General features: G+C 31.2%; 50 protein-coding genes and 1 pseudogene. 36 read left to right on the forward strand and 15 right to left on the reverse strand.

Annotation, left to right across the window (positions count from 1 at the left end; translation table 11 throughout):
* Window positions 1-297 precede the first annotated feature (297 nt).
* Complete coding sequence (locus CLRAG_RS04505) at window positions 298-678, forward strand: cupin domain-containing protein (RefSeq protein WP_065077296.1); 381 nt, start codon at window positions 298-300, stop codon at window positions 676-678.
* Here CLRAG_RS04505 and CLRAG_RS04510 read toward each other — a convergent pair.
* From CLRAG_RS04510 to CLRAG_RS04525, 4 genes are all read right to left on the reverse strand, one after another.
* Window positions 675-1454: an AraC family transcriptional regulator gene (locus tag CLRAG_RS04510; protein WP_065077297.1), complete on the reverse strand. Its 780-nt coding sequence runs from the start codon at window positions 1452-1454 to the stop codon at window positions 675-677. The genes CLRAG_RS04505 and CLRAG_RS04510 overlap by 4 nt on opposite strands.
* A gap of 53 nt (window positions 1455-1507) precedes the next feature.
* Window positions 1508-2209 (reverse strand): FadR/GntR family transcriptional regulator, encoded by a 702-nt coding sequence (locus CLRAG_RS04515; protein ID WP_065077298.1) that lies wholly within the window; start codon window positions 2207-2209, stop codon window positions 1508-1510.
* 189 nt (window positions 2210-2398) lie between these two features.
* The gene (locus CLRAG_RS04520; protein ID WP_065077299.1) at window positions 2399-2968 is read right to left on the reverse strand and encodes a DUF6143 family protein; all 570 of its coding nucleotides are present in this window, start codon (window positions 2966-2968) and stop codon (window positions 2399-2401) included.
* Window positions 2969-2989: 21 nt separating this feature from the next.
* The gene (locus CLRAG_RS04525; protein ID WP_065077300.1) at window positions 2990-3556 is read right to left on the reverse strand and encodes a DUF6143 family protein; all 567 of its coding nucleotides are present in this window, start codon (window positions 3554-3556) and stop codon (window positions 2990-2992) included.
* Between the two features lie 274 nt (window positions 3557-3830).
* Between CLRAG_RS04525 and CLRAG_RS04530 the strand changes: the two genes are divergently transcribed.
* From CLRAG_RS04530 to CLRAG_RS04620, 19 genes are all read left to right on the forward strand, one after another.
* Window positions 3831-5750 (forward strand): OPT family oligopeptide transporter, encoded by a 1920-nt coding sequence (locus tag CLRAG_RS04530; protein WP_065077301.1) that lies wholly within the window; start codon window positions 3831-3833, stop codon window positions 5748-5750.
* On the forward strand, window positions 5740-6087 hold the full coding sequence (locus CLRAG_RS04535) for a PqqD family protein (RefSeq protein WP_065077302.1): 348 nt from the start codon (window positions 5740-5742) through the stop codon (window positions 6085-6087). The genes CLRAG_RS04530 and CLRAG_RS04535 overlap by 11 nt, the downstream gene beginning before the upstream one ends.
* Window positions 6088-6288: 201 nt before the next feature.
* Complete coding sequence (locus tag CLRAG_RS04540) at window positions 6289-6525, forward strand: FeoA family protein (protein ID WP_065077303.1); 237 nt, start codon at window positions 6289-6291, stop codon at window positions 6523-6525.
* Between the two features lie 24 nt (window positions 6526-6549).
* Complete coding sequence (locus tag CLRAG_RS04545) at window positions 6550-6783, forward strand: FeoA family protein (protein ID WP_013238062.1); 234 nt, start codon at window positions 6550-6552, stop codon at window positions 6781-6783.
* Window positions 6784-6804: 21 nt separating this feature from the next.
* Window positions 6805-8850 (forward strand): ferrous iron transport protein B, encoded by a 2046-nt coding sequence (gene feoB / locus CLRAG_RS04550; RefSeq protein ID WP_065077304.1) that lies wholly within the window; start codon window positions 6805-6807, stop codon window positions 8848-8850.
* 66 nt (window positions 8851-8916) lie between these two features.
* Window positions 8917-9546 carry an HD-GYP domain-containing protein gene (locus tag CLRAG_RS04555; protein ID WP_154104938.1) on the forward strand — a complete coding sequence of 210 codons (630 nt, stop codon included), beginning with the start codon at window positions 8917-8919 and terminating at the stop codon, window positions 9544-9546.
* A 3-nt stretch (window positions 9547-9549) separates the two neighbouring features.
* Window positions 9550-9993: a Fur family transcriptional regulator gene (locus tag CLRAG_RS04560; RefSeq protein ID WP_065077305.1), complete on the forward strand. Its 444-nt coding sequence runs from the start codon at window positions 9550-9552 to the stop codon at window positions 9991-9993.
* Window positions 9994-10010: 17 nt separating this feature from the next.
* Window positions 10011-10283: a winged helix-turn-helix transcriptional regulator gene (locus CLRAG_RS04565; RefSeq protein WP_065077306.1), complete on the forward strand. Its 273-nt coding sequence runs from the start codon at window positions 10011-10013 to the stop codon at window positions 10281-10283.
* A gap of 154 nt (window positions 10284-10437) precedes the next feature.
* Window positions 10438-10866 carry a flavodoxin gene (locus CLRAG_RS04570; RefSeq protein ID WP_065077307.1) on the forward strand — a complete coding sequence of 143 codons (429 nt, stop codon included), beginning with the start codon at window positions 10438-10440 and terminating at the stop codon, window positions 10864-10866.
* 28 nt (window positions 10867-10894) lie between these two features.
* Window positions 10895-11503 carry a DUF3793 family protein gene (locus CLRAG_RS04575; RefSeq protein ID WP_065077308.1) on the forward strand — a complete coding sequence of 203 codons (609 nt, stop codon included), beginning with the start codon at window positions 10895-10897 and terminating at the stop codon, window positions 11501-11503.
* A gap of 254 nt (window positions 11504-11757) precedes the next feature.
* Window positions 11758-12600, forward strand: coding sequence for a methyl-accepting chemotaxis protein (locus tag CLRAG_RS04580; RefSeq protein ID WP_065077364.1), 843 nt, complete (start codon window positions 11758-11760; stop codon window positions 12598-12600).
* Between the two features lie 151 nt (window positions 12601-12751).
* Window positions 12752-13027 carry a metal-sensing transcriptional repressor gene (locus CLRAG_RS04585; RefSeq protein ID WP_065077309.1) on the forward strand — a complete coding sequence of 92 codons (276 nt, stop codon included), beginning with the start codon at window positions 12752-12754 and terminating at the stop codon, window positions 13025-13027.
* A 127-nt stretch (window positions 13028-13154) separates the two neighbouring features.
* Window positions 13155-15053 (forward strand): heavy metal translocating P-type ATPase, encoded by a 1899-nt coding sequence (locus tag CLRAG_RS04590; protein WP_065077310.1) that lies wholly within the window; start codon window positions 13155-13157, stop codon window positions 15051-15053.
* 184 nt (window positions 15054-15237) lie between these two features.
* Window positions 15238-16005: a helix-turn-helix domain-containing protein gene (locus CLRAG_RS20830; protein ID WP_065077365.1), complete on the forward strand. Its 768-nt coding sequence runs from the start codon at window positions 15238-15240 to the stop codon at window positions 16003-16005.
* Between the two features lie 282 nt (window positions 16006-16287).
* A complete protein-coding gene (locus CLRAG_RS04600) occupies window positions 16288-17295 on the forward strand; it encodes an alpha/beta hydrolase (protein WP_338030832.1) in 1008 nt (335 codons plus the stop codon).
* A gap of 199 nt (window positions 17296-17494) precedes the next feature.
* Window positions 17495-18466, forward strand: a complete 972-nt coding sequence (locus CLRAG_RS04605; RefSeq protein ID WP_065077312.1) for a helix-turn-helix domain-containing protein — start codon at window positions 17495-17497, stop codon at window positions 18464-18466.
* Window positions 18467-18584: 118 nt separating this feature from the next.
* Complete coding sequence (locus CLRAG_RS04610; protein WP_065077313.1) at window positions 18585-19196, forward strand: class I SAM-dependent methyltransferase; 612 nt, start codon at window positions 18585-18587, stop codon at window positions 19194-19196.
* Window positions 19197-19406: 210 nt separating this feature from the next.
* Window positions 19407-21170 (forward strand): ABC transporter ATP-binding protein, encoded by a 1764-nt coding sequence (locus CLRAG_RS04615; protein WP_065077366.1) that lies wholly within the window; start codon window positions 19407-19409, stop codon window positions 21168-21170.
* Window positions 21163-22893 (forward strand): ABC transporter ATP-binding protein, encoded by a 1731-nt coding sequence (locus tag CLRAG_RS04620; protein WP_338030833.1) that lies wholly within the window; start codon window positions 21163-21165, stop codon window positions 22891-22893. Before CLRAG_RS04615 ends, CLRAG_RS04620 begins: the two co-directional genes overlap by 8 nt.
* A gap of 132 nt (window positions 22894-23025) precedes the next feature.
* Here the strand turns inward: CLRAG_RS04620 and CLRAG_RS04625 are convergent, their stop codons facing one another.
* The 3 genes from CLRAG_RS04625 to CLRAG_RS04635 all read right to left on the reverse strand — a co-directional run bounded on the left by CLRAG_RS04625 (window position 23026) and on the right by CLRAG_RS04635 (window position 26332).
* On the reverse strand, window positions 23026-24243 hold the full coding sequence (locus CLRAG_RS04625) for a glycosyltransferase (protein ID WP_065077315.1): 1218 nt from the start codon (window positions 24241-24243) through the stop codon (window positions 23026-23028).
* A gap of 16 nt (window positions 24244-24259) precedes the next feature.
* Window positions 24260-24871 carry a TetR/AcrR family transcriptional regulator gene (locus tag CLRAG_RS04630; RefSeq protein WP_065077316.1) on the reverse strand — a complete coding sequence of 204 codons (612 nt, stop codon included), beginning with the start codon at window positions 24869-24871 and terminating at the stop codon, window positions 24260-24262.
* Window positions 24872-25171: 300 nt separating this feature from the next.
* Window positions 25172-26332 (reverse strand): MerR family transcriptional regulator, encoded by a 1161-nt coding sequence (locus CLRAG_RS04635; protein WP_065077317.1) that lies wholly within the window; start codon window positions 26330-26332, stop codon window positions 25172-25174.
* A gap of 240 nt (window positions 26333-26572) precedes the next feature.
* Here CLRAG_RS04635 and CLRAG_RS04640 point away from each other — a divergent pair, with 240 nt between their 5' ends.
* From CLRAG_RS04640 to CLRAG_RS04675, 7 genes are all read left to right on the forward strand, one after another.
* Window positions 26573-27172: a Crp/Fnr family transcriptional regulator gene (locus CLRAG_RS04640; protein ID WP_065077318.1), complete on the forward strand. Its 600-nt coding sequence runs from the start codon at window positions 26573-26575 to the stop codon at window positions 27170-27172.
* A 64-nt stretch (window positions 27173-27236) separates the two neighbouring features.
* On the forward strand, window positions 27237-28037 hold the full coding sequence (locus CLRAG_RS04645; RefSeq protein ID WP_065077319.1) for an SDR family oxidoreductase: 801 nt from the start codon (window positions 27237-27239) through the stop codon (window positions 28035-28037).
* A gap of 171 nt (window positions 28038-28208) precedes the next feature.
* On the forward strand, window positions 28209-29387 hold the full coding sequence (locus tag CLRAG_RS04650; protein ID WP_065077320.1) for an Ig-like domain-containing domain: 1179 nt from the start codon (window positions 28209-28211) through the stop codon (window positions 29385-29387).
* A gap of 319 nt (window positions 29388-29706) precedes the next feature.
* Complete coding sequence (locus CLRAG_RS04660) at window positions 29707-30378, forward strand: response regulator transcription factor (RefSeq protein ID WP_065077322.1); 672 nt, start codon at window positions 29707-29709, stop codon at window positions 30376-30378.
* 2 nt (window positions 30379-30380) lie between these two features.
* A complete protein-coding gene (locus CLRAG_RS04665; RefSeq protein ID WP_065077323.1) occupies window positions 30381-31394 on the forward strand; it encodes a sensor histidine kinase in 1014 nt (337 codons plus the stop codon).
* Window positions 31395-31427: 33 nt separating this feature from the next.
* Entirely contained in the window at window positions 31428-32807 is a 1380-nt protein-coding gene (locus tag CLRAG_RS04670; RefSeq protein ID WP_065077324.1) for an MATE family efflux transporter, read from the forward strand.
* Window positions 32808-32845: 38 nt separating this feature from the next.
* Window positions 32846-33190, forward strand: a complete 345-nt coding sequence (locus tag CLRAG_RS04675; protein WP_065077325.1) for a cupin domain-containing protein — start codon at window positions 32846-32848, stop codon at window positions 33188-33190.
* A gap of 47 nt (window positions 33191-33237) precedes the next feature.
* Here the strand turns inward: CLRAG_RS04675 and CLRAG_RS04680 are convergent.
* From CLRAG_RS04680 to CLRAG_RS04690, 3 genes and pseudogenes are all read right to left on the reverse strand, one after another.
* Window positions 33238-33411: pseudogene (locus tag CLRAG_RS04680) on the reverse strand (carboxymuconolactone decarboxylase family protein); the annotation flags it as partial.
* Window positions 33412-33536: 125 nt separating this feature from the next.
* Window positions 33537-34919 carry a radical SAM/SPASM domain-containing protein gene (locus tag CLRAG_RS04685; protein WP_065077326.1) on the reverse strand — a complete coding sequence of 461 codons (1383 nt, stop codon included), beginning with the start codon at window positions 34917-34919 and terminating at the stop codon, window positions 33537-33539.
* A gap of 83 nt (window positions 34920-35002) precedes the next feature.
* Window positions 35003-35551 carry a tyrosine-type recombinase/integrase gene (locus tag CLRAG_RS04690; protein ID WP_065077327.1) on the reverse strand — a complete coding sequence of 183 codons (549 nt, stop codon included), beginning with the start codon at window positions 35549-35551 and terminating at the stop codon, window positions 35003-35005.
* 215 nt (window positions 35552-35766) lie between these two features.
* Here CLRAG_RS04690 and CLRAG_RS04695 point away from each other — a divergent pair, with 215 nt between their 5' ends.
* Together CLRAG_RS04695 and CLRAG_RS04700 are read left to right on the forward strand one after the other, a co-directional pair.
* Entirely contained in the window at window positions 35767-36534 is a 768-nt protein-coding gene (locus CLRAG_RS04695; RefSeq protein ID WP_065077328.1) for an ABC transporter ATP-binding protein, read from the forward strand.
* Window positions 36527-38470, forward strand: a complete 1944-nt coding sequence (locus CLRAG_RS04700) for an ABC transporter permease (protein ID WP_065077329.1) — start codon at window positions 36527-36529, stop codon at window positions 38468-38470. Before CLRAG_RS04695 ends, CLRAG_RS04700 begins: the two co-directional genes overlap by 8 nt.
* Before the next feature lie 60 nt (window positions 38471-38530).
* Here CLRAG_RS04700 and CLRAG_RS04705 read toward each other — a convergent pair whose 3' ends face one another.
* Both CLRAG_RS04705 and CLRAG_RS04710 read right to left on the reverse strand, forming a co-directional pair.
* Window positions 38531-39733, reverse strand: a complete 1203-nt coding sequence (locus CLRAG_RS04705; RefSeq protein WP_065077330.1) for an MFS transporter — start codon at window positions 39731-39733, stop codon at window positions 38531-38533.
* Window positions 39734-39843: 110 nt separating this feature from the next.
* Complete coding sequence (locus CLRAG_RS04710; RefSeq protein ID WP_065077331.1) at window positions 39844-41052, reverse strand: MFS transporter; 1209 nt, start codon at window positions 41050-41052, stop codon at window positions 39844-39846.
* A gap of 266 nt (window positions 41053-41318) precedes the next feature.
* Between CLRAG_RS04710 and CLRAG_RS04715 the strand changes: the two genes are divergently transcribed.
* The 5 genes from CLRAG_RS04715 (at window position 41319) to CLRAG_RS20950 (ending at window position 50449) form a co-directional block, all read left to right on the forward strand.
* Window positions 41319-42533 carry an LL-diaminopimelate aminotransferase gene (locus tag CLRAG_RS04715; protein WP_065077332.1) on the forward strand — a complete coding sequence of 405 codons (1215 nt, stop codon included), beginning with the start codon at window positions 41319-41321 and terminating at the stop codon, window positions 42531-42533.
* A gap of 234 nt (window positions 42534-42767) precedes the next feature.
* A complete protein-coding gene (locus CLRAG_RS04720; RefSeq protein ID WP_065077333.1) occupies window positions 42768-43781 on the forward strand; it encodes a Wadjet anti-phage system protein JetD domain-containing protein in 1014 nt (337 codons plus the stop codon).
* Window positions 43772-45283 carry a replicative DNA helicase gene (locus tag CLRAG_RS04725; protein WP_065077334.1) on the forward strand — a complete coding sequence of 504 codons (1512 nt, stop codon included), beginning with the start codon at window positions 43772-43774 and terminating at the stop codon, window positions 45281-45283. The genes CLRAG_RS04720 and CLRAG_RS04725 overlap by 10 nt, the downstream gene beginning before the upstream one ends.
* Window positions 45270-46007 (forward strand): DUF6063 family protein, encoded by a 738-nt coding sequence (locus CLRAG_RS04730; RefSeq protein WP_065077335.1) that lies wholly within the window; start codon window positions 45270-45272, stop codon window positions 46005-46007. Before CLRAG_RS04725 ends, CLRAG_RS04730 begins: the two co-directional genes overlap by 14 nt.
* Window positions 46007-50449, forward strand: a complete 4443-nt coding sequence (locus CLRAG_RS20950; protein ID WP_083985549.1) for a coiled-coil domain-containing protein — start codon at window positions 46007-46009, stop codon at window positions 50447-50449. Before CLRAG_RS04730 ends, CLRAG_RS20950 begins: the two co-directional genes overlap by 1 nt.
* Before the next feature lie 95 nt (window positions 50450-50544).
* Here CLRAG_RS20950 and CLRAG_RS04740 read toward each other — a convergent pair whose 3' ends face one another.
* Entirely contained in the window at window positions 50545-52788 is a 2244-nt protein-coding gene (locus CLRAG_RS04740; RefSeq protein ID WP_065077336.1) for an ABC transporter permease, read from the reverse strand.
* Window positions 52788-53486 (reverse strand): ABC transporter ATP-binding protein, encoded by a 699-nt coding sequence (locus tag CLRAG_RS04745; protein WP_065077337.1) that lies wholly within the window; start codon window positions 53484-53486, stop codon window positions 52788-52790. Before CLRAG_RS04745 ends, CLRAG_RS04740 begins: the two co-directional genes overlap by 1 nt.
* A 229-nt stretch (window positions 53487-53715) precedes the next feature.
* Here CLRAG_RS04745 and CLRAG_RS04750 point away from each other — a divergent pair, with 229 nt between their 5' ends.
* Together CLRAG_RS04750 and CLRAG_RS04755 are read left to right on the forward strand one after the other, a co-directional pair.
* A complete protein-coding gene (locus CLRAG_RS04750) occupies window positions 53716-55392 on the forward strand; it encodes an AAA family ATPase (RefSeq protein WP_065077338.1) in 1677 nt (558 codons plus the stop codon).
* A gap of 165 nt (window positions 55393-55557) precedes the next feature.
* Window positions 55558-56799: an IS256 family transposase gene (locus CLRAG_RS04755; RefSeq protein WP_065077339.1), complete on the forward strand. Its 1242-nt coding sequence runs from the start codon at window positions 55558-55560 to the stop codon at window positions 56797-56799.
* A 170-nt stretch (window positions 56800-56969) separates the two neighbouring features.
* On the opposite strand, the gene CLRAG_RS04760 is transcribed toward CLRAG_RS04755, so the two are convergent.
* Window positions 56970-57389 (reverse strand): hypothetical protein, encoded by a 420-nt coding sequence (locus tag CLRAG_RS04760; RefSeq protein WP_065077340.1) that lies wholly within the window; start codon window positions 57387-57389, stop codon window positions 56970-56972.
* Window positions 57390-57671: the final 282 nt, after the last annotated feature.

The raw sequence follows: 57671 nt of genomic DNA on the forward strand, positions 1-57671 counted from the left end.
ATGGGAATTAGTATCAGATATTAAAATTCTTTTTGACGAACTTAATTCTAATTTTGCTAAGATTCATTCATTAGCTTATGCTAGAAGTTTCCTAGTATAAGTTAAATTATCACTTAGAAACCCTATATAGTTAAATATATATTAAATTATTTCTAATATATAATATATGTTAATAATTTTGGAGATAGTTCATAAAACGAATTACTAAAGGTTTATTACAAATACCGCAATATCTTACAATACATAAATATAACAATTTGATATTATAGTCGTATAAAATTATTGGAGGTAATGAATATGAATATTGGTAATTGTTTTGAAAATGGACAAATTGGTACTATATCTGAAATTATTAAATCAAAAGATAAGACTTTTAATCCTCATCCAAAGTTTAAAGGAGTTTGTCTAAAAAATCTTGTAACAGGAGACATGACAAATAATAAAATTAGCTGCGTTTTAGTTAGGGTTGAGCCATTTTGCACATTAGATACTCATATACATGAAAATAGTTTAGAAATACATGAAGTTATTTCTGGTGATGCAACTTGCTATATTGGTGAAAATAAAATTAATTATACAGTAGGTACTGTTGGCGTTATTCCTGAAAATGTTTCTCATAAAGTAGAAGCAGGAAAAAACGGAATATATATTCTTGCCAAATTTACACCTGCTCTTTAATCAAAATTTCTGCAGCTGCTTTTAAATTGCATTGGTGTTATACCAATATGCTTTTTAAAAGTATTGCACAGGTGGCTTTCATCTGAAAAATTGAAATTAAATACTAAGTCAGAAATGGGCTGCTGTTTTAGCAGCCCTTTTCGGATCTGCTTTATTTTTTCCTGAATATAAAATTGATATGGGGTAACGCCCATCTGATTTTTAAATAATCTTAACAAATGATATTTTGATATATTGGCATAATTTGATAATTTTTGCAAATTAAAAGTTTCATTCAAATTATCCTTTATGAAATCTGAAGTTAATGATATTATTTTGATGTTCGTGTGCTTTTTACAATTATGATCTATTTTTATATATTGTTTCAGAAAATACAATAGTATATTTTCAAAACAAACAGTATTATTACTATGATTATAATTTTGTATCATGTTTAAAATTGCCATTTCCACTATTCTATCTTTAAAAACATACCTGCATAAGGAATTATTATTATATTTTTTTACATTAGAATTCATACATAGCACTATATATTCATATTGAGTTTTATTAATTGCAGAAATTGTATGTTCAATGTGTGGGGGAATAAAGTATACATCACCTTTTTCCAACAAGTATTCTTGTCGTTCTACGTTTAATCGTATTATTCCATTTGTAACTATTCCAATACAGAATGCATTATGGCTGTGTCTTGGAAATGAATGGAAACTTTTTTCCCTAATTATCTCAACATTTTTATTACAATAGAAATTAATTTTATTTTTTTCTCTATACATACTAATAATCACCTACTTATAATTTAATTCTATTAATATATAGTGTAACCTAATTATTTAAGCTTTTTAAGCAATTCTATATCTATTTTCTTAAGATGATGTTCAAGAGCCTCTGCGGCAGCATCGGGATCATGGTTTTCTATAGCTTTAAGGATGCATAAGTGTTCTTCGTATATATTATGTATAGATTTTTCTTCGTATAGTGAAATATTTACGGTTTTGTCAATAAAAATATCCATTAAGTAGGAAAGACTGTTCCATGTGGTGATAAATAATTCATTACCTGATAATTTGATGATTTCATAGTGGAATTCTTTATCAAATTCTGCTTTTTTACTTTCATCATTTTCATTTACCATGTTTTTATATGTTTTATATAATTTTTTTATGTCTTGGTTTGAGGCCTTTTTGGCAGCAGCTTTTACAGAGGAAGATTCCAGGACTTCTCTAAGATCAAATAAGTCTTCAATACTCCCATTGCTCAATTTAAAGGATATGGACAGCGGCTTATAGTAACTGTCATTAATATTGTTAGATATAAAGTTTCCCTGACCATGTTTCCTTTCGATTAAGCCAATTATCTCGAGAGCTTTTAAAGCTTCTCTTAAAGCCGGACGTCCAACCTTCCATATTTCTGTTAGTTGTCTTTCAGGCGGTAATTTATCGCCAATTTTCAATTCATCATGTAATATCATATTTTGTATTTTTTCAATAATAGATTGAACTACATTTTTATTTTCAGTGGTTTCAGACATAGTAACTCCTTTGTATATTTAAGTCTATATAATGTTATCATAAGTGGGATAGAAATTGAAGTGTATGCTAAAGATGTATGTGATGAGAAGTTTAAAGTTAGGGCAATTGGAAATGAAATTGAATAAGAATCCTGTTAATAAACATAAGGTGGAGTTTAAAACTCCGCCTGATGCTAAGAACTCTGTTTATTAACATATTATTTTTTCTTCCCACCATGCATAACCTACAGTTGCTGCAGCAGACTGATTAGGGGTTTCAGGGTTTGATAAGAAAATTAGAAATGATCCTCCAGGAGGAAATATAAACTTTCCAACTTCCTCATCACCAACTGTAACGTCTGGAAGAGCTCTTCTAACGAAAGCTTTTTTACCTCCAAGGGGCTCATTAATTACATTAATTGCCTCAAATAATCCTATTTTGGGTTTAGGCGGTGGACAAAGAGCTGTATTGCCAGGAATTACTGTTGTAACTCTTATTGCATTTCCTGATGGCTGACTATTAAACCATATTTGGGCTCTTATTGGTGATTGTCCTGTATTTGAAACCTGCCAAAAATAAACATGTAAGTTAACACCTGAATTATTAGGATTGAATAAACCTGCCCATGCACTTTTACTATTCCCAAATTCTAGTTCATCTGTAGCCCCAACAAAATATTTTCCTTGAAGTGATAGATACAAAGCATATGGCATACTGGCTACTTGAGTTATTGGATTTGCTAAAAAAACTGATTTTTTGTTGTTATTGCAGCTTCCCATTTAAGATAATCCTCCTATTCTCTATTTGATTTCTTGAATTTTTTCTTCCAACCATCCAAAAGCGACTCGACCTTCTCCAATTTGATTTGATTCCTCTAAATTTGACAAGGAAATAATAAATGATCCTCCTGGTGGAAATATAAATTTACCAACCTCTTCACTTGCAATTGTAACTTCCGGAGTAACTTTCCTTGTAAATACATTGTCTCCATCATAGGGCTCATTAAGCACATTATTTGCTTGAAGTAAATTTACTCTTGGTATTGGTAATGGCTTAAGGGCAGTGTTGGCAGGTGTTACTAATTCTGATTTAATAGGCTCACCAGATGGTTCTGCATTAAACCATATTCGCGCTGTTAATGGCGACTTTCCGACATTTGTAACAGTCCAAACATATATATAAAGATTTACTCTAGAATTAACTGGATTTACTAATCCTGCCCATGCTATATTTTTATCTTGAAATTTCATATCATCTGCATATCCTACAAAGTACTTTCCTTGAAGTGATAAATATAAAGCATAAGGCATATCAGCCACTTGAGTTATTGGATTAGGCAAAAAAATTGAATTTTTATAATTTTCCACTTTTATCACATCTCCTATTAAGGTATTTTCTTATGGAAAATACACTTCTTAGTCATATAATATTTGTACTGTATAAGTTTTGTGAGAGCACGTCCAATAAAAACATTATGAATAATTTGTTATCGTTGATCACAAATAGCATCATTATTGCAAGTTTAAAGTTATTTTAATTTACATAATGAAACAATTCTATTATTTGTAAAAATTTAAAAGTGCATTTTTAGCATTAATTATGCTATAATTATGATTGTAAAATATAAAGGAGGTACATATTATGAATAAAAAGTTATCTAAAGATGCATATGGCGGCATAGCTGGTAAAGACTATGTCCCTTACATTTCCAGTGGCTCTAAATCTGGTGGAAATGCTGCTGTATTAACAATCGGTATTATTCTAGCTGTACTATTTGCAGCATCTACTGCCTATTCAGGTATGAAATCAGGGCTTACAGTTGCTGCTGGTATACCTGGTTCTATAATAGGTTCTGTATTTATAGCTATATTTGCTAAACAGAAAGGTATCCTTGGCAAAAATTTAGTTCAAGGTATGTCAAGTGGTGGAGAATCTATCGCTAGTGGTATGATATTTGTTTTACCAGCAATAATTTTAATAGGTTCAAAAGTTTCTTTCTTTGAAGGTTTTGTTGTTGGTGTAGGAGGTGTTTTATTCGGTATAGGAGTAGCTTCTCTTGTTTACAATTATTTAATAGTTGAAGAACATGGTAAATTGATGTACCCTGAGTCAATGGCTATATCTGAAACACTTGTTGCTTCAGAAGGTGCTAAAGAATCAGTGAAGTACATGGGAATAGGCTTTGGAATAGGCGGTATTATAACTGTTTTTACTAGTTCATTTTTAAATGTAGCTAACAATGTTATAAGCTATGTAAACGAGTCCTTTTACAAGTGGAAATTTGAAGTTGAAGCCAATCCACTATTATTAGGTATAGGATTTATAGTTGGCATAGATGTTTCCTTAACTATGTTTGCGGGTTCTATATTATCTAACTTTGCTGTTACACCTTTAATAGGTTATTTTGTTTCTCTTGGAAAAGGCGGTGCAACTGTATGGAATAATTCACATGTTGCTTTAAATGCCATGCAAGTTAAGCATATAGCAGGCAGCTATGTAAAATATATTGGAGCAGGCATGATGCTTTCTGGAGGTTTTATAGGTGCTATAAAACTTATACCAACTATAGTATCTTCCATAAAAGAAACTCTTGGTGTCAAGTCATCAAAAGGTTCTGGAAGTTCATCTGCTGAAAACTTAATATTATTTGGTGGTATAATAATAGGCTTTATAGGTGGTTTCATGATATCTGGTGGTAATATACTAATGGCAATAACTGCTTCTATTTTATCACTAGTATTATCATTATTATTTGTTATAGTTGCTGGTCGTTTAACTGGTACTATAGGAACTTCAAATCTTCCCGTATCCGGTATGACTATAGCTTCTATAGTTATTGTAACATTATTATTTGTTACAATGGGATGGAAAAACCCTGGAAATAACAGGTCTTTACTTTTATTTGGTACGTTTATAGTTACTGCTATATCTGCAGCTGGAGGTTACTGTCAATCACAAAAAGTCACTTTTATAGTTGGCGGTGACAAAAATGAAATGCAAAAATACTTTGCTATAGCTGGTATAGTTGGTGCTGCAGTAGTTACTGGCGTTATAATGTTACTTTCAAGCCAGCTTGCTATGACTGGTGATAACGTGCCATTTGCATTACCTCAAGCTAATCTAATGTCAACATTAACTGGCGGTATAATGTCAGGTAGTTTACCTTGGGTTATGATAATTGTTGGTATTGTTATGGGATTTACTTTGTTCTTATTAAAACTTCCTGTAATGACAATTGCCATAGGATTCTATTTGCCAATATCTACAAATGCCATAATATTAATAGGTGCATTTGTTCGTCTATTTGTAGAAAAAACTTCTAAAACTGAAAAGCAAAAAGAAGCTAGAGTTTCTAATGGTGTAAGTTTATCATCTGGACTGGTTGCTGGTGGTTCCATAATAGGACTTGTTGGTATAATACTTCAAGTAACTAATGTTATAAAAATAGGTGAACCAAGTGGATTTGCTGCTTCTAATGGAATGGGATATGTAATATTAGCAGCTCTAATAATAGCTTCAATAATACCTATAATGAAGAGTAAGGAAAAAAATGCCAAATAACAACGAAGAGGTCTTAAATATAATATTTAAAATCTCTGATAATTTAGAATATGAGGTAGATGAAGACGGCATTGTGACTATACTCGAAAAACAAGATCATAAGATTCAAAAGTTTTTTAGAAAAATTAAATTTAGAATTCCAGAATATAAAAAAATTACTTTGGATGAATATGCAAGTTATGTGTTTTTACAGATAGATGGAAAGAAAACTGTAAAAGCTATTGGAGAAAATCTAGAAGCAAAGTATGGTGATAAAGCTCACCCACTTTATGAAAGATTGTTGTTATTTTTAAATCATATAGATGTTAATTGTCACTATATAGAAAAAATAAATTAATTATAAAAGATGGCACTATGTTATAGCTGCCATCTTTATTTTTATGAATTTTTACCAACTTCAAATAGAATATATAAGCAAATATGCTATTGACATATTTAGAAGTAAGTACTAATATATATAATATAGTTGATTATGATTATCAATATCAATTAATAAAAACTGTACATGAAATTTTACTATTTTTAGGAGAGTGATATTATGGCCAATAGTATAGGACTTAATGAAGTTAAAATTAAATCAAGAGTTAAGGTAGTTCAAATATTACCTGAAAGTAAAGTAAGAAAAAAAATTATGGACATGGGTATTGTAAGAGGAACTGAAATTATTGTAGCAGGAAAGGCACCCATGGGTGATCCAATAGAACTTCAGGTTAGAGGATACAGCTTAAGTTTAAGAAAAAATGAAGCAAAAGATATTTTAGTAGAGCTAATATAAAAAATTTGTTAGGAGGTGATTCATATGATTGAAAGCAATATGCCGTTGAATGCTGTTTCAATGGGGAGAAGCGCCGAAATAAAAGATGTAGTTGGAAGTGAAATTATGTGCAAGAAGCTTATGGAAATGGGACTTAGTAAGGGAACTATAATTAAAATAATGAATAATGACATAGGACATTTAGTAGTAAAACTTGGTGAAACCAGACTTGTACTTGGACGTTCAATGGCACAAAAAGTTATGGTTAGAGAAGTTTAAAGTTAATATATTGGAGGCTTGATGATGAATAAAAATTTGGTTATTGCTTTAGCCGGCAATCCTAACTGTGGTAAAACTAGTTTGTTTAATGAACTTACAGGTTCAAAACAGCATGTAGGGAACTGGCCTGGTGTTACAGTTGAAAAAAAGGAAGGAAAATTAAAGTTTCAAGGTAGAGATATAACAGTAGTTGATTTGCCAGGAACGTATAGTTTAGGGGCATATTCAGAGGATGAAGTTGTAGCTCGTGATTTTATACTTAAAGAAAAACCGGATGTGGTTATTAATGTAGTAGATTCCTGTAATCTTGAAAGAAATTTATATCTTACAATGCAGATTCTTGAAACTGGAGCTAAAGTAGTTTTAGCACTTAATATGATGGATGAAGCTAAAAATAAAGATATACAAATCGATGCGAAAAAATTATCCAGTGCTATCGGAATACCAGCAGTTCCAACAGTAGCAACTAAAGGTCAGGGAATAAATGAATTAGTAAGTGAAGCTGTTAAGCTTGGAGATTTAAAAGAGCATAATTTATATAAAATTGATTACGGTGCTGAAGTAGAAAGAGAAACAGGAAAAATAGAACTTGCTTTTTCAGAAGCAGCTGCAGCTCTTGAATATCCATCTTCTTGGACAGCATTAAAGCTTATAGAAAATGATGAATATATAAATAAATATGTGGGTGAGAAAGTAAAAACAAATGCAGTAAAGAAACAGGTTCAAAATAGTATAGAAAAAATTACTAAGTCTATTGGCTATGAGCCGGATGCTTTTATAATTGATAAAAGGTATGAAAAGATAAGCAGTGTTGTTAAAGATAGTGTAAAGAAAAATACAGTTGTTAAAGAAAGTGTTTCGGATAAAATAGATAAAGTAATTACTAATAAATGGCTTGGAATACCTATATTTGCACTTATAATGTTTGGGGTTTATCAGATTTCAATAGGCCTTGGTAATGGGCCACTTGCGGATTTAGTAAATGACTGGATAGGTAAGCTTGGAGCTAGCGTGGATTTTGGACTTCAACATATAGGGGCACCTGAACTTTTGGGCGATTTTGTTAGAGATGGTATTTTTGGCGGTGTTGGTTCAGTACTTGGATTTATGCCTATGATTTTGATAATGTTTTTCTTGATATCCCTTCTGGAAGACAGCGGATATATGGCAAGAGCTGCTTATGTAATGGACAGGCTCATGCATGCAGTTGGGCTTCACGGTAAAACAGCAGTATCACTTATAATTGGATCAGGTTGTAATGTTGCAGGAATAATGTCGGCAAGAACTCTTGAAAACAAGAAGGATAGAATGATAGCTATTTTAATAAGTCCTTTCATTTCATGTCCAGCAAGACTTGAAATTTATGGATTATTTATTGGAGCATTCTTTGCAAACAAAACAGTAGGTATATTTAGTGAAGGCGGACTTATTGTATTTATACTCTATGCTCTAGGTATTGCAGTTGCAATATTAATGGGAAAATTCTTTAGCTCAAAAGTATTTAAAGGTGAAAATTCATATTTTGTTATGGAATTACCTCCATATCGTATACCAACTCTTAAAGGAATTTTGATTCACATGTGGGAAAAATCAAGTCACTTTTTAAAGAAGGCAGGAACCGTTATTTTAGTTGTATGTATAGTTGTTTGGATTCTTACTAATTTACCAGCAGGTGCACCACAAGACAAAACTATATTAGCAAGATTAGGATCACTAATATCACCTATATTTAAACCGGCAGGTTTTGGAACATGGCAGGCAGGAGTTGCACTTATAACAGGATTTGCAGCTAAAGAAGCTGTTGTTGGTACTTTTGGAACAATTTATGGAGTAGACGAAGGAGTACATCTTTTCCATGCAATACAAAATACTTTTACACCGCTTACAGCAATGTCATTTATGGTAATGTGCCTTTTATATGTACCATGTGTTGCAACTATAGGAGCAGTAAAAAGTGAAACAAATTCAAGTAAATGGGCATGGGCAGCAGTAGGGTATACTTGTGCAATTGGATGGATATGTGCAGTAATAGTATATCAGGTAGGAAGATTGATGGGATTTGTTTAAATTACACTTTTGATGAGAATGAAATTCAATATTATTTAATCTAAATTAATTTGAAAGGAGTTAAGTGTGCTGCTTGATAATGTTTTGGCATTTATATATAAAAATAAATATCATGATATAAGCGAAAGCCTCGTGACTGCACTTGAAGCTAAAGATTGTTATACATGTGGGCATTCTGCGAGAGTTGCGTTTATGGTATGTGAGCTTGCAAAGAAACTTGGAATTAAGGGAAAAGAATTTGAAGCTATTCACATAGCAGCACACTTACATGATATAGGTAAGATAGGTATACCAGATGAAATTTTAAACAAAAAAGGAAAACTTATGCCCCATGAGTGGGAATACATTAAAGCACATCCCAAGATTGGGTATGATATATTGAGCAAATTGAGAAAATTAAAAAATGTAGGCAAGATGGTTTTGTGTCATCATGAAAGATGGGATGGAAAGGGATATCCAAATGGCTTATCAAAATTTGAAATACCTTTAGGCTCAAGGATGATTTCAGTATGTGATTCAATAGATGCCATGACTTCAACAAGACCTTATAGAAGAGCTTTAAACTTTGAAAAGTGCATGAATGAAATGTATATTAATAAAGGAATCATGTTTGATCCATTGATAGTAGACTGTGTTTTAGATAATAATTTGCAATTTAGAAAAATTATAACCAGTTTTAAAGCAAAGGAATACTGATATATGAGGAAATTAGAGTATATTGAAAATGCGAAAGCAAAATTGAAGGCAAAAGGATATAAGGTTACTTCTTCAAGAACTAAAATATTAAATGCTATATGTGGTAGTAAGAAGCATATAACTGCTGATGAAATTTATAAAAAGCTTAAAGAAAAGAATATTGGAGTTACTACTGTATATAGGAATGTTTCACTGTTTGAAAAAATAGGAATTTTGAAAGAAATATATGTTTCTGACAAAAGATATTACGAATTAGAGGGTACTGGAAAATATAAAATTCATATTCATACTAAATGTGTTAGATGTAATAAAGTTATGGATTTAGATGATAAATACATTAAAGATAATTTAAATAGTTTTATGAAAAGCATAGAAAAAAGTGATTGTGTTTCAGTTCAAGGTGTAAGTATAATATTATCTGTTTTATGTGATAAATGTAAAACTTAGAGGAAAGGATGGTTTTTATGATTATGAAAATTTTGAAGAGACTCTCAAAAGGAGGATTGTATTCAAATAAAATTATGGCTAAAGAACTTGGAATAGATGAAAGCATGGTAGAACAAATGATATCCCAGCTTGAAAGACTTGGATATATAAAGCGAGATAATATGAATGCTTCATCAGGTTGTGATTGTGGGTGCTGCGATTCAAAAAAGAAAAAAAGTTGCTGTAGTGGTAAAAACAATATAAGCATAGATTTATGGAAACTTACGGAGAAGGGAAAAGCAGTAGTGTAGGAATAAAAGTTGCTTCTGTATTGAGAATGATAGTCAACAAATAAAAAGAAGATGCATATGAGTATGTTGGTGGTTGGAGTGGATAAAGTTAATGTTTTGTAAATGGACTTTGTCACATATTAAAAATAGAATTAATTACGAGGAGGATTAAGTTATGAAAAAAATATCAATTATTTATTGGAGTGGTACAGGAAATACTGAGACTATGGCAAAAGCAATACAAGAAGGAGCCAAAAATGGAAATGCAGATGTTAAACTTGTTGGTGTAGGCGAAGCAAGTTTAGAAGACGTGTCAGGTGCAGATGTTGTTGCTTTTGGATGCCCGGCAATGGGTGATGAACAGCTTGAAGAAAACGAAATGGAACCATTTATAGAATCCATTTTGCAGGATATTAAAGATAAAGATATTGGCTTATTTGGTTCATATGGTTGGGGTAGTGGAGATTGGATGACTAACTGGGAAGAGCAGATGAAGGAGTATGGAGCAAATCTCGTAGAAGAAAGCCTTATAATAAATGAAGAACCAGATGATGATGGACTAGAAAAATGTAAAAAACTAGGTGAAAGATTAGCAGAAAAATAAAAATTTTTAAATATAGGGGAGGTTATTTATGAGTAGAGAACAAGTAAATAAATTTTTTAATATAATTAATGAGTATAATGATTTTGAATACTTATTGTATGTGATAATATGCCATTGTGCTCCAACTTTAAAAAGACAAAAAATAGCCTCCCTCATTATATTTAGTGATAATGGAAGAAAGCTAAATTTAATATGGGAAAGATATAAGGATAGAATAAAAGAAAATTTAAAGATTAGTTTTTTTGAATTGCGCAGGAATAAAAAAAATATAACAGTATTATTCTATAACGATAAAATGTTGGAGACAAGTATAAAGTGTCAAAAAAATATAGATTTTCTAAATAGGTTTGGATATACAAATGAAATGGATCTTAACCAATGTTTATGCCATTTAAGTAAAAGATTTGAGAAAATATGTCCACACGAGATAGGTGTATTTCTAGGGTACCCTATAGAAGATGTAATAACATTTGTAGATTGCCCTAGTATAAAGTGTAAGATGATAGGCTATTGGAAGGTTTACCATGATGTGGAAAATGCTAAAGCTATTTTTAATAGCTATGATTTAATAAAGAAGAAGATGATTGGACTTATTTTTGAGGGATATAAGCCTACTCAATTGATACTAAATGTATAAATTTGAAATTCAGGGTAAAGCTTATGAAATGAATAATATAATAATTGATTGTAGGCATGTCAAAAATATTCTAAAGGAATGTTTTTGGTATGCCATTTTTAAGCTATGATAAATAGCGAAAGTATAGTCTAATGTGTTATTTGTTTAAATAGAGAAGTGAATTATAAATGCAAGATAAACTAAACATTTCATATGAATGTTATGTGGAATAAAGTGTGTGTGAGAAAATTAATATGAGAAAAGAGGAAATGAAAGTGATAAAGGAAATACATGAAGATAAGTTGATGGAATCTTTTTACAATATGATGCCGTACTTTAAATACTATTTTGGAATGGAATTATTATTTACAATTTCCAATACTAAAAAATTCCTTTTGGTTCAAGATAGTGAAAATTTAGCAACCAATTTTAAAGCAGGTGATGAAATACCTAAAAATTGCGCTGCAGATGTGTGCTTAAAGAAAAAGGAAGTTATACATATTACAGTACCAAAAGAAGTGTTTGGAATACCTGTAGAAACAATTGGAATCCCGGTTTTTGTGAATAATAAAATAGAAGGCACAATGGTAATAGGCATGAGCACTGACAAAACAAATAAAAGAGAAAAAATAACTAATCTAGCTAATACATTGTCAGAATCATTAACTCAAATGAGTTCAAATGTAGTAGAAATGTCTTCTAAGTTTCAACAAATAAATCAAACCAATGAGAGTATTGGAGAATTTATTAAAAAGTCAAAAGAAAGCTCTAAAAAAACTGATGAAGTTCTAACATTTATTAAGGGTATTGCAAAACAGACTAATTTACTTGGATTAAATGCTGCAATTGAATCAGCTAGAGCAGGGGAATACGGAAAGGGATTTAGTGTGGTATCATCAGAGATAAGAAAACTTTCAAGTTCAACAAAACAATCAATAGATGAAGTAAATATGATTTTAAATAATATACAAAATTCGATAAATGAAATATATGATAAATTTAAATGTTCTAATAGTTTATTGGAAGATCAAACGGCTGGTCTTGAAGAAGTTACTGCTACTATTGAAGAACTTACATCTAAGGCTACGATTCTAAATGAATTTGCAAATGAAATTTAAAGAATTATTAAGGTGATATAAAATGGTAAAAAGAAAAAAGATATTATCACAATTCAATCATATACAAATTAAAGAATGATGATGCAATCTTGACAAGTTTGCTATTATGAATATAATATACATATACCCCTAACGGTATGGAGGCGTAGATATGAAACAATGTATGGATTCAGCTAACCTGCATCGAAGATTAAAAAAGATTATCGGACAGGTTCAGGCTGTAGATAGGATGATAGATGAAGATGTTCCGTGTGAGGATGTTCTTTCACAAATTAATGCTGCTAAATCTGCATTACATAAATGTGGGCAGGTAATTTTAGAAGGACATATAAAGCATTGTGTGAGAGATGGAATTGAGCATGGTGATGCGGATAAGACCATTGAAAATTTTACTAAAGCAGTTGAACGCTTTGCAAATATGACTTAATAAATACAATTTTGGGAGCAGTCAGAGATGGCTGTTTTTTTTATTGTATTATTGACAACCCATACCCCCATAGGTACAATATACATATACCCCTATAGGTATATTATAATTCAAATGGGAGGTATTTATGAAAAAATTAGCAGAAAAATTGGAATACTTATTGGGAAAGGGTGGCACAAAAAAAGATATTATATTATTGATTATTTCCGGAATTGCTCTAATTGCAAGTATTTTTAATTTGATTCCACTGCCTTTTAATATGGCGTGGATAGCAATTATTCTTTGTGGAATCCCTATCATAATTGAAGCAGTTATTGGACTAGTTACAGCTTTTGATATTAGAGCGGATGTGCTGGTATCAATTGCACTTATTGCTTCTGTATGTATAGGCCAGGATTTTGCCGCGGGTGAAGTTGCTTTCATTATGCAGTTTGGTGCGCTGCTGGAAGATTTAACTGTTTCCAGAGCACGGGCAGGCATTGAAAAGCTTGTTCACCTTACGCCGCACACAGCAAGAGTTTTAGTTGATGGAAAAGAAGAAATTGTTCCTTCTGAAAAAGTTAAGATAAATGATATCATTCGGGTATTTCCTGGTGAAACAATTCCTGTGGATGGAATTATATTATCTGGTCAGACTTCCATTAATCAGGCAGTTATGACAGGAGAATCACTTCCAGTTGATAAAACAGTAGGAGATAACGTTTCCAGCGGCACTGCAAATCAATTTGGCGCTTTTGAAATGAAAGCTGTGAAAGTTGGAGAAGATAGTTCTATTCAGCGTATGATTCGTCTTGTACAGTTTGCAGATGCAGGAAAAGCAAAAATTGTTGGTATTGCCGACAGGTGGGCAACATGGATTGTTGTAATAGCGTTGACAGCTGCAGGATTAACATGGTTTATATCAGGAGAGATTATACGTGCTGTTACGATTTTGGTTGTGTTCTGCCCTTGCTCACTGGTTCTTGCAACTCCTACTGCAATTATGGCGGCTATTGGTAATGTGACTAAGCATGGTTTTCTTGTTCGGGAAGGTGATGCCTTAGAGAGACTTGCCTCAGTATCGAAAATTGCCTTTGATAAAACAGGAACACTTACATATGGTACTCCGCAGGTATTAGAAATCAAGTCAATTAGTTCAGACATTTCAGCGGATGAATTATATTTATATGCAGCGGCTGCAGAATCACTTTCGGAGCATCCCTTAGGAAAAGCAGTAGTAAGCTGTTATAAGAAGAAATTTTCAGATTCAGTTTCGACTGCAGAACATTTTCGCATGATTCCAGGACGCGGTGTTGAAGCGAGTGTGAATGAAAAAGAAATACTTGCTGGGAATGTAGAACTTATGAAAGAAAGTGATGTATCAATTGCATCTTCAGTAATTGTACAATCAGAAGATTTCTTAAAACAAGGATGTACGGTAATTTATATTGCTGTTGATAAAGTGCTTACTGGTTTTTTGTCGTTATCTGATACCATTCGTATGGAAAGTTCAAAGATGATTGATTCTTTATCTGCTCTTGGTGTCCAGCCTGTTTTGTTAACTGGTGATCATGAGAATGCTTCAAATACGATTGCAAATCAGCTTCATATTGAAGAGGTACATGCAAATTGCTTACCAGAGGATAAACTCAACTGGATTTCTGCATATCAGAAAAAGAAACAGGAAGTATGTATGATTGGAGATGGAATCAATGATGCACCTGCTTTAAAGATGGCAAACGTTGGAATTGCAATGGGCGGAGTTGGCAGCGATATTGCAGTAGATGCAGCAGATATAGCATTGGTGGATGATGAAGTTAAGGAACTTCCTCATTTGTTAGCACTGTCAAAGCGGATGATGTTCACTATAAAGTGTAATCTTACTTTTTCAATGACACTGAATTTTATTGCTATTACACTTGCTATTACGGGTATACTAAATCCTGTTGTTGGTGCTTTAGTGCATAATGCAGGTTCTGTGTTTGTAATTATAAACTCAGCACTATTACTGAAATGGAAGAAAAAAGAACAATTATTAGGTCTTTAATGTTGTAAGAGCTTTACTACTTTGTAAAAGGAAAAATGATATAAAAAGTTTATGAAATTATTAATGGTATGTGTGTAATAATTGTAATAAAATATATGTATAATAAAAATGTCATTACGCTTTTTCATAATTGATGGATTTTTAGATGGTGGAATTTTGGCATTAAGATTGGAAAGTGATGAAATTGACAGAAATATATAGTTCTATGGATCATATTTTACTGTTAGATGATTATAGTGATCCTAAATTGCATAAGCATTTTGCAAAACATTTAATTATAAGTTTGAAGGACGAAATAAGCTGTACGATTGAAGAAAAAAGTATAAGCTGCAATGGAATTTTAATTAATTCTAATATTATTCACACCATAGATAGTAAAAATCAGCAGGTTCTTGTTTTTTTATTTGATGAAACTTCAGATATTGCTAAAGAGCTTCGAGAACAATATTTTATGCACAGACAGTTTTCTGTATTATCTAAAGAAAATGTAAGGAAAATAGTAAAAATATGGAGTCAGTTTATTGAGGTTAAAAAAGAAAATATTACACGTGCATACAAGAATGCTTTTAAGGAAATTATGGAAGTGTGTAATGTTAAAGTTAAGGTTGTTTTAAATAAGGATGATAGAATAAAAAGTGTTATAGAGTATTTAAATTGTATAGATACTATATCTGAGGGAACTTTAGATGAACTTGCAAAACATGTGTTTTTGTCAAAAAGCCGATTATCACATTTGTTTAAGGAGCAGGTTAGAATATCTTTAAATCAGTTTTTAATAATTGAAAAAATGAGAAAAACTTATGAATATTTGGACAAGGGATACAGTATTACAGATGCAGCTATTAAGGCAGGTTTTAATAGTTCTTCACATTTTGCTAATACAAATAAGGCAATGCTTGGATTAACAGCTAATGAAGTAAAAAATGATATCCGTTATGTTGTAATAGAATAGCGTTTATTTGCAAGTAAATTATGAACATAGAAGTTAAAATAAAGACATAGCTTTGGACTTAGCAATGTCTTTTTTTGATGGGAGGAGTTTTAAATTAAAAAGGATAAAATAACATTCTCAAGAGGCTTATATAATTTAAATAAAGATCCAAATTTTAATTATCAATTAAATCGTGTAGTTATGTGGAATGAAGGAGATATAGAAGATATTAAAAAAGTGGCAGGTAAAATTTATAATAGCAAAACCTGGAAGAAGGAATTGATTAAATTAGGGGATACTGCTATGTTAGAAGACAGAATAAAAGAAGCAATTGCCTATTATAGAATGAGTGAATTTTTTATGTATGATGGTGATCCAGATAAAAAGAAATACTATGTAAAGGCTTCTAAGCTTTTTTATGATTATTATAAAGAGTATTTTGAAGATGGAACGGTAAAAAAATATGAAGTGCCTTATGAAGAGGTTAAACTTCCAGTGATGTATGCTAAAGCTGTTGGAGTGAGGAAGGATACTATTTTGCTTCATGGTGGAAATGATTCTTATTATGAAGAATTATTTTTTGCAATGCTTTATTTAGCTGAGCATGGTTTTGATGTTTATTTATTTGAGGGACCAGGTCAAGGCGGAGTTATGAGAGTACAAGGAAAGCCTTTCACATATCAGTGGGAAAAACCAGTAGGTGTAATTTTAGATTATTTGAAGCTTTGTGATGTTACGATAATGGGAGCGTCATTAGGTGGAATGTTAGCTCCTCGTGCGGCTGCTTTTGATAAAAGAATTAAAAGAGTTGTAGCATGGTCAATCTTCCCAAATTTTCTTGATGTCGTAATGGCTATGGCAACTAGAAGTCAAAAGTTATTTTTGCATATATGCATGAAATTAAAGACAAAGAGAATTATTAACTTTGCTTTCAAAGTGGCAATGAGTAAAGATGAAATGGTAAAGTGGGGAGCAGAACATGGAATGTATGCATATGAAGCTAAAACACCCTATGATTATATTATGAAATTAAATAAATTTCAGATGATAGATGTTGGACCAAATCTTACACAGGATGTTTTAGTTATTGGGGCTAGTAATGATCATTTTATAGATTATAAATTATTTAAAGAGGAAATGGATGCACTAACTAATGTACATTCTTTAACCTTTAGATTGTTTACAGAAAAAGAGGATGCTGCAAACCATTGTAATATTGGAAATACAAAATTGTTATTGGATACGGTTATAAATTGGATTGAGATGATGACTAATAAAGAAGAAAATAGCATTAAATCTTGGAAAATTTAAAGATAATATATGGCAATAAAGGTGCCCATAAGCGAAGCCAGTATCAAATGAAAATAGAAACAGCAATTTGAATTTTTAAAATAATATGTTATAATTTGAGTGATAATGAAATTCGTTATCACTCAAATTCATGAAGGCAAATAGAAAATTTTTGGCCGTAATATTTATTATAGAAAGTTATTAATATGGGGGCAATGGAATGAATCCAACGGAGAGAGATAAACAATTATATGGCAGTAAAGTAGAAGTTATCAGAAGAAATGATGATTGTACAATTTATAAAATTAATAATTTAAATGGTAATGCTGTTATGAGAAGCTATTCTGTGTTTCCGGGCATTGAATTAATCTATAATGATGTTCATACTAGGTGGGTAAACATAGATGGAGAACAACCAAAGAATGTTTTGGAAATTAATCATTGTAAAGAAGGCATAATTGAATGTAAGACAAGGAAAGGGGAGTATCTTTACATTTCAAAAGGAGATCTTGCTATAAATCAAAAGTATAGTATGAAAAACAGTTGTAAGTTTCCTTTAAATCATTTTCATGGAATTACTGTGGCTGTGGATCTTGATAAATCACCTAAGTGTTTATCCTGTATTCTAGAGGATGTTTCAGTTAACTTGTTAGAACTAAAAAATAAATTTTGTGAAAATAATAAGGGGTTTTTAGTAATAAAAGAAAGTAAGAGCATTGAACATATTTTTTCAGAACTGTATTCAGTATCTCAAAAAATAAGAAAAGGATATTATAAAGTAAAAGTTTTAGAATTGTTTCTTTTCCTAAGCAGTCTGGAACAAGAGGAATTAAAACAGAGCAAAAATTATTATTCAAAAAGGCAGGTAGATATCATAAAAGCAATAAAGAAATACCTTTTAATTCATCTGTCTGAAAAAATAACTTTAGATCAGTTGTCAGTGAAGTTTAAAATTCCTCTTACAACAATGAAACTTGTGTTTAAAGAAATATATGGGGACAGTATATATTCTTTTATAAAAACATATAAGATGCAGAAGGCAGCAGAACTTTTGAAATATACCGGAGAGGAAATCAATGAGATTGCAGGAAAACTTGGATATGATAATGCAAGTAAATTTTCTGAAGCGTTTAAAAAAGTTATAGGAGTAAATCCAAGTGTATATCGAAAAAATGTCCAAATGGAGTATTGACGACAAAATAGAGTAGAAAAACAATTTCAAAGGAATTACAATTTGTGTTGTAGTTAGTCAATGCTAATTATAATCCAATTTTCATATTTACAAAATATAGTTTAAAGGAGGAGATAGTATGTTAGACGGATTATTTCAAAATACATGTAAACCAAAGGGATTAGGTGGGAAAATGATTCTCAAAATGATGAATTCAGGTCATGCTAAACTTGCTGATTGGGGACTTAAACATATAAATCTAAAAAGTACAGATTATGTGCTTGATGTTGGATGCGGTGGAGGAGCTAATATAGCCAAATTATTAGAAAGCTGTCCAAATGGTTTTGTTGCAGGTATAGATTATTCAGAAGAGAGTGTAAAGTGCAGCAGAAAAAGGAATATAAATTTTATTAAAAAAAATTGCGAGATTAAAATAGGTAATGTTAATAATATACCTTATAAAGATAAAAGCTTTGATATTGTTACTGCATTTGAAACTATATATTTCTGGCCTAATTTATGTGAAAATTTTAAAGAAGTTGAAAGAATATTGAAACCAAAAGGATGTTTTATGATATGTTGTGAAGAAGGTAATCCGGCAAATGATAAATGGTCTAAAAAAATAGAAGGCATGACAGTATATAGCATTATTCAATTAAAAAATATTTTAAAGTCAGCAGGATTTACTGTAATACAAGAAGACCAAAAACAGAATACAAGCTGGATATGCCTTGTTGGAAGAAAGAAATAAGTTATATTGTGGAAAGTGTAACAAGTGACTGATGTACGTTATTAAATAAAAGAAGAAAATTTTCGGAGATGTTTAAAAAGGTGGTGGAAGTAAATCTAAACATATATTAAAAAATGCACTCAAGTTAGCTAAAACTAACTAAAGAAAGGGGATGTAGAGGTGGAAGTTTTAAGTGAAAGTAGAGAAATTGCAGTAAAAAAAGAATCCAGTATGTCAAAGTTATTTGGATATGCTGGAAAATTTAAGTACTTGACCATAGCTTCCTGGGTTTTGTCCGCAGCAAGTGCACTTGTGGCACTGCTTCCATTTGTTTTTATATGGAAAATTATTAAAGAGGTTTTAAATGCTGCACCAAATTTCAGTGGTGCAAAAAATCTCACATATTATGGTTATATGGCAGTACTTTTTTCTGCTTTGTCCATGGCCATTTATGTAGCAGCTTTAATGTGCTCTCATGTAGCAGCATTTCGTGTTCAGGTAAATATTAGGTCAAAGACTATGCACCATATTGTTACATTACCGCTTGGATTCATGGATGGTATAGGAAGTGGAAAGATCAGAAAAATTGTAAATGAGTCTAGTGCGGCAACAGAAACTTATTTGGCACATCAATTGCCGGACCGTGCAGCTGCAATTGTAACACCGTTTGGCCTGCTTGCTATGCTTTTGGCATTTGATTGGCGTTTAGGAATTTTAAGTTTAGTACCGGTTGTAATTGCATTTTGCATTATGTCAGTAATGACTGGAAGCAGGATGCAGCAGAAAATGAAAGAGTATCAGAATTCATTGGAACAGATGTCAAATGAAGCAGTAGAATATGTACGTGGTATACCTGTAGTAAAAACCTTTGGTCAGTCTGTTTTTTCTTTCAAAAAATTTAAAACAGCTATTGATAATTATGAAAAATGGGTAATTTCTTATACCAAAGATCTGCGTATGCCAATGACATTTTACACTACAGTTATTAATGCCGTTTTTGCTGTATTAATAGCAGCAGCTTTGTTTTTTACAAGAAATGGGGTTAATAATGAATTCTTATTAAATCTTTTGTTTTACATTATTATCACACCAATTATAACAGTTACTTTAAATAAAATCATGTATTCCAGTGAGAATATGATGATTGTGGAAGATGCACTTGAGAGGATTGATAGTGTAATGGATATAAAACCATTACATGAAAGTCAGGCACCAGGGCATCCAAGAAATAACTCAATAATGCTTCGAAATGTATCATTTCACTATAAAGATGCTGATGAAGATGCACTAAAGCATGTTTCACTGAAAATTAATCCGGGTGAACATGTGGCTTTTGTAGGACCTTCCGGCAGTGGGAAAACAACTTTAGCTAATGTAATAGCTCGTTTTTGGGATGTAGATAGTGGTGAAGTTAAAATAGGTGGAGTAAATGTTAAGGATATTTCTAAAGAAGAGCTCATGAAAACTGTTTCCTTTGTATTTCAAGATAGTAAGCTTTTAAAAACTTCAATGTTTGAAAATGTCCGTCTTGCAAAACCAGATGCCGCGCGAGAAGAGGTATTAAAGGCGTTAAAAGATGCTCGGTGTGAGGATATTATAGATAAACTTACAGATGGAATGGACACCATAATTGGTACAAAAGGTAATTATCTATCTGGAGGTGAAAGCCAGCGTATTTCCATTGCAAGAGCAATGCTTAAAAATGCACCAATTCTTATACTGGATGAAGCAACTGCATTTGCTGATCCTGACAATGAATCAAAGGTACAAGCTGCGTTTTCCACTTTATCAAAAGGAAAAACAGTAATCATGATAGCACATAGATTGTCTACCGTAATAGGAGCGGACTGTATCTATGTGATAAAAGATGGAGAAATATGTGAAGCAGGAAGTCATTCTAAATTGGTACAAAAAGATGGACTATATGCACATATGTGGAAGGAATATAATAGTACTGCAAAATGGAAGGTAGGTGTTCAAAATGAGATTGATTGAAAAATTGCAGCATAAATATGCTCTTTCAGAAAAAGGCGCAAGGGACATGATAAAAGCATTTGTGGCTTGTGTATTATCAAATATTGTATTAATGATGCCTGTGGGTCTTCTTTATTACTTAGTTGGAGATTTGATGCATAATAATGTTGGGTCAAAATATATGCCATTTTATGCAGCTGGAATAGTAATATGCCTTCTGTTAATATCCATAACAACATATTTTCAGTATAATGCAACATTCTTTACAACATATGTGGAAAGTGGTGTGAGGCGAATATCACTTGCTGAAAAATTACGAAAACTTCCTCTTTCCTTTTTTGGAAAAAAAGATTTATCAGATTTAACCAGTACAATTATGGCGGATTGTTCTACACTAGAAACAGCATCTTCTCATTGGATACCGGAGCTTATTGGCTCTATTATTTCAACTTTTATAATTGCAGTGTGCCTGTTTTTCTTTGATTGGCGTATGGCAATTGCAGCATTATGGGTATTGCCTGTTTCTTTTGCAATTGTCCTCTTTTCATCAAAAGTGCAGTGTACATTGGGAAAAAAGCAGATGAATGTAAAGATGGCTTGTGCAGATGGAATTCAAGAATGCTTAGAATCTGTGAGGGATTTGAAAGCAAACAATGCAGAAACAGCATATATGAAGGAACTGGACGTGAAAATTAAAAATGTTGAGAAACGTGCAATTATTACAGAACTTGGAACTGCCGTTTTTGTTGCATCTGCGCAGATGATTTTAAAACTTGGAATTGCTACAGTTGCACTAGCTGGTGGAATATTTCTTGTAGATGGAAGCCTAGATGTTTTGACTTTCTTTATGTTTTTGCTTTTGGTATCAAGATTATATGATCCTATGCAGCTATCATTACAGAATTTAGCAGCTATCATCTCAGCCAATATTCAGTGTGAACGTATGAATGAAATTCTCGGACATGAGATGCAGACAGGATCAGAAGAACTTACAAATAAAGGATATGATATTGAATTTGATCATGTTGCGTTTGCTTATGATAATAAAGAAACTGTGTTAAAAGATGTATCCTTTACTGCTAAGCAAGGAGAAGTGACAGCACTTATTGGGCCATCTGGTGGTGGAAAGACTACTGTATCTAGATTAGCAGCACGTTTTTGGGATATCAGCAGTGGGAAAATTACGGTAGGCAATATGGACATTTCAAAGATTGATCCTGAAACACTAATGTCTTTATATTCAATTGTTTTTCAAGATGTTACGTTATTTAATAATTCTATTATGGAAAATATTCGCATTGGGCGAAAAAATGCAACAGATGAAGAAGTTATACAGGCTGCAAAATTTGCACATTGTGATGAATTCGTAGGAAAGCTTCCGCAAGGCTGGAATACAATGATTGGTGAAAATGGTTCTGAACTTTCTGGTGGTGAACGACAAAGGATATCCATTGCTAGAGCATTTCTAAAGGATGCACCAATTATATTGTTAGATGAGGCAACAGCTTCACTGGATGTTGAAAATGAAACTATGATACAGGAGGCATTATCCAGGCTTATTCAAAATAAAACAGTACTTATTATTGCACATAGAATGAGAACAGTAGCAGGTGCTCACAAAATTGTAGTATTGAAAAATGGCATTGTTGCTGAACAGGGAAGACCTAGTAAATTAGTTGAAAAAGGTAAGATATATAAGCATATGACTGAAATGCAATTAAGATCTGCTTCCTGGCAATTTTAAAATATATGTGACATTTTGACTCAGTTTTATGGAGGCTGCTGAAAAAATCACTTTTATGGCAAAATTGCAGCACAAGTATGCAGCTTATAAGATGTGATTTTTGAAAAAGCAGCTCCATTTGATAATATGAATTTAATAATTTAATATAAAATCTGCAGCTTTAGCTGCACCGCCCAAGCTTTTTATTTTAGTTGAATATATTTTAAGATTTTGCTTGAAGGTGTTATCTTTAATAATTTTTGTACACATTTCTAAAAGAAATTCTTTATTGAAATTATATATACCAGGATTTAATGCACAACCTATTTCAGAGGCCTTCTCAGCATTAAAGTAGCGTTCAAAATGATTTCCAGGAAAAATAATTGCAGGTACTTCATTTTCAATGCATTGTACTGTTGTATTTTGACCGCCATGGTGAATAGCAATATCTGACATTTTTAGAACTTTGTCTGATGGAACAATATTCATAAAGTGTACATTTCCAGTATTAGAGTCCATACTACCCTTAAATTTAGGATTTCCTCCTGCTGTAACTATAACATCGAATTCTGAATCTAGGAAAGTATCTAAAATTATTTTTTGGTACATATCTGGAGTTATTGCTCCTGCACTTAAATACACATATATTAATGGACGCTTTTTTTCAAAATTGAAGTTGGATTTTATAAAATTTTTAGGTATTATTGAGCCTAGAAATATATATTTTGAGCTGTCTTTTAAATCCTCAAGATCAGGTATGCTTGGAACAAAAATTTTATTGGAATTATAGTCTTGATTAAGTTCACATATATTTTTAATAGTTTTTAAATTTAAAGTTTTTAAAAGCTCATTATAATCTTCAGCATATACTTCATCGGTTTTATTAGAAAATCCAAAATAACAGAAATCTTTTTTACCTGGAGTACCACCAGTACAAAAATATGGTATGTCCATTTTCTTTGCAACTATAGGCATCACCGTTTCAAATTCTCCGAATATTAGATCTGGCTTAAAATTTTGCACTAGTTCCATTTCTTCTTTAAAGGTATTTTGTACATATTCCTTGGAAATAAGCCCTTTAAATCTTATTACATCACATAAGCTGCTAATAGAAAATTTATGTGCGTGTGAACTTTCCTTAACAGTATTACAATTTTTTTGCTGCCATAATTTTGGTATAGGTGGCTTATATCCTTGTATAACTTTATATCCACAGGCTGCGGCATAGTCAGCTTCTCTTCCTGCAGCTCTAAATAGTATGCTGCAATTTTGTTGCTTTTTTTTAATTTCGTCTGCTATAGCAATTAATCTGGTTATGCTACCCAAAGCTTCAACAGAGGCTATTCCTGGTGTAAACAATATTTTTTTCAAATTAAACATCTCCTAATTAAATTTTATTTATTCCATTTATGAAAAGGTCTATAAACGTACTAATTTTACACTTTAGTTCCTCAGCAGAAAGTTTTTCTCTTAAAAAGAGTTCATGAAAAAAAACAAAATTGAAAAAAGCACTATATATGAATTCTGCTGCAGATTCTGCGTTAACTTTTCTGAAGTAACCTTTATTTATACCTGAAATTATATAGTTTTCTAGAGGACCATTTAAATTTGGAGCTGATTTTTCAATTAGAGAAAGATCTGGCCTGTTTCCGGATTTATCCATAGCATAGAGATAATGAAATTCCAACATATTTCTTTCGGTAACATTTTTATAAAAGCATATAAAATAATCTATAAGTTCAGTTCGATAATTCTCACTTGCTTCTTTAGGAATTCCTAAGATTTCTACCGAAGTAAAAATTTTAGAATATATAGCTTCAATTATTTTCTTCTTATTAGGGAAAATGCAGTATATCATAGTTTCACTAATTCCAATGGCATTTGCAATATCTTTGGCGGTAAAACCATATCCTTTTTTTAACATAAGTTCTTTTCCAATGCTTACAATTTGTTCTGCTCTTTCCTCACGGCTCATCCTTGATTTTGAATTACTTTTCAATTTTATCCTCCTGTAATGTACATATTTATTACTTAGTAAGTACTTACTAAGTATAGTCCCGCTATTTTTTATTGTCAAGTAAAGAAAGTAATGATAATTTTCATTATATTAACCATTGGATCAGTTGTCGTGCTTTATGTGAAAAAAATTGTGTTAAACAGAATAATAAAGTAGAAAAGATTGGTGTGTAGTATAATATATTAAATTGCATATTATGTGGCAAAAATGAATTGATATCGGGATGAGTAGGGGTATGTAGGATATTTCTATATACCCGACGTTACCCTTTTGATTAATTATTTACTTACTATTTTCACAATAAAATTTTAGGGCTTCTCCAATAAATTTAGAGGCACCACTTTTGTGTTTCTCATCAAAGACTTTGATATACGCAGGCTTTGAATAAAGATCAGCCATAGTTCCCAAAAAGTTATCTCCCACATCTACGTTTAAAGCTTTATGCTGCTTTTTATATGTATCTGCAATTTCAGAAACAATTTTTTGAATCTCTTCTGAAGAAGGAGCTTTGCTTAAATCAGATGCAAGCTTTTCATATAGTTTTTCCAATTTAGGTTGATAATCTTTTAAATAAAATTTTAGAGCTTCTCCAATGAATTTACACGCACCACTGCCATATTTTTTATCGAAGTCTTCTATCCACTCAGGATTTAGTAAATAACTTTTTGACATATAGTACCAGCGATCGTTTCCCTTATCACCTTCAAAAATTTCATAATCTTTTTTAGCTGTATTTGTTATTTCTTCAGCAATTTGCTGGATTTCCTTTGAAGAAGGAGCTTTGCTTAGGTCAGATACAAGCTTTTTATATAGTTCTTCTAATTTTGGGTGCTTGTTTTCCAAGCAGTCTTTTTTAAATTTATCATATTGTTCTGCTATATTCTGCATAACACTATTGTTGAGATTTTTCTTTGCAGCCTCAACATATCTTTCAATACTTCCATATTGCTTTATTGCACTTTTAGCAATTTCAGCTTCATTAGCTTTCATTGTTTCAATCATTTCATCAAATTTATCTATACTTCCCCAGTTTTTAATTACTCTATCTTTATTTTTTTTCTTGAATTCTTCTAGTACATTATAATATTCACTCATATCAAATTCTTTAAAACTCATTGTATTCGCTCCTTTTAAGGTCTTATTTATAAGCTCTATCAAACCATTTAATCTATCTCGTTTTAAAATGATTAGTTTCTTATGATTTTTTAGTGCTTCCATCTTATCGAAGTGAGGACTTGTTATGATTTCTTTAATTTCCTTTAGTGGTAAATCAAGTTCCTTAAAAAATAAAATCTGCTGCAAAGTTTCAAGAGCCTCATCGTCATAAAGCCTATAACCTGCTTCTGTCAATTTAGTTGGTTTTAATAATCCAATTTTATCGTAGTGGTGCAGCATACGCACGCTTATTCCTGTTAAATCCGAAACTTGTTTTACTGTTCTCATAACCTCACCTCAAACTTTGATTTTAGAGCTTTAATACTGCCTAACACTCTGCCGGCATGAGTTTTGTTAGTATTGTTAACCTCTGATTCTATATTACACTATGACATAATGTTAGGGTCAATACTTTTAAAAATATTGTTTTATATTCTCTATGTAAGTTTTGAAATTTATGCTATGCTATTTTTAAATAAGGTAAAAAAGTATTAGTAAATGGATATTTAAAAGAGGAGAATTTTTGGCATGAATGAAAATGCATACAATGTTTTATTGGTAAATCTTTTAAAAAGTAATGATATTTTTCTTGATGAGGAAAATGTTGCTTTATTGAAGAATATTTCTAAGCCTAAGGTATTAAAAAAGGATATGTTCTTTTTACAGGAAGGTGAAAAATCTACTGAAATAGGTTTTATTATTAAGGGGGTATTTCGATCTTATTATATTGATAAATCAGGAAATGATGTAACTAAGTATTTTTATGCAGAAGGTGGAATATTATTCTCTTATGCAGCATATCTATCTCAAAAAGAATCTATGTATTGTATACAAGCACTAGAAGATAGTGAAATTCTTGTAGTTAAGATTTCCAATTTTGAAAAAATAGTAGAAGGAAACTATCAATTACTTTTATTTTACAAGAAAATGATTGATAAGGTACTTGTCATAAAAGAAGAGCATGCAATTAGTTTTAAATTATTAGATAGTGTAAAGCGTTATAAACAATTTCTTGATACATACCCTGATTTGGAAGAACGTGTTAAGCAGTGTTATATTGCATCCTATTTAGGAATAACTCCTGTGTCTCTTAGCAGAATAAGAAGAAAATTAAATCTTAACAAATGATAATGCAATAAATCTCTAGGTGATTTATGATGTAGTTAATTTTTATTACTGGAGGTTAATTGTTATGAAAAATGAAATAGTTGTTTTAATTACTGGATGTTCTACAGGGATTGGAAGAGAGCTTTGTAGTATATTGTTTCACAAAGGATGTACGGTTGTTGCAACAGCAAGAAATGTAGAAACTTTAAAAGATTTATCTGCGTCCTTAAGATTACCACTGGATGTTACCCAAAAAGAGTCTATTAACAGTACAATAAATGAAGTTGTATCAAAATTTCATAAAATTGATATTCTTATAAATAACGCAGGCTATTCAATTAGAGGAGCTTTAGAAGAAATTGATTTAAATAGTGCTAAAAGTATGTTTGATGTAAATGTATTTGGTATTATTAACATGATTCAGGCAGTTATTCCAGAAATGCGTAAAAAACAATTTGGTAAGATTATAAATATTGGCTCCATTTCAGGGAAATTTGTTCAATCCATCAATGGAGCGTATTGTGCATCAAAATTTGCAGTTGAGGCACTAAGTGACACACTTCGTTTAGAATTACACAGCTACAATATTCAGAGCACCGTCATTGAGCCAGGTCCCATGAAAACCAACTTTTTTAAGGCATTAGTGGATAATTCAGGCGATGTTATAAAAAATGAAAATTCTTGTTATTCACATTTTTATAAATCAGATGATGAATATAGAAAAAAGCAAAAACAAGCTGATCCTAAAGTAGCAGCACAAGCTATTAGTGATATAATTTTGAAAAAACGACTTAATGCTCGTTATAAAGTTGCTGTTCCATTTACATATAAGATGGTTACATATTTTCCTGATTTTCTAAGAGAATACTTTATGAAAAAAAGATAGATAAATTACTATTTTACAACATAATTCCCACCAAATTGGTACAAAGAAGTGTTATAAATATACTAATATCATAAGATGAAGCAGAAATTAAAACTAGTCTATTCTAGATAAAATGATAATAAGAGTGCTATAATTTAGTTACACAATATTCATTAAAAGGGGTATGCTTCCATGAAAAATAGTTATAAAATATTATCTTTGATTTTAGTATGTAATTTAATTTTACCAACTTGTGTATATGCTAAAGAATTTCAAAATCAAGAAGATGTGGCAAGAAATAAGTTGTGGACTATAAAATTTAATAGTGTGATTGATACAGAATCATTAGAGAAAAATATAAATGTAACAGATGCTAAAGGTAATATAGTTGAAACGACTATAAGTATAAGTAGTGATAAAAAATCAGTTACATTAATACCTAAAAAAGAATATCTTACAGGTGAAACATATACTTTGCATATAAATGAAGGCATAAAGTCAGTTGAAGGTAAAATTTTAAAAGAAAGTGCAACTAAAGATTTTAAAGTTAATGGGGATGAGAAAGTTAACGAAAATTTGAATTTCCCTATTAAAGCTGAGAATGTTGATTTTGTGACCTTGGCAGATAACAATTTTACACAAGTTATATCAAATGGGATGGAACCACCTAAAAGAGATGATGCTAGAATTAATGAAGTAGTATCAATGGTAAATACATCTACTAAAATAATGGAATCTACTGAAGATGAAGTAAAATCAATTGGATTTAAAAAATTTATTCCGCTTACTTTAGCAATGAAAAATACTAAGAGTTACATTCATATTTGGCCATTAATAAAGGAAACTAACATAACAAATACACTTCAAGGTAAAGAAACAATTAAAGTGCCTTTTACAGATCGGTATATTATGGCTTTTGACAATAGTGGCGATATAAATGGTAATTTAAAGTATTATACAGTATACTCTAAAACACTTCCACAATATTTACTTCAACAAATAAATAAACCTGTTTATCCAGGAAATTATTTTACAATAACTAAAACTGTTAGCAATGGTGGAACTACAGAAAGTGAAAATATACTAGAGGATAATGTTAAAATCAAAAATGGTGATAATTTGATTTTTTCAGGTATAGGGTGTAGTAATGGCGATATCGATGTTTATATAACCGATCAAACAGAAAATGAGAGATATCATATTTTAAATATAAGCTCATTTTTAGGAGAATGGAGTATAGAAAAAACTATTTCAAATAAAATGAAAACTTATGATGGTAAGGACTTCACATTAGATAAAAAAGTTTATCATTTAGAAATAGATTGTACTAAGGATTATAAGTCTTGGGGACAAATTGTTGACCTACGATAAATAATCTTCAATTAAAGAAGATAGCTTTCTTTACTCTCATCTATTCTTTTGCTTTCTTCTTTAACTTTTTCAAGTTCTATTACCATTTCATTAAATTCATTCTCAACATCTTGAAGCTCCTTTAAACCTTTTACACTAGCTCTAGTGCCATAATCTAGTTTTTTTAAGTTTTTTATGCTGTAAATAAAGTTTTTAAAAGGATTAACATAATTTTTTAGATTATATATGATATTTAAGTCAGATGAAATAATATGAAAAGAATAGAAATTTATTGTATAATAGAAAAGTAAATATAAAAGGTGCTGAATAGAGGTAAAGTATGTATAAAATTTTAATTGTTGAAGACGATATGACAATTGCAAAATCAATGAAAAATTGTCTCAGTGGATGGAATTATGAAACTGAATTTATAACTGATTTCAAAGACATTACTGCAGAATTCATTAAGTTTGAGCCTCATCTTGTACTTTTGGATATATCCCTGCCATTTTTCAATGGATATCATTGGTGCAGTGAAATCCGAAGAATATCAAAGGTTCCTATTATTTTTGTCTCTTCTATGTCCGATAATATGAATATCATTATGGCTGTAAATATGGGTGGTGATGACTTTATTTCCAAACCTTTTGATTTAAATATTCTTGTGGCAAAGGTACAGGCATTATTACGAAGGACATATTCTTTTGGCGGAAAAATGGATATAATTGAGCATAATGGTGTAGTGCTAAATTTAAGCAGTGCTGCTGTTGAATATGAAAATAGTAAGATTGAACTTACAAAGAATGAATTTAAGATACTTCAAATTTTGCTTGAAAATGTTGAAAAAGTAGTTCCAAGAGATGTTATTATGACAAGGCTTTGGGAAAGTGATAGCTATATAGATGATAATACTTTAACTGTTAATGTAGCCCGTCTTAGAAAAAAACTTTCAGATGCTGGAATTTGCGATTTTATTAGGACAAAAAAAGGAATTGGATATATGGTGGAATAATTATGAAAGAAAAATCTTTTTTACAGCTTTTATTATGGTATGTTAAAGGTCATAAAAAAGCAATAATAATGTACGGCATTTTTGCTGGAATTTTTGCTGTAGTATTTTCATTATATTCACTGCAGCTTGAGCCAGTTTTGTATGCCTTCTTTTTATCATCAATTGTAGCTTTTCTTTTTATTATTTACGATTTTATTAAGTGCTATAAAAAGCATGATGAACTTTGTATTATTGAGAAAAAGATAAATATAGGGTTAGATAAGTTGCCAGCAGCTAATAATCTAATTGAAGCTGACTATCAGAATGTTTTGCAGACACTTTATAGACAAAGTACGGAACTAATTTCAAAAACAGATATTAAGCAATCAGAAATGATAGATTATTATACCCTATGGGCACATCAAATTAAAACACCTATTGCAGCAATGAGATTAATACTACAAAGCGAGTATACTGAACGAAACAAGGAATTATTAGAGCAAACTTTTAAAATTGAGCAGTATGTTGAAATGGTACTTGGGTACCTAAAGATTGATAGTGTCTCATCGGATCTGGTGCTTAAAAACTATAGCTTACTTCAGATTATAAAACAAGTTATAAGAAAGTATGCACATGTATTTGTTAGAAAAAATATATCCCTTGATTTAAAAGAAATGGATTGTACTGTGCTTACAGATGAAAAGTGGCTGGTATTTGTAATTGAACAAATACTATGGAATGCATTAAAGTACACAAGCAGCGGAAAAATATCAATATATATGGAGGATGATTCTAAAAAGGTACTTGTAATTGAAGATACGGGAGTAGGAATTGCAGAGGAAGATTTGCCAAGGGTATTTGAAAAAGGTTTTACTGGATATAATGGACGTGCTGATAAAAAGGCTACGGGAATAGGGCTTTATCTTTGTAAAAAGATATTAGATAAACTTTCACACACAATAACCATTACCTCCAAGGTTGGCGTTGGAACAACGGTAAAGATAAATCTTTCTTCTGTGAAAACTATAATTGAATAATTTGTGCAAAAAAATTAGGAAGGTGAATTAGAAATGGATAGTATAAGTGAACTTAGAAATGGAAAAATTAATAATTTGTTGTGGAAATTCTCATGGCCAGCAGTAATTGCCATGCTGATAAATTCTCTGTATAATATTATTGACCGAATATTTGTAGGACGAGGAGTTGGTTCAATTGCAATTGCAGCCACAACTGTGGCTTTTCCGATTATGCTTATTCTTATGGCAGTTTCTGTGCTGATTGGTGTTGGTGCTACATCACTCATATCTATTCGTTTGGGAGAAAAGAAGCCAGAGGAAGCTGAAAAGATTATGGGGAATGCTATATTTTTGTTGATCTTACTGCCGCTGTGTATTAGCATTATTTATTTTCTTTTTAGTAATTCTATTTTGACTTTTTTTGGAGCTAGTGCCGAGGTTTTGCCTTATGCCAAAGAATTTACACATATTATAATGTTAGCATCATGGGTGGGTTCTCTGAGTATGGGAATGGTTAATTTTATTAGAGCTGAAGGTAATCCTAGAATGTCCATGTATACTCAAGTAATTGGAACGGCAATTAATATAGTCCTTAATTATATTTTTGTTATGAAGCTAGGCATTGGAATTAAAGGATCTGCACTGGCAACAGTTTGTGGCCAAACATTTTCAGCCATTTGGGTCTTAAGTTATTTTCAATCGAAATCTAGTTTCCTCAAAATACGAATAAAAAATCTCAAATTGCAGAAAAACTTGGTCATTAGTATTATGTGTATTGGTTTTGCACCTTTTTCAATGCAATTGGCTAACAGTCTTCAAAACGTTATTTTAAATAAATCATTAATGACTTATGGTGGAGACATATCACTGTCAGCTATGGGCATTGTTGGTAGTATAGCTACTTTAATGTTTATGCCTATACTTGGTGTTAGTCAGGGGGCTCAACCTATTATCGGTTTTAATTATGGTGCCCAGCAATTTGATAGAGTAAAAGAAACTTTGAAGAAAGCTATAATTGTAGGTATAGTAATTGCCACATTCAGTACTGCAGTGGTACACTTATGGCCAACTCAAATTGCTGGTATGTTTTCTAACAATAATGTAAAATTGAATAAACTAACTGCCCATGCAATGTCAATGTTTTTCCTTATGTTTCCTGTAGCGGGTTTTCAAATTGTTGGTTCTCAATATTTTCAAGCAGTTGGAAAGCCAATTCAATCTACGATCCTTGGACTATCAAGACAACTGCTGGTATTAATTCCTCTATTACTAGTATTGCCGCGCTTTTGGGGTACTGAAGGTGTATGGATGACTCCGCCCATCGCAGATGTTTTATCTGCCCTTATAACTGGAATTTTTATATTCTTGGAAATAAAACATATGAATGAAAATTGTATGTCTCAAGATACCGATTTTAAAAAAGTCAATTCTTAAAAAATTTTGATACTAAAAAATTTATGGAGGATGAAAAAATGATTAATAATGAAAAAAGAGAAATTATTAGGCAAGACAATGTCAATGGAGCAAATGGATATATTTTAAAAGAAAGTTTATTAGCTCCTGAATACTTAGGAGAACACTGTAAATTATTTTCAAAGATTACTTTGAAACCAGGCTGTGAAATTGGATATCATGAGCATCATGATGAGACTGAAACATATTACTTTTTGTCAGGAAAGGGAATGTATCAAGATAATAAGGATGAAATCCCTGTTAAGGCAGGAGATGTTACTTTTTGTGAGGATGGAAATGGTCATGGAGTTAAAAACACAGGAACTGAAGATATAGAATTTGTTGCACTAATTTTAAAAAAGTAAGTAAAAAAGTGGGACTTATATACAGTCTCACTTTTTTTCCATATACTTTATTCCTCCCAAACTTCTTTTGCTAGTGTAAATGCTGCCCATGCATTTGGCCATCCTACATAAAATGCCAAATGTGTGATAGCCTCAGCAATTTCTTCTGCAGCCACATTTTTATTTTTTGCATTTGCCATATGGTATTTTAAAGAGCTATCAAAAATGACTTTTGTCATTAATAAATTAGGTCACCAAACCACTGAGGTTTATCGCTTTTTGTTCTTCCAGAAACCGATAGTTTAAAACCATCTGTTTTTGTAAAGAACACTAATAGACGTTTCTCAGGCTGCTCCTCAGCAGTGCCTTATCCTTTAGCAAAATTATCATTACCCGTTTTCTTAAAAACTTCATCCCATGTTTTTTCTGCATATGGTACAAAATCTTCCGCTGATTTTGTTATTTTTTTATGAAATTCATTGTCATGAAGCATTTTTTCTGCTCCAGAATCGTCAGGCTTTGCACCAACCTCCTTACATACATTAATTATAACATTTGTGTTATCTATCATCATACACGGTCTTAACATATTTTTATTATAAGGTTGTATTGATCTTAACTTTTTGAAAAAAGGATCCCTAAAAGCATCAATTAAATGCCTGTCCTTTAAGTTAACTGTTGAAAAGTGAGAAAATATACAAGGCTCAACATCCTCTTTTGAATTAACATGAAAATAATATTTACCTGCTATACACCCACCTACATATGGGGCATCATTGAAGAAGTCTAAAGTAAAATATGGTTTATTAGCTCTTATTTCTCTAGCTCTTTTTCCAAGGTAATCTCTCTGTTCTGCTGTAAGCATCATATTAAAATCTTCATCTTCGCCATTAACAGGCATGAATAAAAAGTACCAGCTCATTTTTGAACCTTTTTCAATTAACATATCGGTAAATTCATCACTGACTACGGTGTTTATATTAGTTCTTGTAACTGCTGAAGATACTCCAAATAATATACCCCTTTCATGGAGCATGTCCATAGCCTTTAAAACTTTTTGGTATGTTCCTTTTCCTCTACGAGCATCAGTATCATTTTCAAATCCTTCAATTGAAAGCATAGGTATTACGTTACCACATTTCTTAATTCTATCTGCAATTTTTTCATTGAGTAGAAGTCCACTAGTAAACGGTGTAAACATTATATCGTCATATTTTTCATATATATCCAGAAGATAATCATTGAAGAAAGGTTCGCCGCCTAGAATAATAATATAATAAATTCCAAGATCTCTTGCTTCTCCTATAATCCTATCAACTTCTTCCGGTGGAATATCATCTTTTTTACTGTAGCTTGAAGCATAGCATCCTTTACAGTGAAGTGGACACCTCATAGATGGACTTAAAAGCATGACAAAGGGTATTTTAGTATTTTCTTCATCCATGTATTTTTGTCTCTTAGGACCAGCATACCAATTTGCATTTGCAAAAAAATTAGTAAAAAACTTCTTTAAACATTTAGTATCTGTATTTTTTAAAATATCCTGGATAAATTCATGCTTGCATTTATCGTTGTTGTAGTAATTCTCAACAAACTCAATCTGAGCTAATGCAGATTTATCTTTTGTAAGCAATTTAATAGCTGAAAATATTTTATCTACATTTTCTCCTGGGTTTTTATCAAGATAATTAACGATTTTGTTTACAATAGCTTGTTTAGTGTTTTTTTCTAAAGCATTTTTTATTTTCATATAAGATTCCTCCTAGCAAATTTTAAAAATTTTTTTGCCTATATATCTATAAAATTTTTAGTATATTATACGAGTGCTATAAATTAAAATTGAACTAAAGAATATAATTCATCTTTATTTTCCTGAGTTATCCCAATATATCTAAGAGTGATCTTTTTTGATGAATGATTAAATGTATACATGATAAGACCAATATTGTATCTGTTCGCCTTATAAGTCCAGTATCCCCATGTTTTCCTTAAGCTGTGAGTACCAAAATTATTTATATGCAGACTTACAGCTGTAGTTTTTAGAATCCTATAAGCTTGTGTGACACTTATGGGTTTATTTAAGCCTTTTCTGCTCTGAAAAATATAAAAAGTTTGTCCAAGATTATTATGCTCTATATAGGCATTTAGAGCTTTTTTAAGACTGTTATTTAATTTGATTTTCTTTTTTTGAATCACAAGATCATCCTTGAAACTAAGATAGGAAGTCATCAAATCTTGTACTCTAACTTTAATTACGTCACTAATCCTTAATCCCGTGTTTAATTGAAATTTTGCTAACAGCCAATCTCTTTCACTTTTATCTTTTAAATGCATGAGCAATGCGTCTATCTTGTTTTTATCTCTAATTGGATCCACAACCATCACTTTTTCCTCCTGAAAGCTATGTATTGTTTTCTATATTATATCATAAAAACAATACATTGAAACGAAAAATAATATATAAACGGTACTTTTTTACTTAGAGCATCTTACAAACATGTAAGGTTAAAAGAGAAAATGTAAGCCAAAGTTATGGCTCTGCATTTCTCTTTTTTTTATAATTATAGTATAGTCAAAGTGAACAGGGGAGGAAGAAAATGAAGTTATTAGAAGTAAATAATTTAAAGAAAATATATTCATCAAGATTTGGAGGAAACCAGGTTCAAGCTTTAAGTAATGTAACCTTTTCAGTGGAAAAAGGAGAATATGTAGCAATTATGGGAGAGTCAGGTTCGGGAAAAACTACATTACTTAACATACTGGCATCTTTAGATAAGCCAACCAGCGGTGAGATTTTACTGCAGGGTAAGAATATTGTAGCAATTAAAGAAAGTGAAATAACTGCATTTCGTAGAGAAAATTTAGGTTTTGTATTTCAAGACTTTAACTTACTTGATACCTTTTCTTTAAAAGATAATATTTTTTTACCACTTGTTTTATCAAGAAAATCTTATGGAGAAATGGCAAAAAGATTGAAGCCTATTGCAGGAAAATTGGGAATAGAGAATATACTAGAAAAATTCCCTTATGAGGTATCAGGAGGTCAAAAACAGAGGGCAGCTGTTGCCAGGGCGCTAATTACAGATCCACAGCTTATTTTAGCAGATGAACCCACAGGGGCTCTTGATTCAAAATCAACAGATCAGCTTTTAAAATTATTTTCAGAGATTAATAATGAAGGGCAGACAATTGTTATGGTTACTCACAGTACAAAGGCAGCAAGTCATGCAGGAAGAGTACTTTTTATAAAAGATGGAGAGGTGTTTCATCAGCTTTATAGGGGTTCCATGTCAAAAGAAGAAATGTTTGAAAAAATCTCCAATACACTTACGGTGATTACTACTGGAGGTGCGGCAAATGAATAAGCTGTTTTATCCGAGACTTGCAGTAATAAACATAAAAAAGAATAGTAAAACATATTTTCCATTTATACTCACTTGTATATGTACAATTATGATGTTTTACATAATGCATGCAATTTCAATAAACAAAGGACTGGATGGAGCAAGTGGATCTGAGAGCCTAAAAACGCTTCTTTTTTTGGGAACAATAGTAATAGGAATTTTTTCAGCTATATTTCTTTTTTATACAAATAGTTTCCTTATTAAAAGGCGAAAAAAAGAAATTGGACTGTATAATGTGTTGGGTCTTGAAAAAAAGCATATTGCAAAAATATTATGCTTTGAGTGTATTTTTACTTCCATTATCAGTTTAACGGTTGGACTTATTGGTGGAATTATTTTAAATAAGCTTATGTTTCTTCTGCTCATAAAGATGCTTAATTTTAAAGTATCCTTTGGATTTTCTATTTCGGTGCCGTCTATCATAAAAACTTTGATTGTTTTTTGCAGCATTTTCTTTGTAACATTATTATCAAATTTATTTCAGATTAAAATATTAAAGCCTATTGAACTTTTAAAAGGGTCAGAGCAGGGGGAAAAAGAACCAAAAACAAAATGGATTATGACTATTATAGGATTGGCAGCTCTTTGCGGTGGATATGGAATAGCTTTAAATGTAAAATCACCGCTTGCAGCTCTTACCTTATTCTTTGGTGCAGTTATTCTGGTTATGATAGGAACTTATGCACTCTTTACAGCAGGAAGCATTGCAGTATTAAAATTTCTCAGAAAGCAGAAGAACTTTTACTATAAGACAGGTCATTTTATATCTGTTTCCGGTATGATGTATAGAATGAAACAAAATGCAGTAGGGCTTGCAAACATTTGTATCTTAAGTACTGCTGTACTTGTCATGCTTTCAACTACGATTTCTTTATATATAGGTATGGAAGACTCTCTAAAACTTCGATATCCAAGAGATATAATGATAAGTACTAGAGAAAGTAATAAGAATCAGATACAAAAGTTGGATGAAGTTTTAAATTCTAGTTTAAAAAATAATAAAGTAAATATGAAAGATAAGCTTTATTATCTTGATAATAGCTTTGAAGCTGTAAAAAAAGATGGCAAATTTTTATCTGTCAAAAAAAATCTTGGCAATTCAAATATTTCTATGATAGAGGCTATTCCTGTTTCAGATTACAATAGATTAGAAGGAAAGAATATTACTCTTCAAGATAATGAAGTAATTCTTTTCTCAAAAGTAAAAAATTATACTAGCGATACAATTAATATTGATAATAAAAGTTTTAAAGTTAAACAGAGATTGGATAAACCAGTATCTAGTTTAAATAATGCTATGACGGATATGGTAGATACCTATGTGATATTTGTAAATAATATAGATACTGTAGGAAAAAATGGATTCAAGGAATACACAATTGGATTTAATATTAATGGTGCAAATAAAGAAATATTATCAATATCTGATAAGTTAAATAAAAAGTTTTCAGAAAATAAAATTAAAGTTAATGCCGAAAGTGCTGCAGCTGGCAGGGAAGGATTTCTTTCTCTATATGGCGGTTTGTTCTTCTTAGGAATATTTTTAGGTGCATTATTCTTAATGGCAACAGTGCTTATTATTTACTATAAGCAGATATCAGAGGGATATGAGGATAAGGAACGTTTTGAAATCATGCAGAAAGTGGGAATGGATAAAAGTGAAATAAAGAAAACCATAAGAAGTCAGGTATTAATGGTATTTTTCCTGCCTCTTGTTTTCACAGTAATCCATATTGCCTTTGCATTTCCAATGATTACAAAGATGCTTGCTGTTTTAGGTCTGAAAAATGTAAATTTATTTATACTTTCAACTGCAGGAACGATAGTTGTTTTTGCAACAATTTATACAATTGTGTTTTCTTTGACAGCCAGGGTATATTATAAAATTGTTGAATAATATGAAGTGTAACCACCAATTGGCAATATATTGAGCCAGTTGGTGGCTTTTTATTTTACTTTAGAAATACGAAGAGCAAGTCCTTTTATTGTATATAGCATAAGCAAAAATTCCACAAAGTAATGCTAAAGCACTAAAATTAAACAACCATTTATAACCCAATGAGGAAGCAATAGTTCCTCCTAGCAAAGGACCTAGGCCTTGACCCAGGTTAGCACCAATAAAAAAAGTACTTGAAGCTAGTCCCTTTTTTTGACTTCCCAATTTATGAAAACACTCTGCTTGTAGAGCAGGTTGTGCAGTTCCCTGTCCAAATGCTTTAAAAATAGCTGCCAGAAGTATCATCCAAAGTGCACTTGCATGAGCTATTAGAAGTGCTTCTGTGATGCTGAACAATAATGCCGGATACATAACAGTTGAAAGTCCCTTTTTATCATACAGTTTTCCAGACATTGGTCTTGTGAAAATAAGAAACAATGCATTTACTGTGAAATACATTCCAATTCCATTTATCTTACGCTCTTCACCTAGTAAAACTAAAAATGAAGTGGCAAGTCCATTTCCCATAAAAAATAAGCCGCCAATTAAAGATAGTGGCAATATTTTAAATGCAATAATATCTTTTAAATGAATGGCATGTTTTTTGTCTACTGTATTTTTTATAGATATCTGATTTTTACTTGGCAAAAAATTCATACACACTGCAGCTATTATAATTAGTACTGCTGATACTATAAAGGTTTTGGACATTCCGAATCGATTAGAAGCTTCTATTCCTATTTCGGGACCAAAGGCAGTTGCAATAATTTGACTGATTCCAAGATAACCTATACCTTCTCCCATTTTATTTTTTGGTATGAAATCAGTTGCCCAGGCGATACTTGTTGCACTAGTTATACTGAAACTAGCACCATGTATTATTCGGAAAAAAATTATAAATGTAATATTAGGTGACAAGCCATAACCTAATGTTGCAATTCCGTTTATAAAAGTACCAATTATCATTACATATTTTTTGCTAGTTCTATCTGAGAGTATTCCACCAAATGGCCCAATAAGCAGTGCTGTAAATGAAAATAAACCTACAATTATGCCTGCAGTGCTTAGAGAGGCACCTAAATTTGAAGTGTACTTTGCTAAAAGTGGAAAAACAAGATAAAATGCCATGAATGTAAGGGTATTAATCGCTAATAGGGCAATAAAATTGAAGTTCCACAGTTTCATATCTTTTTTTGTTTCTAAATTTGATTTTGTTTCTGTCATATATAAATTCTTTCACCTCTAAATAATTAAATATGTTAGAAATCTAACAATTTGATTTCTAACATTTATATTATACCTTACTAAAACCCATGTCAACTAAGGATAAGTTTTTAATTATTATTTAAATTTTCACTAACAATTTTGGACTTTGCTTTTTTTGCATTTAATGTATGCAAATAGTATATAACTATTCCAGAAAACAATAGTGCAGCACAAATATAAAAAACAGAAGTTAAACCAAATTTACCGGCTATGGTTCCTCCTATAATTGGTCCCAGTCCTTGTCCAGCATCATATCCAATAAAATAAGTACTTGTGGCAATACCTACTCTACTAGGACCTAGCTTTTTAACACAAGTAGCTTGCAGTGCTGGTGAAAGTGAACTTTGTCCTATTCCATAGAGAACTGCTACTATTAGTATCATCCAAAGAGATGAGGAAATTACTAATAATAGTGATGCGGCCATAGCCATGATAAAAGCAGGAAATGCTATAATTGACAAACCTTTATTATCAAGAAGTTTACCTGAAAGTGGCCTGATAATAAGAATTACAATGGCATTTACGGTAAAGTAATAACCGATATTTGAGATATGTCTCTCATCACCTAGCAAAGCTAAAAAGCTTCCGATAACTCCATTCATAAATGTAAATAAACAAGCAAGAACAGCAAAAACAATCAGTTCCTTGGCAAAAAAATCACTAATTTTAATATGAAGCTTACTTACATTTAAATTTTCTTTATTTGGCGCATTATATGGAATTATGGTCATAAGAGCTGCTGCAATCATAACAATAATACAAGATAAATAAAATACATACTTAAATCCAAATCGTGATGAAATCTCCAGTCCAAGATTTGGACTTATTGCAGTTGCCAAAATATATCCAAGGCCCATGAAACCTATTCCCTCACCTATCCTTTCTTTCGGCATATATGTTGTAGATAGAGCATTAATTACTGTAACACTTACTGAAAATGATATGCCCTGAATAATTCTAAAGAAAAAAAGAGTATATATGTTGTACGAGATTTTTAAACCTAATGCGGAAACCGCCAGAAATATGGTTGAAACAATTAATAAATGTTTCTTGTTGAATCTGTCAGTTGAAAATCCAGCAAATGGACGAATAATAATAGATGTAATTGCAAAAATACCAGCAACTAAACCTGCTATGGACATTGTTGCACCTAAACTAATTGTATACTTAGGTAGTATTGGTGTCATCATAGTGAAACCAATAAAGACGAGAGCATTTATTAGTAGCATTAGAATAAATGAAAAGTTCCATAGATTTTCTGTTTTTGATTGTTCCATAAAATCATCCCCCAAGATTATTTTAATAATATAGTTATAGATGAAACATCTACGAATACGGCCTAACTTTTATTATACTATAAATTGCAAAGTACAAGGATGAATTATGTAAAAATGGGGGAAATAATTAAAAAGTGAAAATAGCAGCTTCAGATACAGAAATGAAGTGCCAAAGTATGGAGGAGCTGAGTATAATAATCCTATAGACAATAGACCTTTAAGTCATTTCTTTAGAACAAGAAGAAAAAGACAGCAAGGAGGATATTATGTGTAAATTAAATGATAATTATTTAAAATTGCAGGGAAGATATTTGTTTGCAAGTATAGCAAAAAAGGTAGCTAACTTTAAAAAAAGCAATCCGCATAAGAAAATTATTTCGCTTGGTATTGGTGATGTAACTCAGCCATTGGCACCGGTTATTATAGAGGCACTGCATAGTTCAGTTGATGAAATGGGACATAAGGATACTTTTAAAGGATATGCACCGGAATTTGGTTATGAATTTTTAAAAAATGCAATTATAAAAGGTGATTATAACTCCCGTGGTGTGGACATTTCAATAGATGAAGTGTTTATAAATGATGGAATAAATGCTGATGCTGGTAATATTCAAGAACTATTTAGTGTAGATAATAAGATTGCAGTTTGTGATCCTGTATATCCTGTATATGTAGATTCAAATGTAATGGCTGGAAGGACAGGAACATATGATAAGGATGCACAAAGGTGGAGTGAAGTTATATATATGTCCTGTACTCCGGATAATAATTTTGTGCCGGATATTCCAGAAGAAAACCCAGATATTATATATCTATGTTTTCCAAATAATCCAACAGGGACAACGGTTACAAAAGATCAGCTTCAATTTTTGGTTGATTATGCGAATAGAGTGGAAGCTGTTATTGTATATGATGGTGCTTATGAAGCATATATTTCAGAAGATAATGTATGTCATACAATTTATGAATGCGATGGTGCAAAAAATTGTGCCATTGAGCTTAAAAGCTTTTCAAAAAGAGCTGGATTTACAGGATTAAGGCTTGGATATACGATTGTTCCAAAGGAGCTAAAATGTTCCGGAACTTCTTTGAATAGACTTTGGGCAAGACGTTATGGAACCAAATACAATGGTACACCATATATAGTTCAGAGGGCAGGAGAAGCCGTTTATTCTGAAACTGGAAAAGAGCAGATAAAAAAGCAAATTGATTATTATAAGAATAATGCCAAAATCATTATGGAAGGATTAAAAGCAGCAGGTTACTCTGTATACGGAGGTGTAAATGCGCCATATGTATGGCTAAAGACACCTAACAATATGACTTCATGGGATTTCTTTTATTACTTATTAGAAAAAGCAAATATTGTAGGTACGCCTGGAAGTGGATTTGGACCGATGGGGGAAGGATATTTTAGGCTTACAGCTTTTGGAACTTACGAAAATACATTAGAGGCTGTTGAGAGGATTAAGAAACTCTAATAAATTAAATTATAGCTGTTGTAACTTAGATTATTATGTGCTCTATTCATGGAAGAACTATAAGTGGATTTGAAACAAATCTGTTTATAGTTCTTTTTATGTGGGGTATTTATTTAAATTGTTAAGAGATAGTTGAGATGCAGTAGAGTTGGAAAAAGAGGAGTATTTCCTATAGGATAAATTATAGCAATAATATGCTATAATTTAAATAAAAAAGCTAAAAGGTGAAGAAATATGTATCAAGATTTAATCTCCTATTTAAAAAAATATAAGAATAGTACTATAACCTTAGGAAATCTAGAAAAGTTAGTTCCAGGTAATTATTCATATGATAAATTTGCAGAAAATATCGGAAAGCTAATTAATAATAACATATTGATTGAAAAAAATCCCAAAGATAACAATGGTAAAAGGATTCCTCTGCCTTATAAATTTGGAATTAACAAATATGGGTTAAGAAAAGAGCACATAAATAACGTTCAAAGATATATATTGAACATTAGTAGAGAGATTGATCTTCAGGAATACCTTAATTTAAGTGAGGAAATATGGAATAAAGATATCCCATATATTAGTAAAATCAATAAATACATTGAGGAAAATGGCATGCCTAAAGATTATGTTACTGCCCAAGAAAGATCCTTTCATATTGTTGGTGATGAAAAATGGATTGGTGAAAAAGGTGGAAAGAAACTTTTAGATAGAATAAAGTTGTGGGAAAAACTTAATATAATAAATAGTGCAGATCCATTGATGATGGCAGTTAATCCTAAGCAGTTTTCAAGGTCAGAGTATTTACATCTAGTTGTGGAAAATAAGGCAACTTTTATGGCTTTGATGCAGGTATTAAAGGAAACAGAGTTTACTTCATTAATTTTTGGTTCAGGATGGAAAATAATAGCGGATATAGACATGCTGGAAAGACAATTAGGAATAAATGGAAATAATAAAATATATTATTTTGGAGATTTAGACAATGAGGGAATATCCATATGGAATTCTCTTAATGAGAAAGTGCATACTTACTTGGCAGTTGAATTTTATAGAGAACTGCTTAAAAAGCCTTGCAGCAGGGGAAAAGAAACACAGCAAAAAAATGATAAAGCTTTAAAAAATTTTGTTAATTTTTTTAGTGAGAAAGAAAAGATAAAGCTGGAAGAAATTTTGAAAAATGGAGAATATCTGCCGCAGGAAGCTTTAAACAAGGATGAGCTTGGGCACATATGGAGGAATACAGAGTGGATATAAGTATAAAAAATATAACAGAAAACTATGGGGAAAGAATTCAAAGGCTAGTCTTGTTTGATCCATTATATAAGCTGCAAAATAAAAACTCAAAGGATAACAGTGGCAATGGAATTGATTATTTTAGTTTAGGTTTGCTTAGCTTATTGTTTTTCTTTGAAAATATGCTTATGAGAAATAAAAAAACAGGAGTAAGGGAACTTGCTTCCTTTTTATATGAACTTAATCAAGGTAAAATAGATTTAAATTATGAAGGATTTGAAAAGGCGGCAAGAACAATCATAGAGACTTTTAGACCTCCTACAGGAAAAAGAAACTTTAAAACATTTTATAATTGGGAAACGAGAAAGGACGAAATTGTTCAATATTCCATATTAAAAGCGGCTAGGGCAGATTTAGAAACAAATACTCAATACTATACTCTTGATGAACAAGGTTTGGAATTGATTTTTGCTACAAAGGAATATTTTAATGAGTTTCAGTTATCTATAAATCAGTTAGTTTTAAGGAAACAACTGGAGAAAGGTGAATTTGTAGGTGCTTTAAGACAAATTGATGAAATGAGACTTGATGTAAAAAACCTTCAAGATAGAATAGTAAGAATAAAGCATGAAGTAAATAGAAATATAGTATCTACAGAGACTTATGAAAGATATAAAAGTATAATTGAAGATATAAATATGAGACTGCATCGTGAGAATGAAGAATTTGATGAACTGCAGTCTTTTGTAAAGGAAACCAGGGACAAGGTAGGCAATGAGCTCACAAATGACAAAGATAGAAAGGCATATGAGCTTATAATCCAAATAGATAAGGAACTTGGACAGGTTCACTATGATCATAGACTACTTTTTAAGGAAAGTATAGTTCTTAAGACTTCTGCACTTCAAGCTGCTCAAGAGGCACTTTATTATGTAGGTATAGATTCTTTTAATTTTGATCAGGAAATTACCAGCAGATTATTTTCATCACCTCTTCCACTAAATGCATCAAGAGTGCTGATAGAACCTTTTATGTATTTAGGAAAGTATGAAGTTTGGTCACCATTAACAGTATTTGGCAAGCAAAGAATTGAAAATAGAAACAAACAGGAAAAAACTCAAGATTTTTTATCTGTACCAGAAGATGAAGAGATAAAGTTAGGTATGAAAGTTCAAAGAGAAAATTTTAAGTTTATAGCAGAAATATTATTAAAAGCTATGGGTGATGAACATGAGATCAGCATTAGCGAGCTCACGAATTATATGAAAGAAAATGGATATGAAAGTATATTGGATTATCGGATATTTTATGATTTCTGGATTATACTTCATCAAAAATCGCCGGTAACAATAGACACAGATGAGAAAAATGAAGAGCTTTTATTTGGAGAGGCCTTCAATTTATTAATTAATAAAGGAAAAGTCTTATATGTATGGGAAATTGAAGGAATACTTAAGGTTACAGAAAGATTTACTATAAAAAATATGATTCTAAAATTGGAGGACAAACATGCTTCAATATAATAATGAACAAGTAATGCAGGCATTCAAGCTGTATTCTATACTTTCAATTAAAGGTTATGGAGAGAAAGAAGAACTGCGTTTATACATATCTGATGAGATGATAAGAGGACTTATTGATCAATTTGCGTATCATGTAGATTGCACTATTTTTGCATCAGGAGATTATATATATATGATACCAGTTTCAAGAAATTCAATATTCCACGTATCAAATGATACTCTTAAAAAAGAGTACCTTCCAGCAAAAGCTGTAAATCTGGATTTATATTTAATGTATACAGCTATAATTGTACTATTTGGAGAATTCTACGATAGCTATCAAACCACAGAGCCAACCCGTGATTTTATTAATATAAGCGAGTGGCTATCCAGCATAAATGAGAGAATTGAGGCTTTAAGTGAACATGATGCTGAAAAACTAAAAGAATTAGACAGTCAGTTTGATTATAATTGGTCAGCTATTATAGAAAAATGGATGGATATGGACGAAATTAAGGAAAGAGTAAAAAATCAGGATGCCAGGACTATAAGTAGAAAGAGTTTCCTAAATACTGTAAAGCAATTTTTGGAGGCACAGGAGCTTGTAAGAGATATTGGAAGCGAGGAGCTGGAGCTTACAGAAAAGGCTAAGAACATAATTCAAAGATATTATATGGAATATGATTACAATAGAGGAATATTAGACTTTATGTATAATCTTGATCACAGAAAAGGAGAAAGCTAATGCCAGCAATTTCTAAAATACGTTTTACAAATGTGATTTATGAAAATGGAGAAAAAAGATATAATGATGATATTTTTCAGTTTGATGGACATAATGGAATAATTTTGATTGAAAATGGCGGAGGAAAAACAGTTTTTGTACAAACAGCTATTCAAGCCATATTGCCTCATAGTGATTTAGCAGAGCGTAAAATTAAAAATACTCTTATGCTAGAAAACAGTTCAGCTCATATAGCAATAGAGTGGATATTAAGTGAAAGGCCTAGAAGATATGCTTTAACTTCTGTAACCCTGTTCATGAATAAAGGAGCTGTAGATTCTCTTAAATATGTTTATGAATATGAAGAAGATGATGATAATTCTATAGAAAAGCTCCCTTTTGTAAGGAAAAGCATTAATGGTAAAAAGAGACCTGCTACAAAGGAAGAAGCAGGTGAGTATTATTCTAATATGAGTCAGAATAGAATTAGTGCAAATATCTTCAGTACAATTAAAGATTACCAGGAATATATAGAGAAAAATTTTAAAATTATTCCATCAGAGTGGAGAAAAATTGCTTTGATAAATGCTGTAGAAGGAGGTGTGGAAGCATTTTTTGATGCATGTAAAACCACGGGACAGCTGGTAGATAATCTCTTAATTCCTACAGTAGAAGAAGCACTGGCCGGGAATGGAACTAAAGAATTTGCGGAGACCTTTGAAAAACAGAGAGAACATTTTAAGAAATATAAACAGTTAAAAGCCAGAATAGATGAAAGCAGGCTGGTGGAAGAACAGATAAGTTCTTATGTAAATGTTTATAAATCCTATGATGAGGTGAATCACAGTTTCATTAAAATTAAAGAATATATAAAAGCTCTGTATAAATTTGCTAAAAAGGAAGATGAAATTAATAGAGGAAAGCTTGATAAAAACAAAAAAGATCAGCTTTTGGCTGCGAAAGAAGAGGAATACTGGAATCAAAAGGAAGCTTCATATAAGTTACAGTTATTAAAAGATAAAATGCTTAAAGTGGAGAAGTGTTTTATAGAGATTTCTGATAAATATAGTAAGGTTTTAAATGATAAGGAAGAAAAAGAAAAAAGACTTGAAAATTTGAGAATAGCAAAATATAAACAGAGTATAAAAATACAAAGAGAGAAAATTGAGTTTTTAAAAGAACAGATTGATGATCTGGACAAGGACGAGGATATTGCAGACATTACTGATAAATTGCAACTAAATAGCAGTGAACTTAGGGGATATTATAAGGAACAGGAACAAAAGCTTGATAATGAAATATCAGTAATTGAAGGTCAGCTTAAAAATATTGAAAAAGAGATTAAAGATCTTGAAAAAGAATTTAGTAGAAGTAAAGACAAAGAAAGTGAGTTATCTGCAGCAGGAGCTAAACTAGATGGTTCCATCAATCAGCTTATAAAAGACATGGATAACCTTGAAAGGGAAATGTTAGACAATCAGAGTAAGGAACGGGTAGAAGAAGAATTTAATAAGTGGCAGAGAAGAATATCAGATTTAGAAAATGATGTATTTGAATATAATAAGCAAGTAAGGATGATGGAGGAAGAAAAGCAGGATTTATTACAAAGTATACCAGTAAAAAGAGAAGAATTAAATGTCCTGAAGAAAGAAGAGACGGAATTGTCAGAACGATTTAAAAATCTCAATGAAATTCATGACAATCTGCTTTGTAGAGTTAAGGAATTTAGAAACAGTTGGTTTAATTTTGATTCCCTGTATAGAAAGCAGAATACCATATTGGAGCAGGTGGAAAACAAGCTGGAAAGGCTTAGAGAAGAGAAGGAAAATTTGATTTTTGATGAAAGATTAGCTCACAGATGGCTGGATAATTATAGTGAGAGTGAATTATATACAGCAGATCCTTCTATAGAAAGATATATAAAAAATTGGAGAAATGGTTTTAATTATATAGAAAGTGGAACGGAATATATCCAAAGGGTAGTAAAAACTACTAGTGAATCGGAAGAGGAGCTTAATAAGAACTATCCTTATTGGACAATATCTATAATTACATCAGAAACAGAAGTGGAAAAACTTATAGATAAAATATCGAATCAGCATGATGAGCTTTCCCATCCAGTTATTGTGATGAATGAAAAAGAAGCAAGGGATAAAGTGCAGCAAAATACTGTTTTATCTGAGAAAAATATCGTTTTCCCTTCAATGTGGAATAAGAATATTGTTCAGAAAAATTTTGAAAGCTGGAAAAATGATATTTCAATTAAAGCTTCTGAAGCTACAGAATTACGCAGGAAAAAAGAAGAAGAGTTAAGAAACTGTATTGAACTTCTTAGGAATGTAAGAGATTTTTATAGTAAATATCCTTATGAAGATTATATTGAAATGCAGAAGAAACAGAGAACACTTAAAGATAACGTAGTCTTAGTCACTGAGGATGTTGATAAAAAGGAAGTAAGAATAGTAGATATAGATGAAGAAGGGAAGAGAATCAACACAGCAATTGCTGAAGCACAGGGAGAACAGCATCTTCTGGAACAAAAAATACTTAAAGCCAGGGAATATTCAAGAAAGAAAAATGAAAAGGAAAAAGCTGAGGAGCAAAAGAGCAGAATAAAAGAAGAACTTGTACTTGCTAAAGGGGAAAATCTTAAATTAGAGAGAAAAATAAAGTTGAGCCTGGGTGCAAAGGATGATATAAAGGAAAGGCTTAATGAAATTAAAACAGCAAATTCTGTGTTAATGGCAGATGACTTATATAAAGAAGTCATTGGTGCGTCTGTAAAGTATACATCTACAAGTAAAGCGGTACTGGTGCAGCAGAGAAAAAGCTTAAAGGATGTTCTAGAAAAGAAACAAAAGGGCAGGGAAGCTTTAGAGGAAAACGTGAAAAATGCTTTGGAAATAAAGGAAACTTTAGAAAAGGAGATGGATAACTTAAGGAAGCAGACGGATTTTCAGCTGGATGAAGAAATGGGATTTCCCATTTATGGTGATGATGAGATTGAAAGGCTTATAGAAGAATTGCAAAGATTAAAGAAGCCTTTGAAAAATCTAAAAAAAGACTATGATGAAGCCAAAACGTCATATGATAAGGAAAAAGCTGTTTATGAAATGGAAGAGAATCGTTTTTATAATAAATATGAAAAAATAATATCTTTTTCTATAGTTTTAGAACAGGTAGAATTTATATTAAAAGAGGAATTAGAAGATATAGTTAAAAAGAAAAAGTATTTCCTTGAACAGCAAGAAGTTATAGAAAAAGAAGGAAGAGACATAAATAATAGTATTTCTAAATTGGAAAATTATAATTTCAAATATTCTTATTTGCCAGAAGAGATAGAAGAAGCTGTATTAACGGAGAATATAAAAAATGAGTTTCCGTATAAGAGAACAGGGATTGTAGATGAAATAATTAAAAATATAGAAGAAACTGAAAAGCTCTTAAAGGATAGAAAGTTAGATACAGAAGATAAAAAGAGAGAGTTTATAAATTTTTGTGAAGGTGAAATTGTAGATGTAAAGCTAAAAGATATGGCGGTTACAGGAGTTCAGTATAAAAAATCCTATGAGGATATTACTGATTGGCGAAACAAGATGAATGAGAGAATTATGCGTACTATAGAAATTGCAGAAAATGATATTCGTGAACATGATAAAGAAGTTCAGCAATTTATAAATCATCTACATTCTTATTTGGTAACTATGGTGCAGGAACTTAAACAAATTCCTAAAAAGACAAGAATAAAAATTGATGAGGATTGGAAGGAAGTATTTCTATTTACTGTACCTGAATGGAATGAAAAAGAGGGAAAGGAAGAACTGGCAAAGCACATTGACTGGATGTTAAAGCAGTTGGAAGAGGATCAGTTTAAAGATGAAAATGGTGTTGAACTGGAGAGTCAAGTTAGGAAATCCATAGAAAAATGGCTGCAATCAAAGCAGTTGTTACAAATTGTGATGAAGCAAAACACCATTAAAGTAAAATGTCGTAAAGTAACCAATGATCAAAAGGTTAAAAGTATGCCTTTTTCATGGGAGGTATCAAATTCCTGGTCTGGTGGAGAAAAATGGAGTAAAAATATGACTTTATTCCTTGGAATACTAAATTATCTGGCTGAAAAGAGAACACAAATTGTATCAAACCATAAGCATTATAGAACTGTTATAGTGGACAACCCTTTTGGAAAGGCTTCCAGTGACCATGTGTTAAGTCCAGTGTTTTTTATTGCAGAGCAGTTAGGTTTTCAGATAATAGCTTTGACAGCTCATGCAGAAGGAAAATTTGTAAGGGAATACTTTCCTATAGTATACAGCTGCAGACTTAGAACTGCAGACAACTGCAGCAGCCAGATTATGACTAAAGAAAGAGAAATAAAAAAAGCCTTCCTTGTTGACGGTGATCCTCAGACCTTATTCAGGATGGGGCAGTTAGAACAGGTGGCATTTACGGATATACATTGATTGGAAATATAAAATATATTAACTAGCAAAACTTCTTATAGGTAGAATAAGAGATTTGCCTATAAGAAGTTATTTTTGATATTAAGAGGCTTTGCTTATTCTATTCGGGATTTTAGAGCTTCGGACATAGAAATTTTATTTATTTTTTTCCTGCTTAATAGCTTTGAAAGCTCATAGGTCAAGTATATAATAATGAAACCAACTATAACATAAATGTAATTTATAGTTACTGGAAAGGATACATTCATATCTTTGGTTATTGACTTAAATAGAGCACGCATGGAGGCAAGAAGTAGTGGTACTCCAAGAATATAGCCAAGTATAACTATAAAAGAGGAGCTGTTTAAAATTAGAGAATAAATCTCCTTATTTCTGTAGCCTAGAACCTTCATAAGAGATATATTTTCTTTGTTTTCTTCTATTGTAAGAGCAGTAACAACATATATTACTATAAGTCCAATTATAAAGGACATAAAAGCAATACCACCTACAACAGCCTGAAGTGGCTTTGTCATTGTGTTAAAGGCATTTCTCATATCATCAACTGTTACAAAAGCCAGCAGTTTGTTTTCTGGAATGGACAATCTTTCTGTACTCCAAAGCCCAGTATAACTGCCAGGAGGAAGCTTAAGCATGGCATTAAGCTTATTAAGAGGCATATAAATATAGCTGCCAACATAGGTTTCAGCAATATCATCAACAGCTATACTGTATTCTTTTGAATCAAGTCTATTAACAGCCTTAATGGTATCCTTTGGATTTATATTAAGCTTATCAGCTAGAGGTCTTGTTATAATAATTTTATCTGATTTAAGCACATTTCCTGCTTTGTTTTTAAAGGAAATATATTTAGAATCAGGACTTACCCCATACACTGTAAAAGTTAAATCGGAATCTGATTTAAGTGCAAAGGGTATCTCAGAGAAAGCTTCACCTTTTTCTGGTTTGCCATTTTGGACAGAATTAAACACATACTGATAGTTGTATTTAAAGGCTTCACTAAAAGAATCCTTCATAAGATAATCCAAAGAACTTTTTGCTGAAAAACCCATTAAAAGCAGCATAGTTGCCATAATAACTCCAAGCATAAGAAATACACTTCTAGGTATGCTTCTAAGTAATTCTCTTATTTGAAACTTAGTATTAAAATTTAATTTATCAAGTTTCATATTTTTTTCTATAAAGCCAACCTTATTATTTTCTCTTCCACCTCTCATAAGTTCAACAGGTGAAGCTTTAAGTGATTTATTTACAACAAAGTAGCTGCAGACAATCAAAAAGACTATAGGAAGCAGAATGCTCATTATCAAATAATTTATATTAAAGCTTAAAGAACTTACAGGTATATTAAAGTAGGACACATAATAGGAAATCATAGGTTTTAAGGTTATTATCCCAAGCATGGTTCCAAGAATACCGCCTAATAATGAAACAGCTAAGGGATACATTAGATAATGTTTCATAATTTCTCTTTTTCTATAACCTAGTGCATAAAGAGTTCCTATAACAGCAGCTTCTCTTTTTAATATTCTCAGCATTACTATACCAGTTAGAATACAAGTAAGGATTAGGATACTCATGGGCATAGAGGAGCTCATCTTATCAATTCCAGAAAGCTTTGCAGTCATATAAGTCACTCTTGGATTATCAGTTACATTCATCCAGCTTAAAATAATAATATTTTTGCTTCCTAAATAACCCTTGAGTTCAGATATTTTTTCACCTAAATTGCTTCTATCGCCATTAAATCTCACAGCATAAAAGCTATTTCCTCTGTTTATATTATTAAAATCATATTTATCAATTACTGCAACACCAAAGCTATTTGGATCATTTATAATATCTGATTCTGATTTTAGTGGATATATATAATTTGGCATAGACATAAAACCGGAAATGGTAAAATTCTGATTATATAGTTTTATACTGTCACCAATATTTAATTTATTAGCTTTTGCATAAGAAGGGTCAATAAGGATACCGCCATTGCTTAAATTTTTACCTTCAATTATTGCAGGTATGTTAACCTTTGTATTTTCCCTAAAGATTCTTAAAGTTTTATTTTCTGATATAGAATAATCAAAGGATTTTGTTTCCTCCAAACTCATATTAAATTTTGATTCTAAGGACTCTGGATTATTTAATTTTTTACTTGTCATAAAGGTTGCATCTTCTTGCTTATAGTCTTTTTCAAAAGAAGATAATAATTTTGATAAATTTATAGAAACCAAATTAAACATCGTAAAAAGAAGACAACTAAAAATAATAAGCAGCAAGGAACCAAGGTATTGAGATTTACTTTCTAGCATGGTTCTTTTAATTTTTTTATTTATAATCATTACCACTCAATCCTTTCTGCAGGAATAATTTCTTTATTGACTTCACTATCTACAATTTCTCCACTTCTTAACCTATAGACCCTATTTGCCATAGAACTAATTGCATTATTATGTGTTATCATAAGTATAGTTGAACCAAAGTCCTTGTTAATTCTCTGAAGAAGTTTTAATATCTCCCTGGAGGTTGAAAAATCAAGTGCACCAGTTGGTTCATCGCATAGTAAAAGCTTTGGATTTTTAACTATTGCTCTTGCAATGGAGACTCTTTGCTGCTCACCACCGCTTAATTCCCTTGGAAATCTATATTTTTTATCAAGCATACCTACAGCTTTTAAAACCTCATCAGTATTAAGAGGAGAACTACTTATGTTTGAAACAACCTCAATATTTTCCCCAGCAGTTAAGTTAGGTATTAAGTTGTAAAATTGAAATATAAAACCTATATTTTTTCTTCTATAGTCCGTAAGTTCAGTATCATTTAGTTTAGTAATTTCAAGGTTATCTACTAAAACAGTACCAAAGTCGCATTTATCAATTCCACCTATAATATTAAGGAGAGTTGACTTGCCGGAACCAGAAGGACCAAGTATAACTCCAACTTCACCTTTGTCTAAATTCATTCCTATACCATTTAAAACAGTGGTAGTTATATCAGTTGTTTTATAGCTTTTCTTTAAATTTTTTACTATTAAGAACATCTACTTTATTCCTTTCACTATTTTTATTGTTATTAGTTTGGGCATAGGAGGGAGTTTTATTCTACATTTATTAATCATGCAGTAATGTGTAACTTAGATTATTATGTGCTCTATTTATAGTTCTTTTTATGTGAATATTTGTTTAAACAGGCAGAGTTGTAGGATATAATAAAGTAAGAAATTGTTTTTTATGTTTTAAAACATCTTTGTAAAGAAGGAAGGTGCATTAATGAAAAAAATACAAGTAGGAACATCAGATTTTAAAGAGTTAATAGAAGGCGATAATTATTTTGTAGACAAAAGTTTATTGATAAAAGAATTTATAGAAGATGGTGCGAAAATAATATTGACACCAAGACCTAGAAGGTTTGGAAAGACATTGAATTTAAGTATGCTTAAATACTTTTTTGATATAAGGACTAAGGAAGAGACTAAGAATTTATTTAAAGGCTTAAAAATAGAAAAGGAAAAGGAAATAATGAAGCTTCAGGGAGAATATCCTGTTATTTTCATTACTTTTAAAAATCAAAAGCATATATCTTTTGAAAATTTTGAAGATGGAATAAAAGTATTATTATCAAATTTATATAAAGAGCATGAATATTTACTGGATAGTGATAAGTTAACTGAATTTGATAAAAATGATTTTAAGCAAATAATTTCAAGAAAAGCTTCTATAGGAAGTGTATCAGATGCGATAAGCTCTCTTATGGGGTACATGAATAAGCATTATGGAAGAAAAGTAATGCTATTTATAGATGAATATGATGTGCCAATACAAGAAGGATATCTTAGAGGATACTACAATGAAATGATAGTCCTAATAAGTAATCTACTAACAGCAGCCTTAAAAGATAATCCATACGTTGAAAAATCTTTAATAACAGGTATCCTTAGAGTGGCAAAGGAAAGTATTTTTTCTGGGTTAAATAACTTAAAAGTATATTCTATATTGAGTTTCAAATTTAGTGACAAATTTGGATTTACAGAAGAGGAAATGAAAGAACTTATAAAATATTATAATTTAAAAGACAGCTCAGAAGAAATAAAAAGTTGGTATAATGGATATATTTTTGGTGGAAAAGTAATATATAATCCATGGTCAGTTTTAAATTATATTGATAACAATGAAGAAGGATTTATGCCTTACTGGATTAACAGCAGCAGTAATGATCTTATAAAAAGGCTTTTATTAAAAGGAGATAAAGAAGTAAAACTAGATTTAGAGTATCTTCTCGACGGGAAATCTATAAATAAGGTAATTGATGATACTATAGTTATGTCAGAAGTTGAAGATTCCAACCAAAATATCTGGAGCTTTTTACTTTTGAGTGGATATTTGAAGGCTGTAAAAACAGAGCTAATAAGGGGAAGATTAAACTGTGAACTCCAAATTCCAAATGAAGAAGTTTATATATTTTATGAAAATTTAATAGTAAAATGGTTTCAAGAATCTATGACCAATCAAAAGTATGAAGAAATGTTAAGTAATTTAGTCACGGGTGATATAGAAAACTTTGGCTATGCTTTTCAGGAATTTGTAATAAATAACTTAAGTTATTTTGATGTATCAGGAAAAGAACCGGAAAAAGTGTACCATGCCTTTGTACTTGGAATGCTTGTATCCATTTCAAATACCCATGAAGTGAAGTCAAATAAAGAAAGTGGCTTTGGGAGATATGATGTAATGATAATTCCAAAGGATATCTCAAAACCAGGAATTATTATTGAATTTAAGAAAATAAATGTATTGTCAAAGGAAACAATGGAACAAGGAAAAGTGGAAGCATTAAAGCAAATAGATAGGATGAAATATGAACAGGAACTTATAAATTGCAACGTAAAACATATAATAAAGCTTGCCATTGTGTTTAAGGGGAAGGAAGTAATGATTTCCGAGGCATAGTAGCAGTTGCAGCTTAGTTTGTAAATATAGGAAAAGGCATAGTGCTTTTTACTATACCTTTTCTGGAGAAGTTTAGCATAGATGAGCCTGTGATAAAAAGTCTGTAAATTAAATAAAAACATAAAGCTTTCTATGATAAAATAAAAATTATAGGAGGCTTTTTTTATGGCAAGAAAAAAAGATGTTTATAAGGTAAAACCAATGACAGATGGAAAGAGAAATATTATAACTTCTCTTTTAAGTGAGTATGATATCAAATCTGCAGAGGATATTCAAGATGCACTGAAAGATCTACTGGGAGGAACTCTTCAGGAGATGCTGGAAGGTGAGATGGACAATCATCTTGGATATGAAAAGTATGGACGTTCTGATGAAGCTAACTACAGGAATGGTAAGAAAAGCAAGAAAGTACGCAGTAAATATGGTGAAGTGGAGATTGATGTACCTCAAGATAGGAACAGTACATTTCAGCCGCAGGCTGTAGCAAAGCGCCAGAAGGACATATCAAGCATAGAAGACAAAGTAATATCAATGTATGCAAAAGGCATGACTACAAGACAAATATCTGAAATTATTGAAGATATATATGGTTTTGAAGCAAGCGAAAGTATGATATCTAACATTACGGACCGCATATTACCAGAGATTGAACAGTGGCAGCAGCGTCCATTGTCTACAGTTTATCCAATTGTTTTCATAGATGCAGTACATTTTTCTGTTAGAGATAACGGTATAGTAAAAAAGCTTGCTGCTTATATAATCATGGGTATAAATGATGCCGGAATAAAAGATGTGCTTTCCATAAGTATAGGTGAGAACGAGAGCAGCAAATACTGGCTTGGTGTTCTAAATGAGCTTAAGAACAGAGGAGTTAAAGATATCCTCATACTTTGTGCAGATGGTCTTTCTGGCATAAAAGAATCTATAAATGCGTCCTTTCCAGACACAGAATACCAAAGATGCATCGTACATCAGATAAGAAATACACTTAAATATGTATCTTATAAACACAAGAAAGATTTTGCAAAGGATCTTAAGAGTATATATCAGGCTCCATCTGAGGAAACTGCCCATAAAAATCTGGAAGTTGTAACTGAGAAGTGGAATGATAAATACCCAGGATCTATGAGAAGCTGGCTGAAAAATTGGGATGCTATAACCCCTATATTCAAATTTTCACCAGAAGTCAGAAAAGTAATATATACAACAAATGCCATAGAAAGTCTTAATAGCACATACCGCAGATTGAACAGTCAAAGAAGCGTATTTCCAAGTGATACTGCACTTCTCAAGGCACTTTATCTTGCAACATTTGAGGCAACTAAGAAATGGACGTCAGTCCTCAGAAACTGGGGTAAGGTTTATGGTGAACTATCCATAATGTATGATGGCAGACTTCCCGAATAAAATTTTTATAAAAATAACGCCTTTTTTCTTAGGCGTTATTGACATACTCATTTTTAAATTATATATTTGAAATTAAGACAGAAATAATTTTTTACATAGCTGTCTTTCTAAAATATCATAGAAAGCTAATTTACAGAAAAAATCTCACACACTCGCATAGATGCTTAAATTTAGTTCTGCTTATATAATCCAAATCCAGTTATAATCAATTTATCCCAACCAGTTTCTTCATTATTAATCCAACTGTATTCAACATTAAGTTCTTTCAACCAAGCATTAAGTCCATTACTTACTTTACTTACATTTGGCGATTTTCTTCCAAATTTGTCTTTTATCGTTTCAAGCAATTCAACTTGTTCTTCTTTTTCTAATTCTCTATCTAACATTCCTTCTATGACTTCGCGGCATTCTGAATAGGATTTATGATCCTCGGTATATATTTCATTGGCTAATAATTGTCTTTTGTTATTTAAAGTCGCTTTTACTTCATTTATTTCTTCTATATTTGATAAGTACTTTTTAGCTATGTTCATAGCAGCAATTTCATTATCTATTTTGATTATTGTTCTTTCTAATTTTTCATTTCTCATTTTAATAGTCTCACTTTACATTTTTTATTTAGTAATTGTTTAACGACAATAGGTAATTATATCATAAAACTACTTATCATACAAAATTTTAAAACTCTTTAGGAAGCAGGTAAAGTATTTCAGAGAAATGAATATATCATTATAGGTAGTGAACTGTTTTATTATGGTGGAAACATCATAATAGGATGATATTGTTATTTATAATGGTGTAACTTAGATTATTATGTGCTTTATTCATAGAAGAACTATAAGTGGATTTGCAATAAATCTGTTTATAGTTCT

The organism is Clostridium ragsdalei P11 (assembly GCF_001675165.1).
Classification (GTDB): Bacteria; Bacillota; Clostridia; order Clostridiales; family Clostridiaceae; genus Clostridium_B; species Clostridium_B ragsdalei.

Coding starts and splice junctions, on each gene's coding strand:
- CLRAG_RS04665 (WP_065077323.1), top strand. CDS start 30,381: ATGAAAGAAAAATCTTTTTTACAGCTTTTATTATGGTATGTTAAAGGT.
- CLRAG_RS04745 (WP_065077337.1), bottom strand. CDS start 53,486: ATGTTCTTAATAGTAAAAAATTTAAAGAAAAGCTATAAAACAACTGAT.
- CLRAG_RS04600 (WP_338030832.1), top strand. CDS start 16,288: ATGTTAGAAGACAGAATAAAAGAAGCAATTGCCTATTATAGAATGAGT.
- CLRAG_RS04505 (WP_065077296.1), top strand. CDS start 298: ATGAATATTGGTAATTGTTTTGAAAATGGACAAATTGGTACTATATCT.
- CLRAG_RS04720 (WP_065077333.1), top strand. CDS start 42,768: ATGTATCAAGATTTAATCTCCTATTTAAAAAAATATAAGAATAGTACT.
- CLRAG_RS04585 (WP_065077309.1), top strand. CDS start 12,752: ATGAAACAATGTATGGATTCAGCTAACCTGCATCGAAGATTAAAAAAG.
- CLRAG_RS04645 (WP_065077319.1), top strand. CDS start 27,237: ATGAAAAATGAAATAGTTGTTTTAATTACTGGATGTTCTACAGGGATT.
- CLRAG_RS04695 (WP_065077328.1), top strand. CDS start 35,767: ATGAAGTTATTAGAAGTAAATAATTTAAAGAAAATATATTCATCAAGA.
- CLRAG_RS04670 (WP_065077324.1), top strand. CDS start 31,428: ATGGATAGTATAAGTGAACTTAGAAATGGAAAAATTAATAATTTGTTG.
- CLRAG_RS04635 (WP_065077317.1), bottom strand. CDS start 26,332: ATGAGAACAGTAAAACAAGTTTCGGATTTAACAGGAATAAGCGTGCGT.
- CLRAG_RS20950 (WP_083985549.1), top strand. CDS start 46,007: ATGCCAGCAATTTCTAAAATACGTTTTACAAATGTGATTTATGAAAAT.
- CLRAG_RS04615 (WP_065077366.1), top strand. CDS start 19,407: ATGTCAAAGTTATTTGGATATGCTGGAAAATTTAAGTACTTGACCATA.
- CLRAG_RS04700 (WP_065077329.1), top strand. CDS start 36,527: ATGAATAAGCTGTTTTATCCGAGACTTGCAGTAATAAACATAAAAAAG.
- CLRAG_RS04515 (WP_065077298.1), bottom strand. CDS start 2,209: ATGTCTGAAACCACTGAAAATAAAAATGTAGTTCAATCTATTATTGAA.
- CLRAG_RS04740 (WP_065077336.1), bottom strand. CDS start 52,788: ATGATTATAAATAAAAAAATTAAAAGAACCATGCTAGAAAGTAAATCT.
- CLRAG_RS04755 (WP_065077339.1), top strand. CDS start 55,558: ATGGCAAGAAAAAAAGATGTTTATAAGGTAAAACCAATGACAGATGGA.
- feoB (WP_065077304.1), top strand. CDS start 6,805: ATGATGAATAAAAATTTGGTTATTGCTTTAGCCGGCAATCCTAACTGT.
- CLRAG_RS04690 (WP_065077327.1), bottom strand. CDS start 35,551: ATGGTTGTGGATCCAATTAGAGATAAAAACAAGATAGACGCATTGCTC.
- CLRAG_RS04660 (WP_065077322.1), top strand. CDS start 29,707: ATGTATAAAATTTTAATTGTTGAAGACGATATGACAATTGCAAAATCA.
- CLRAG_RS04640 (WP_065077318.1), top strand. CDS start 26,573: ATGAATGAAAATGCATACAATGTTTTATTGGTAAATCTTTTAAAAAGT.
- CLRAG_RS04685 (WP_065077326.1), bottom strand. CDS start 34,919: ATGAAAATAAAAAATGCTTTAGAAAAAAACACTAAACAAGCTATTGTA.
- CLRAG_RS04570 (WP_065077307.1), top strand. CDS start 10,438: ATGAAAAAAATATCAATTATTTATTGGAGTGGTACAGGAAATACTGAG.
- CLRAG_RS04750 (WP_065077338.1), top strand. CDS start 53,716: ATGAAAAAAATACAAGTAGGAACATCAGATTTTAAAGAGTTAATAGAA.
- CLRAG_RS04610 (WP_065077313.1), top strand. CDS start 18,585: ATGTTAGACGGATTATTTCAAAATACATGTAAACCAAAGGGATTAGGT.
- CLRAG_RS04590 (WP_065077310.1), top strand. CDS start 13,155: ATGAAAAAATTAGCAGAAAAATTGGAATACTTATTGGGAAAGGGTGGC.
- CLRAG_RS04545 (WP_013238062.1), top strand. CDS start 6,550: ATGATTGAAAGCAATATGCCGTTGAATGCTGTTTCAATGGGGAGAAGC.
- CLRAG_RS04710 (WP_065077331.1), bottom strand. CDS start 41,052: ATGGAACAATCAAAAACAGAAAATCTATGGAACTTTTCATTTATTCTA.
- CLRAG_RS04605 (WP_065077312.1), top strand. CDS start 17,495: ATGAATCCAACGGAGAGAGATAAACAATTATATGGCAGTAAAGTAGAA.
- CLRAG_RS04540 (WP_065077303.1), top strand. CDS start 6,289: ATGGCCAATAGTATAGGACTTAATGAAGTTAAAATTAAATCAAGAGTT.
- CLRAG_RS04705 (WP_065077330.1), bottom strand. CDS start 39,733: ATGACAGAAACAAAATCAAATTTAGAAACAAAAAAAGATATGAAACTG.
- CLRAG_RS04575 (WP_065077308.1), top strand. CDS start 10,895: ATGAGTAGAGAACAAGTAAATAAATTTTTTAATATAATTAATGAGTAT.
- CLRAG_RS04530 (WP_065077301.1), top strand. CDS start 3,831: ATGAATAAAAAGTTATCTAAAGATGCATATGGCGGCATAGCTGGTAAA.
- CLRAG_RS04535 (WP_065077302.1), top strand. CDS start 5,740: ATGCCAAATAACAACGAAGAGGTCTTAAATATAATATTTAAAATCTCT.
- CLRAG_RS04760 (WP_065077340.1), bottom strand. CDS start 57,389: ATGAGAAATGAAAAATTAGAAAGAACAATAATCAAAATAGATAATGAA.
- CLRAG_RS04520 (WP_065077299.1), bottom strand. CDS start 2,968: ATGGGAAGCTGCAATAACAACAAAAAATCAGTTTTTTTAGCAAATCCA.
- CLRAG_RS04715 (WP_065077332.1), top strand. CDS start 41,319: ATGTGTAAATTAAATGATAATTATTTAAAATTGCAGGGAAGATATTTG.
- CLRAG_RS04730 (WP_065077335.1), top strand. CDS start 45,270: ATGCTTCAATATAATAATGAACAAGTAATGCAGGCATTCAAGCTGTAT.
- CLRAG_RS04650 (WP_065077320.1), top strand. CDS start 28,209: ATGAAAAATAGTTATAAAATATTATCTTTGATTTTAGTATGTAATTTA.
- CLRAG_RS04675 (WP_065077325.1), top strand. CDS start 32,846: ATGATTAATAATGAAAAAAGAGAAATTATTAGGCAAGACAATGTCAAT.
- CLRAG_RS04510 (WP_065077297.1), bottom strand. CDS start 1,454: ATGTATAGAGAAAAAAATAAAATTAATTTCTATTGTAATAAAAATGTT.
- CLRAG_RS04565 (WP_065077306.1), top strand. CDS start 10,011: ATGATTATGAAAATTTTGAAGAGACTCTCAAAAGGAGGATTGTATTCA.
- CLRAG_RS04560 (WP_065077305.1), top strand. CDS start 9,550: ATGAGGAAATTAGAGTATATTGAAAATGCGAAAGCAAAATTGAAGGCA.